This window comes from Brevundimonas sp. BAL450, from assembly GCF_015767455.1.
Taxonomy (GTDB): domain Bacteria; phylum Pseudomonadota; class Alphaproteobacteria; order Caulobacterales; family Caulobacteraceae; genus Brevundimonas; species Brevundimonas abyssalis.
On sequence record NZ_JADWOW010000036.1, the window covers coordinates 1 to 48,212 of the forward strand.

Sequence of the window (48,212 nt, forward strand, 5' to 3'; positions counted from 1 at the left end):
ATAGGCCATCGCCTTGGCGCCGCCGGCCTTGGCCAGCGTCATCGTGATCGCCGCCGTCAGCGTCGTCTTGCCGTGGTCAACGTGGCCGATCGTGCCGATGTTGCAGTGCGGCTTGTTACGTTCGAACTTTTCCTTGGCCATATCTCTTAGCTCCTGTCCCCCAAACGGGGTCCTATAAGGTTGGGGGGTGTGGTTAGGCGTACTTCTTGATCACTTCGTCGGCGACGTGTTGCGGCACCGGGTCATAGTGGTCGTACTGCATGGTGAACTGCGCGCGGCCTTGCGACATGCCGCGCAGGTTGTTGACGTAGCCGAACATGTTGGCCAGCGGCACGAAGGCGTTCACGACGGTGGCGTTGCCGCGCACGTCCTGGCCCTGGATCATGCCGCGACGGCCGTTCAGGTCGCCGATGACCGAACCCAGATACTCTTCCGGGGTCACAACCTCGACGGCCATGATCGGTTCCAGCAGCTTGGGCGCGCCCTGGGTCCGCAGTTCCTTGAAGGCGGCGCGCGAGGCGATTTCGAACGCCAGCACCGAGGAGTCCACGTCGTGGTAGGCGCCGTCGATCAGGGTGGCCTTGAAGTCGATCAGCGGGAAGCCGGCCAGCAGGCCGTTGTCCTTGGCGGACTCGATGCCCTTCTGGACGCCCGGGATGTACTCCTTGGGCACGTTGCCGCCGACAATCTTGGACTCGAACACGAAGCCCGAACCGGGCTCACCGGGCTCGAAGACCATCTTGATGCGGGCGAACTGGCCCGTACCGCCGGTCTGCTTCTTGTGCGTGTAGTCGATCTCGGCGGTCTTGCCGAGGGATTCACGGTAGGCCACCTGCGGCGCGCCGATGGTGGCTTCGACCTTGTAGGTGCGCTTCAGGATGTCGATCTTGATGTCCAGGTGCAGCTCGCCCATGCCCTTCAGGATCGTCTGGCCCGACTCGTGGTCGGTGGAGACGGTGAAGGACGGATCCTCGGACGCCAGCTTGGCCAGGGCGACGCCCAGCTTCTCCTGGTCGGCCTTGGTCTTGGGCTCGACGGCGATCTCGATGACCGGCGCCGGGAACTCCATCTTCTCAAGGATGACGGGCGACTTGATCGGGTCGCACAGGGTGTCCCCGGTGCGGGTGTCCTTCAGGCCGGCCAGGGCGACGATGTCGCCCGCGTAGGCTTCCTTGATGTCCTCGCGGTTGTTGGAGTGCATCAGCAGCATGCGGCCGACGCGCTCCTTCTTGTCGCGGGTCGAGTTCAGCAGACCCATGCCCGTTTCCATCTTGCCGGAGTAGATGCGGCAGAAGGTCAGCGAGCCGACGAAGGGGTCGTCCATGATCTTGAACGCCAGGACCGACAGGGGCTCGTCGTCCGAGGCGTGACGGACGACCGGCTCTTCGGTCTTGTAGTCCAGGCCCGGGGTCGGGGGGATGTCCAGCGGCGACGGCAGATAGTCGACCACCGCGTCCAGCAGGGGCTGCACACCCTTGTTCTTGAACGCCGAGCCGCACAGGATCGGATAGAAGGCCGCATTCAGAACCGCCTTGCGCAGGCACTTCTTGATGACTTCCTCGGAGGGCTCGTTGCCTTCCAGATAGGCTTCCATCGCCTCGTCGTCGAGTTCGACGGCGTTCTCGATCAGATAGCTGCGGGCCGCCGTGGCGCGCTCGACCAGATCGGCGGGAATTTCCTCTTCCCGGAACTCGGCGCCCAGGCCGTCATTCTCCCAGATGATCGCCTTCATGCGGACCAGGTCGACGATGCCGCGCAGGTCGGATTCCTGACCGACCGGCAGCTGGATCGGGACGGCCTTCACGCCCAAGCGGTCGCGGATCGACTGCACCGAGGTGTCGAAGTCGGCGCCCAGCTTGTCCATCTTGTTGATGAAGATGATGCGCGGCACGCGGTACTTGTCGGCCTGGCGCCAGACGGTTTCGGTCTGGGGCTCAACGCCGGCGTTGCCGTCCAGCACGGTCACCGCGCCGTCCAGCACGCGCAGCGAGCGCTCGACTTCAATGGTGAAGTCCACGTGGCCGGGGGTGTCGATGATGTTGAGGCGCTTCTCTTTCCAGAAGGCGGTCGTCGCGGCGGACGTGATGGTGATGCCGCGCTCCTGCTCCTGGTCCATCCAGTCCATGGTGGCGGCGCCGTCGTGCACTTCGCCGATCTTGTGGGACTTGCCGGTGTAATAGAGAATCCGCTCGGTCGTCGTCGTCTTGCCCGCGTCGATGTGGGCCATGATGCCGAAGTTGCGGTAATCCTCGATCTTGTTGATGCGGGCCATATTCGAAAACTCGGGTGTTCGGCGCCGATCCGGCGCCTGGGTCAGGGAGGGGTCTTCAGGAGCGCGGGCGGTCTAACGCAAACCGCCCGCTTCTTGAAGGGCCGTCAGCCGGAAATCCGGCTTACCAGCGGTAGTGAGAGAAGGCGCGGTTGGCTTCAGCCATCTTGTGGGTGTCTTCGCGCTTCTTGACCGCGGTGCCGCGGTTGTTGGCGGCGTCCAGCAGCTCGGCGGCCAGCTTCTCGGTCATGGTGTTCTCACCGCGGTTGCGCGCGGCGTTGACCAGCCAGCGGATGGCCAAGGCGCGGCGGCGATCGGGGCGAACCTCGACCGGCACCTGATAGGTGGCGCCGCCGACGCGACGCGACCGGACCTCGACCGCCGGAGCGACGTTTTCCAGCGCCGAGTGGAAGGTGGCGACCGGCTCCTGGTCCTTCTTCTTCTCGGCCAGGATTTCGAACGCGCCGTAGACGATGTTCTCGGCGACGGCCTTCTTGCCCTCGTACATGACGTAATTCATGAACTTGGTGACGATCAGATCACCATACTTGGGATCCGGCAGAACTTCACGCTTCTGTGCGCGGTGACGACGGGACATGGGGTTATCCTCTTAAATAATATTCTGGACGCGCAGGGCTTACTTCGGACGCTTCGCGCCGTAGTGCGAACGGCGCTGCTTGCGGTCCTTCACGCCTTGCGTGTCCAGCACGCCGCGCAGGATGTGGTAGCGGACGCCGGGAAGGTCCTTCACGCGGCCGCCGCGGATCAGGACCACCGAGTGCTCCTGAAGATTGTGACCCTCGCCGGGGATGTAGCACACGGCTTCGTAGCCGTTCTTGGCCAGGCGGACCTTGGCCACCTTACGAAGCGCGGAGTTGGGCTTCTTCGGGGTCGTCGTATAGACGCGGGTGCAGACGCCGCGGCGCTGGGGCGAACCCTCCAGGGCCGGCACCTTGTTGCGCACGGGCTTGGGCTTGCGCGGCTTGCGGATCAGCTGGTTGATCGTAGGCATTCGTGTCTGGTCTCTTCTGCGATGGAGGCGTGTGCCTGTCGGCCGGGGCGCCTCGCGTTCCTTCTTTTGGACGTGGCCGAAACCGCGCCCGGGCTGTTATCGAGACCGACCGTGCGCTCAAACAGAAAAGCCGGAACGCGCGCTTTGGGCGTTCCGGCGGGCTCAGCCCGTCCGTTCGATTGTCACGAGATCAGCAGACGGCGGACCGCCCATGCCTCGAAGTGCGCGCCGTTTACGCTTCGGGGGGCGGAAGGTCAAGTTCGCTGGTCGTAGAAGGCGTCCCACTTTCATCCAGTTGCCACTGAACCGGAATGCGAACGCGCGAGCCTACGGCGGACTGGCCACGCGCATTGACTGTCGGCATCTGAAATCGATTGGCCAGAGCCAGGGTCGCTTCTCCGATCCCTGCGCCCTCAGGGGTCTCGCTGAGAATACGGCAGTTATACAAACGACCGTCCCTGCCGATCACGCATTCCATGACGACCCCGCCATCAGCTCCCGGAACAAGCCGCGGGGTGTCGGAAGCTGTCGCAGCGCAGCCCCCGACAATGAGGAGCGCTGCCGCAAGAACAGGCTTTAGCATGATCAATTCCATCGTTGAGAAGTAGGCAGGACGCCTCCCCGTCAGCTTCGCCTTAAACCGGACGCATAACCCCGAATAATGGCGATGCGAACCGCTCGCGGCAGACTCAGGCCTTCGGCCCGGCCGCGCGAGCACGACAAGGGGCTTCATGTCGACTGTACTGCGTCTGCACGAAGGCGTCGCCCGCAACCGGGCCCTGCTGGGGGTGGTCGGTGCTTCGCTGATCCTGCACCTGATCGTGCTGGGCGTCGTCGGCATGCGCACCGGCCTGGACATGTCCGGCCTCCCCGCCCCGCCGCAACCCCTCTACATTCGCATCGAGCCGCGCCCCGTCATGCCGGGAGAGGTGCTGCGCGAGCCGCCCCTGACCGTGATCGAACAGCCGCGCGAGGCCCCCGCCATGGGCCGCGAAATCCGTCTGCGCGCGCCTGAGCGGGATGAAGAAGAGGAACGCCGCCGTCTGGAGGCGCTGCGCCTGCCGGCCCGGCCCGACGCGGCCGCCCAGGGCGTCGAGCCCCGCTGGCGTGTGGGGCCCGACGGCCCCGGCGACCAGGTGGCCCGCGCCCTGCGGTCGTCCGGCCTGGCCTGCAGCCGTCCGCGCCGGGACATGACGCCGTCCGAGCGCGTCGCCTGCGACGAGCGCTTCGCCGGCGCCGGCGACACGCCCCCCATTCGCGGCAGCGGCGATCCCGAACGCGACGAAGCCTTCGCCCGCCAGGGCCGGGCCAATATCGCCCGCTACGAAGCCCAGCGCGCGCCGCTGTCGGGCGGAACCGGCGTGGTCGGCCCCGGCGACTGCCCCGGCTCCAATCTGGGCATGGGATGCGCGGGCGCCCACCTGCGTGATGTACCGGGCGTCGACGTGCGCCAGGGCGCCGAGACCCCCATTCGGCAGCGCAGCAACCGCGTCGACGACGAGTGAGCCCGCCTTCGGCCTTGACGTGGCCGCAATTAGCGACCATCTAGCGCTGCATCGCACAAACGCGATTTCCGGTGCCTCCAGCGCGTGTGGGTCTTCTTACGAAAGACCTGACTGTAGCAGCAGCCGGCTTCTCCAGATTCATTCGTCGCCCGGACACGCGGGGCGGCGCCCGATCACTCCCGTCGGCCCGCATTTCGCGGACCCCATCGGGATTGGCGGCGCGCGGCCTTCGGCTTTGAGCCCGGCCTGATGCGCGTCGCCGCATGCGAAAGAACCATTTTGACCAAGACCCTTATTCCCTTCGCCGACATGGGCCTGAATCCGGCCCTGCTGCAGGCTCTGACCAGCGAAGGCTATCACACCCCCACCCCCATCCAGTCCCAGGCCATCCCGGACGTGATGAAGGGCAAGGACCTGCTGGGCATCGCCCAGACGGGCACCGGCAAGACCGCCGCCTTCGCCCTGCCGATCCTGCACCGGCTGGCGGCGGACCGTAAGGCGCCCGTGCCGCGCACGACCCGCGCCCTGATCCTCTCCCCCACCCGCGAACTGGCCAGCCAGATCGCCGACAGTTTCAAGGTCTACGGCGCCCACCTGGGCTTCCGCGTGGCCGTGATCTTCGGCGGCGTGAAGTACGGCGGCCAGGAACGCGCCCTGCAGCAGGGCCTCGATATCCTGGTGGCCACCCCGGGCCGCCTGCTGGACCACGTCCAGCAGAAGACCCTGGACCTGTCGACCACCGAGATCTTCGTGCTCGACGAGGCGGACCAGATGCTGGACCTCGGCTTCGTCAAGCCGATCCGCCAGGTGGTCTCGCGCATGACCGCGCGCCGCCAGAACCTGTTCTTCTCGGCCACCATGCCCACCGAAATCGGCAAGCTGGCCGGCGAACTGCTCAAGGACCCGGTCAAGGTCCAGGTGACGCCGCAGGCCACCACGGTCGAGCGCATCAACCAGAGCGTCATCATCGTCGAACAGGGCCGCAAGCGCGCCCTGCTGTCGGAGATGTTCGCCGATCCGGCCATGACCCGCTGCCTGGTCTTCACCAAGACCAAGCACGGCGCCGACAAGGTCGCCGCCTATCTTGAGGCTGGCGGCGTCGAGGCCGGCGCCATCCACGGCAACAAGAGCCAGTCCCAGCGCGAGCGGGCCCTGGAAGCCTTCAAGAAGGGCAAGTTGCGGGTACTGGTCGCCACCGACATCGCAGCGCGCGGCATTGACGTGGACGGCGTCTCGCACGTGGTCAATTTCGAGCTGCCCTTCGTGCCGGAAGCCTATGTGCACCGCATCGGCCGCACCGCGCGCGCCGGCGCCGACGGCTCGGCCGTCAGCTTCTGCGCCCCGGACGAGATGAAGCTGCTGCGCGACATCGAGCGGGTCACGCGCCAGAAGCTGAAAAGCTGGGATCGCCGCAACGACAAGGCCCTGGCGGCGCTGGACGCCTCCATCATGGCTGCGGGCGTCGGCAAGAAGGCCACCCTGCCGGACGACGAGCGTCCGCGCGGCGACGGACGCGGCCCCGGCGGTCGCGGCCGCAACCGCAATCCGCACCGCGACGGCGTGCGTCCCGAAGGCGGCAAGGGTCAGCCCCACCGCGTTCGCGGCCGCGGCAAGCCCGGCGCCCAGTCGGCCGACCGCGCCCAGCCGGCGCGTCCGACCTTCGATCCCATGGCCGGCGAACGCACGTCCAAGCCACCGGTGGAAGGCGACTTCAAGATGAAGCGCCGCGGCCGCAACCGCTCGGGCGCCCGCAAGCCTGAAATGGCCTGACCCTCTACCTTAGGCCGGGTCCAGGCGAATTGACCCGGCCGCCGTTTCGGCATCCCCTGTCCGGCGAATGCGTTGAACACGCATCACCGGACAGGGAGACGCCCATGACTTTCACCGTCACTTCGAACGATTTCAAGGACGGCGACACGCTGCCCGACGCCCACGTAAAGGCGCACGGCGACACCTCTCCCCACCTGACATGGTCGGGCGCCCCGGACGGGACGAAGTCTTACGCCGTCACCTGCTATGACCCCGACGCGCCCACCGGCTCCGGGTTCTGGCACTGGACCGTAGCCAACATCCCCGCCGACGTGACCGAGCTGGCCCGGGGCGCCGGCGCCGTGGGCGGCGCGAACCTGCCCAGGGGTGCCGTTCAGGGCCGCACCGATTACGGAGACTCCGGCTTCGGCGGCGCCGCCCCGCCCCCCGGCCATGGCCCGCACCGCTACATCTTCACAGTGTTCGCCGTGGACACCGACACGCTGGACGTGACGGCTGACAACTCCGGCGCCGTGTTCGGCTTCAACCTGCATTTCCACACCCTGGCCCGGGCGCAGATCACGGCCATCTATGAGAACAAGGGCTAGCCCAGCCGGCGGATGTCGCCGTTGAACCCCTCGCCGAAGCCCTCGGGCAGGAAGGGGGCGATGCGGTCGATGTCGCCGTTGTCGAACACCAGCCCTCCAGGGCTGATCGTCCGCTTCTGGATCACCACCGAGATGTTGTAGCCGTACTGCCGGATCCACGGCGTGCGGCAGTCGAAGCCGGCCAGCACCAGATTGTAGAGCACCAGCCCCGCGTTCCACAGGGTCACGTGTCCGCCGACGATCTGGTGCTTCAGCGGCGGCACGGAAAGGGCCACGATCCCGCCCTCGCGGACACTGGCGTGCATGGCCTTCAGAAAGGCGTTCACGTTCAGCTGGTGCTCCAGCACGTGGGAGGCGATGACGCAGTCGAAGGGTGTCTCGAACCGGGTCTGCAGGAAATCGCCGATGATGACTCCACCACCGTCCTCACGGCCCAGGAACGAAGGGCTTTCACCGTAGTCCAGCTCCGTGACCTGCTTGCCATGCCGCCGCAGGGCCTCGGCCTGCTCTCCCGCGCCGCTGCCGACGTCCAGCACGGTCTGGAACTCGCGATCGTCGAGCAGATGCTGGATCATCAGACCGCTCTTGCGCATGGCCCGGAACTCCGGCCGGATCTGCGACAGGACTTTCTGCTCCCGGGCGTTCTCCTCGTAGGGGTCTGACCCGGAAATCTGCGCCGCCCGGCTCCACAGGGCGGCGGACTCCTCGTGCCGTCCCAGCCGCGCGGCGATCAGCGCGTTCAATGTCAGCCCCGAGACATGATCGGGCCGCTGCCGTCGAAACCGGGCGATATCCTTGGCGGCCTGCTCCAGATCGCCGAGACGATAGCGGTTTTCAGCGCTCAACCGGTCCAGATCGATCACCGGGCCGCTGGCGGTCCTGTCGCCCGCCGCCGCCCGCGCCTGACCGATGACCGCCAGGGCCGCCTCGCTGTCCCGGGTCCTGGTCCGCCACTGCGCCAGCCGGTGCAGCCCCGTCACCCAGCCGGGCTTGGCCGCCACGGTCTCCTCCAGCAGCGCCACGGCGGCGTCCGGGGCGCCATGGGTCCACAGGCTGGCCGCATGGGCCAGATCATCGGCGGCGCGCCGCCCCGGCGGCGGCTTGCGATAGACCTGGATCGCCGCCTCGAAGCGGGGGCTGCGCGACAGGATGCGGAAGCAGAAGCCCTGCTCGTTCAGCCATTCGCACAGGGCGCGCCACTCGCCCTCGCGCCAGAGGGGATAGACCCCCTCATCCTTCCAGTCGGCCAGTTCGTCGAACACCAGCACCGCCCCGTCCGCCAACCGGTCCGTCAGTCGGTCCAGGACAAATTTGGCGGCGGAATAGAGGTCCGGGTCCACATGGACGAAGCCCACGGGACCGGGATTGGCCTCGAGCCAGGCGTCCAGGCTGTCCTCGAAGAAGCCCGCGACCAGTTCCACATTGGCGGGCATCGCCGGCAGGGCTTTCAGGGCGAAATGGCCCGCTTCATAGGTGCTGGTTTCGCTGCGGCGCCAGGCCTCCGGCAGCCCCTCGAAAGAATCGAATCCGGTGAACCGGCGTTTGGGAAAGGCCAGCGCCAGCGCCCGCAGGGAGACGCCCTTGAACACCCCGAACTCCAGCGCCAGGCTCTCGGGCGGCGACAGGTCGAGCGCGGATTTCAGCTGCGCCAGCCGATCGATCACCAGCGGAAAGTGCTGGAACGGTTCGATGGCGATGGATGCGCCGTCGAGAACCTGATTCAGGGCGGGGCGAAGGGTCCCTTCCACGGGGCGCGCGCTTTCGATCATGAAGGGGGTCGATCCTCGGTTTCCGCATCACGGTAGTGGGGCGCGGGCGCCGAGCGCAATGGCTGATCGACGAGGATAGTGGCCGGAGCAGAAGCGGACCGACGCTCGGGACGCCGCCCGTGAAGTCGCACTGACAAACGCTGCGAACCCTGCTACAGGCCCGCGCCATGAGCGCAGCCGTCATCGTATTTCCGGGTTCCAACTGCGACCGCGACTGCAAGGTCGCCGTCGAACGCTCCACCGGCGCCAAGGTGGACATGGTCTGGCACGCCGACACCGAACTGCCCTACGGCGTGGACCTGGTCGTCCTGCCGGGCGGCTTCTCCTATGGCGACTATCTGCGCGCCGGCGCCATGGCGGCCCGTGCGCCGATCATGGACGCGGTGAAGAAAGCCGCCGATGCGGGCGTGGCGGTGGTCGGCATCTGCAACGGCTTCCAGATCCTGTGCGAGGCCGGCATGCTGCCGGGCGCCCTGATGAAGAACGCCGGGCTGAAATACGTCTGCAAGCCCATCGAGCTCGAGATCACCAACGGCCAGACCCGCTTCACCGCCGCCTATCAGGGCCGGCGCGAGGTGGTCATGACCCAGGGCAACGGCGACGGAAATTACTTCGCCGACGAAGAGACCCTGAACCGCCTGGAGGGCGAGGGCCAGGTGGTGTTCCGCTACGTCACCAACCCCAACGGTTCGGCCCGCGACATCGCCGGCATCGTCAATGAGCGGGGCAATGTGCTGGGCATGATGCCCCACCCTGACCGCGCCTTCGAGGCCGAGCTGGGCTCCGCCGACGGCGCCGTCCTGTTCCAGAGCGTGATGGCCTCGGCCTGACCTCCGGTCGCTGATCGCGCTTTACGGCGCCGCTCGGCCCGCGCCATGATGGCGGCCTGTCGAAAGGGCCGTTCATGATCATTGTCCACCACCTGGCTGATTCCCGCTCGCAGCGGGTGCTGTGGCTGCTTGAGGAGCTGGGGCTCGACTACGAGGTCCGGCGCTATGAGCGGGATCCCCGGACCATGCTGGCCCCCGCCGAGCTGAAGGCGATCCATCCGCTGGGCAAGTCGCCGGTTCTGGACGACGGCGACGTCCGGGTGGCCGAGACCGGGGCGATCATCGAATATCTGCTCGACACCCACGGCGAGGGCCGCCTGCGTCCCGCCGACGGCTCGGCGGAGCGCCATCGCTTCACCTACTGGCTGCATTACGCCGAGGGCTCGGCCATGCCGCCCCTGCTGCTCAAGCTGGTGTTCAGCCAATTGCCCAAGCGCGCGCCGGGTCTGGTCAAGCCGATCGTCAACGGCATCGTCAAGGCGGCCAACAAGGGCTTCATCGACCCCCAGCTCAAGACCCACGCGGACTACTGGAACAGCGAACTGGGCCGCAACGGCTGGTTCGCCGGACCGGACTTCACCGCCGCCGACATCATGATGAGCTTTCCGCTGGAGGCCGCCGCCACCCGCATGGCGGTGACAGAGGGCCGGCCCAACATCGGCACGTTCCTCGAGCGCATCCACGCCCGCCCCGCCTGGCAGGCGGCGCTGAAGCGCGGCGGGACCTACGCCTATGCCTAGGGCCGCCGCCCTGCTGGCGGCCGCGCTGATCCTGGCCGCCGCCCCCGTCGCGGCGCAGCCGAAGCCGGTCGTCGACGCCGAAGCGCGGGCCGCCCGGCTCCAGGGTCTGGCCGAGCGCGCCTATGCGCTCAACATGGCCGACGACCACGTCGCCGCCGAGCCGGCGCTGCGCGAGGTGGTGGAGGGCTGGCGCGCCCTGGGCTGGGGCGAGACCGAAGCCACCCACGCCACCGTGCTGCTGTGGGCCTGGAGCCTGATCGAACTCGGTCGTTTCGACGCAGCCGAGACGGAACTGCGCGCCCTGGTCGACTCCGCTTCCGCAGGCGGCGCCGAACGCGCCTCGGCCTGGGGGTTGCTGGCCAAGACCTGGTCCCGCTCGGGCCGCTTCATCGACGCGGAGCAGGCGGCGGTCGCGGCCCTCGATCACGCCCGGCGCGCTTTCGGCGACACGCACGCGGAAACCGCCACCGCCTGGCACAATCTGGGCACGGCCCGCGGCGAGGTCGGCCGCAACAGCGACGCCGCCGCCGCCCTGCGCCACGCCATGGCCCTGCGCGAACAACTGTTCGGCCCCACGGGCGAGCCGACCCTGTCCTCCCTCTACAATCTCGCCGCCCATCTGCATGCCCGCGGCGACATCGACCAGGCCGAGCCCCTGCTGCGACAGGTGCTGCTCCACGCGGAGCCGGGCGGCGAAAGTCATACCTACGCCCTGCACCACCTGGGCTTCACCCTGACGCGGATGGGCCGTCACGCCGAGGCCGAACCGTGGCTGCGTCAGGCGGTCGATCTTCGCGCGACCCTGCCCGACCGGCATATGCACGCAGTCAGCCTGGCCGCCCTCGCCGACGCCATGAACGGTCAGGGCCGCCACGAAGAGGCCGACGCGGCCTATGACCGCGCCATCGGCCTGCTGCGCGAGCCGTATCAGCCCGGTTTCGCCATGACCCTCAGCGGGGTGCTGCTGGGGCGGGCCGAGACCCGGCAGGCCATGGGCCGGACAGAGGCGGCGGAGGCCGACTATCGCCAGGCCGTCGAGATCGCCCGCGCCCACGTCGCGCCCGGCCATCCCCGCCTGACCTTGCGCCAGCTGGGCCTGGCGGCCTTTCTGAATGACCAGCGGCGCCCCGGCGAAGCCCTCGCCCTGCTGCGTCCCGCCCGCGACGCCTTGCTGGCCCGCACCCGGGATCTGGGCGGCGGCGAAGCCCGCGCCGAGGTCGAGCCCTTTCGCTCACTTTTTCGCGAAACGGTCCAGGCCGCCTGGGTCGCCACGCAACCGGATGAGTCCTTGATCCGTTAAGGGGCCATGCGACTTTCAGTTATTCAGTACGTCTCCCTTGCGCTGGCCGGCATTGCCATGGTCTTCGCCTTCCTGGCCGCCGGGGTGGCCGCCGCCTCCGGCCTGGCGGCCCTGCTCCTCGGCGCGGGCCTGATATGGCTCGGCTGGCGCGCAGTGCGGCATCGCTTTTCGCAAACGCGAGACACGACCGCTTGAAGTCCGTCTCAACGCGCCCTATCCTTTCTGGCCGGTCGAAGCGCCCTCGACCGGCATTTGTTTGCTTGCACCTTCTCTAGGGCGAATAAGAAACCCAATCGCACATGGAAAAAGTGCCGATGACGGCCGGGGGCTATCGCGCTCTCGACGATCAGTTGAAACAACTCAAGTCGGTGGAGCGCCCAGCGGTGATCGCCGCGATCTCGGAGGCGCGCGAGCACGGCGACCTGTCCGAGAACGCGGAGTACCACGCCGCCAAGGAACGTCAGGGCTGGATCGAGGGCCAGATCGCCGAGATCGAGGACAAGATCAGCCGCGCCCAGGTCATCGACGTGTCCAAGCTGTCCGGCGACCAGGTGAAGTTCGGCGCCACGGTCACCGTGGTTGACGAGGACACCGAGGAAGAGGGCCGCTACCAGATCGTCGGCGAACACGAGGCCGACGTGAAGCAGGGCAAGATCTCCATCACCTCGCCCATCGCCCGCGCCATGATCTCCAAGGAAGTCGGCGACGTGGTCGAGGTGAACACGCCCGGCGGCGTGAAAGCCTACGAGATCCTCAAGGTCGAGTGGAAATAAGCCCGGCTCCCGTCTGGCTCATCACCAACGGGGCGACCGGCTCCGACGTTCAGGCGCGCGGCGTGGCCGAGGCCCTCGGCGCGCGTCACGAACTGTTCCATGTGACCCCGAAAGCGCCCTGGCGCTGGCTGGCGCCGTGGGGCCCTGTCGCGCCGGGCGAAGTGGGCGACGGCGCGCGCTTTTCGCCCCCCTGGCCGAAGCTTCTGATTTCCGTGGGACGGCAGGCCGCGCCCTACGCCCGCGCCATCCGCACGGTCTCCGACGGCCATGTCTTCACCGTCGCCCTGCAGGATCCCAAGACCGGCCCGAAAGCCTTCGACTTCATCTGGGCGCCCGAGCACGACCCGGTCCGCGGGCCCAACGTCCTCAAGACCCTGACCTCGCCCCACCGGCTGAACGCCGCGCGTCTGGCCGAGGAAGGCGCCAGGGCCGAGGCCGACCTCGCCGCCCTGCCCCGCCCCTTCGTGCTGCTGATGGTGGGCGGCCCCAACGGCGTCTACCGATTCGACGAGGCCGAGCTCGATCGCCTGCTGACCCTGACGGATAAGGCGGCTGGCGGCGGGACCGTCCTGGCCACCGCCTCGCGCCGCACCCCGCCCGCCTTCACCGAGCGCCTGCGCCGGTGGGCCTCCGCCCGCACCGCCCGCCTCTATGACGGCTCCGGCCCCAATCCCTACGCGGGATGGGTCGCAGCGGCCGATTCCATCATCGTCACCGCCGATTCCGTGAACATGGCAGGTGAGGCCGCCTCCACCGGCAAGCCGGTCCATGTGTTCCACCCGCCCGGCGCCGAGGGCTCCAAGTTCGACCGCTACCACCAGGCCCTGGCCGCGACAGGCGCCACGCGGCCTTTCGAGGGGCGTCTTGACGCATGGACCTATGCGCCGGTGGACGCGACGACCTATATTGCCGATGCGCTGCGGCGGCGTCTGGCCGAACGGGGCGTGGTTCTGAACGCGGAGTAGGCCCATGGCCCTGCTGGACATCGACAAGCTGAACGCAGCGCCCCTGCGGCGCGAGCCCTATGACTATCTGGTGGTCGAGAATTTCGTGAAGCCCGAGGTCTTCGGCGAAGTCAGCCGCGACTTCCCGTCCATGGACGTGCCCGGCTCGGTCCCGCCCAGCGAGCTCGACATTCACGGACGCTTCGCCGAGATGCTGGCCGAGATGGACGGCCCCGCATTCCGTCAGGCGGTGGAGGCGAAGTTCGGCATCGATCTGGGCGGCAAGCCCACCATGTTCACCGTCCGCGGCCGCTGTCGCGCCACCGACGGCAAGATCCACACCGACTCCAAATCCAAGATCATCACCGTCCTGCTCTACATGAACGACGACTGGGACGCGGACGGCGGACGCCTGCGCATCCTCAACAGCGATGATCTGAACGATGTGGCCGCCGAGGTGCCGCCCAACGGCGGGACCCTGCTGATCTTCCGCCGCTCGGACACCTCCTACCACGGGCACGAGCCCTTCGAGGGCAAGCGCCGGGCCATTCAGATGAACTGGGTCACCAGCGGGGGCGTCGTGGCCTGGGAGCAATTCCGCCACCGCCTGTCGGCCATGTCCAAGAAGCGCAAGGCCGCCGCCGTGGAGCGGATGTAGGCGGGTCAATCCCCGCCGCCGCCGCCCCCGTCGCCGTCTGACGACTCCATGTCTTTCCGCGCCTTGCCGGACGAGGTGTCGGCCACGGGGACCGAGCCCTCTCCGTCTTTCTTGCGTCGGTCAGAGGGCATGGCGGCGCCCATGGCCACGCCGATGCCCGCGCCGATCGCCAACCCGAGGCTGATGCCCAGGGCGATGTTGTCGAGGGCGACACCCAGCGCCGTGCCGATGGAGAGTCCCACGCCGATCCCGAGCGCCAGACCCGCCCCGGGGCCACCCGTCGTTTTTTTGTCCTCAGCCATCTGCCTCCCCCATGTCGCAAAGCCGATGATTGCATCCTAGATTGGGACCATGTCGAATCCCAACGCCCCCCGCACCGTCCGCGTCGCCATCATCGGCTCAGGCCCCGCCGGTTGGACCGCCGCCATCTACGCCGCCCGCGCCATGCTGGAGCCCGTGATCATCGCCGGCCTGCAGCCCGGCGGCCAGCTGACCATCACCACCGAGGTGGAGAATTATCCCGGCTTCGCCGAGGTCATCCAGGGCCCGTGGCTGATGCAGCAGATGCAGGCCCAGGCCGAGCATGTGGGGACCGAGGTGATCCACGACATCGTGGTCGAGGCGGACCTGTCCAAGCGCCCCTTCCTGCTCAAGCTGGATTCCGGCGGCGAGCTGCTGGCCGAGACGGTCATCATCTCCACCGGCGCCCAGGCCAAATGGCTGGGCCTGCCGTCCGAACAGAAATTCCAGGGCTTCGGCGTCTCCGCCTGCGCCACCTGTGACGGCTTCTTCTATCGCAACAAGGAAGTCGTTGTGGTCGGCGGCGGCAACACGGCGGTGGAGGAGGCCCTGTTCCTCACCAATTTCGCGTCCAAGGTCACCGTGGTTCACCGCCGCGACGAGTTCCGCGCCGAGAAGATCCTGCAGGAGCGCCTGTTCGCCAATCCCAAGGTCGAGGTGATCTGGGACCACGAGATCGACGAGGTTCTGGGGACAGAAAACCCCATGGGAGTCAGCGGCCTGCGCCTGAAGCACGCCAAAACGGGGGAAACCCGCGAGATCTCCTGCGACGGCTTCTTCGTCGCCATCGGCCACGCCCCGTCCTCGGAGCTGTTCAAGGGCCAGTTGGAGATGAACGAGGGCGGCTATCTGAAGGTGAAGCCTGGAACCACAGCCACCGCCATCCCCGGCGTCTGGGCGGCGGGCGACGTCACCGACGACGTCTATCGTCAGGCGGTGACGGCCGCGGGCATGGGCTGCATGGCGGCGCTGGAGGCCGCGCGCTTCCTGGCCGAGGTCGATCACGCCAGGGCTGGCGACCCGATCAGCCACAAGGAAGCCGAGAAGATCGGGGCCTGGTAAGCCCTAGGCGAACAGTCTCAGTTCCGCCGGCGCAGGCGGCGACATCTCGCCCTGACGGCGGCGCAGGGCGTAGGCCACGGCGGTCTGCACCGCCCGTTCGTCGGTGGGCTTGGTCAGGACACCGATGGTCCCGGCCACCCCGTCGCGCACCATGCCGGGATTGGCGGTCATGTAGAGGACGGTGACGTTCTGATCGTTGGCCAGCTCGCGGCCCAGTTCGACCCCCGTGGGACCGTCGGACAGGTGAATGTCCACAAGCGCCAGGTCAACCGGTGTCTCGCGCACCACATTTCGCGCCGATCTGGCGTCAGCCACGGCGTCCACGACCTCGTATCCGAGATCCTCCAGCACGAAGCGCAGCTCCATGGCCACGATCGCTTCGTCCTCGATGATCAGAATTCTCGGTTTCATATCCTCAACTCAAAGACTTGATGGCCCTCCGCCGACAATAACGCAGAACGGCGTTACAGGGTTTCACTGGTCTTGGCCGCCGCCCTGCGGCGAGACAGCGCAGTGGACGGAAGATCTGCTGTGAGGATCAAACCCTGCGGCTCCCATCTTCGTTCCAATTTTCCACCCAGCTGATTTTCAACCGACAGGCTGGCGAGACTGGAGCCGAAGCCGGCGTGGCGCGGCTCATGGCTGATGGTCGGTCCGCCCTCCTCCACCCAGGTCAGGACGAACCGGTCGTCCCGGGTCTCGGTGGTCAGGATGACGCGGCCTTCGGGCATGGACAGGGCGCCGTACTTGGCGGCGTTGGTGGCCAGTTCGTGGAACAGCAAGGCCACAGAAGTCGCCGCCTGGTCGTCGAAGGCCGCGTCGTCGCCCTTCAGGAGCACACGCGGCGATCCGTCCTCGGCGGCGTAGGCCCGGAACAGATCGGCCAGGAAGGCGTGCAGGGTCATGTCGCCGACCGTCGGCCGTGACACCTCAGTGTGGGGCCGCACGAATTCATGGGCTCGCGCCAGGGCCCCCACCCGGGTTCTCAGATCGCGGGCGAAGGGGGCGGCCTCCGGGTGCTTGCGCGCCGACAGGGCGATCAGGGACGACACCACCGCGAAGATGTTCTTGATCCGGTGGCTCAGCTCCTGGCTCAGCACCTCCTTGTGCTGCTCCATGCGCTTCAGGTCGTCGATGTCGGTGCAGGTGCCGAACCAGCGTGTGACACGCCCATCGCCGTCCTTGAGCGGCACGGCCCGACCCAGGGTCCAGCGATAGACGCCGGATCGGTGCCTCAACCGGTACTCAATCTCGTAAGGTTCGCCGGTCTCGAGAGAGTGCACCCAGCGTTTCCGGGCCCGGTCCTGATCCTCCGGGTGGAACATGCCGTTCCAGCCCTCACCGTCGGTGGAGCCGTCGGGCACGCCGGTGAATTCATACCAGCGCGCGTTGAAGTAGTCGTGGAATCCGTCTGGCCGTGTGGACCACACCATCTGGGGCATGCTGTCGGCCAGCACCCGGAACCGGGCCTCGCTGGCGGCCAGGGCCTCCTGGGCCTTGCGCAAATCACCGGCGTCGTCAGTCTCGATGGTCACGCGGTCGTTCACGGGCGCTCCGGCGGCGATCCCGGCGCGACATTCGCGCGGGCCTAACGTAATGCAAAAGCCGCAGTATCGTTGCAGCACATGGGTTTGCGCAGACGTCAGGCGCCGGGACGGCCCACTTCCTCGACATCCAGAACCGTCACGCCGGGCGGTGGGGCGCGATCCTCCGCAGGGGCTGCTCGGGCGTCTTCGAAGTCGGCCAGACGGGCGTTGATGGCCGCGACCTCCTCGGCGGTGGGCTGGCGCCGTCCGCCCAGGCTGATCACCCCCACCACGCGGGTGGCGCCGTTGATCTCCACGGTGCGGGGCGCAGCGCCCGAAGCCTCGGCCAGGCTTTCCAGGCTCTCGCCGGCCGCGGCGGTCTGGAAGCGGGGACGGGAGAAGCGGGCTTCGTCGATCACCGGCTCGCGTCCGGCGTGGGCCTGGATGAAGGCGGCCGTGTCGCCCAGGGCGCCGTTCCAGCGATAGAAGATGTGCGCGCCGATCTGGCGGATCTTGGTCACCGTCGGCGCCCACCAGGGGTAGACATAGTCGGCGTGATAGTGGGTCGCGGTGCCGACCTCCGCCGCCACGTGACCGGCCAGGGCGCGCTGCGCCACCGCCTCGGCCCGACGCCAGGCCCAACCCACCGGCCCCTGGGCCAGAGAGCCGTCGCAGGTGAAGCTGAATTGGCATCCGGTGGTGCGCTCGGCGCCCTCGAACACCACGCCGCAGACTGTGTTGGGATAGTTAGGATCGCGCACGCGGTTCAGGACCACCTGGGCCACCGCCTCCTGCCCCAGGGTGCTCTCCAGCGCCGCCTCGTAATAGACCGCCTGGGTCAGGCAGCGCTGGGCGCGCCGCCGGTCCTCGGCCGTGGCCGCATTGAATACGAATGGCCGGGCGGGACGCAGGGCCCCCGCCTCCGCCGCCATGGCGGCGTTCAGCCGCCGCGCATCGGCGCCCGAGGCCGTGCCGTCCAGGCGCGGACGGCCGTTCAGGGTCAGGCTCTCCCAGCCCGGCGTGAGACCGGAGATGCCGGGCCGGCCGAACGCGGGATCATGCCGCTGCGCCAGGGCCAGGGTCGCCGGGTCCAGTCGACCGGATACGGCCAGCAGACCCGCCTCGTTCAGCTGTCCCTGCGTCAGCCGCGCCAGTCCCTCGGCCGTCCGGTCGGACTCCGGGCGCACCGTCGAACTGGCCGACATCGCCAGGGCCAGGGCGCCCACGACGACAGGCGCGGCCGTGACGATGCGCCACGTCCGCTTCAGGGCCTGTCTGACGTCATGGGTCCGCATCGGCGCTCCGGGTTCTGGCGCGACGTCGCGCGCTCACACTCTCATACCCGCATTTTCCGGCGGTTTCTTGTTCCCGATCTTACGACCGGTTCACCTCACTGGGTGGTGGCGCGCAGCATCCAGGCGGTCTTCTCATGCGCCGCCAGACGCTGGGTCAGCAGGTCGGCCGTCGCCTCGTCCCCGGCTTCGTCGGCCGTCTCGATGGCCTTGCGCAGGGTGGCGATGACCGTGCCATGGTCGCCCACCAGTTCCTCGATCATGGCCTGGGCCGTCTTTTCAGGGTCGCCGTCCTTGATGCTGGTCTGGTTGCCGAAGGTGCCGAAGCCCTGGGGCGCGGTTTCATCCAGAGAACGGATGCGTTCGGCGATCTCGTCCAGCGCGGCCCACTGCTCGCGGTATTGCTCTTCCAGCATGTTGTGCAGGCCGAAGAACTGCGGCCCGCGCACGTTCCAGTGGTAGCCGTGAGTCTTGAGATACAGCGCGAAGCTGTCCGCCAGCACCTTCTTCAGTTCGACAGCGATGTCGGTGCGGTCAGCCTTCTTCAGGCCGGTGTCCATCTTGGCGGTCATAGTTGCTCCTTGGAGTCGACTCGGGATGATCTTGAGGTAGGAACAGTGCAGCTGGACGCAAGGGCTTCGCGGGCCCGGCCGACCGTTCTTGCGGCGCCGGAACGCGTTTGGCCTCAAAGCGTTGCCAAGCACTACCGCGGCATCTCCGTGAGCGGACGGAGCAAAGGAAAGCGGCATCGGGGGAGCCATGTCCTCAGGGACGAGCGCAGGGCACGAGCAGCAGGCGGATCGAATCTTTCGCATCGTCGCGCTTTCGCGTGAGCGTGGCCTTGGCCATGCGCTGCTGATCGGCATTGCCGGCGCCGCTGTCGGGGTGCTGGTTCGACTAAGCCTTCAAGGCGTTTACGGCAGTTCGCCCGGCCTGATGCTTTATCTGCCGGGCATTCTCATGGCCGCACTCTGGGCCGGACGGCTGGCGGGCTTCACCGCCCTGGTGCTGGCGGTCACCTCGGCGTGGGCCTTCACAACCCTGCCGGGCCTTTTCGTGCTCGATACGGCGCAGGGGTTGGTCAACACCGCGACATTCTCACTGACGAGCGTGTTCGGCATCATTCTGGCCTCCTCGTTGCGCCGCACCCTGCAATCCCTGGTCGAATCCAACGCGGCGCTGCAGGCCTCCACCTCTGCAGTGGACGAGGGCGAGGCCCGGTTCCGGCTGGTCAGCGAGGACGCGCCGGTCATGTTGTGGATGAGCGACGAGCAGGGCGACTGCGTCTACCTCAACAAGGCTCTGCGCGAGTTCTGGGGCGCCCCTGACGACCTCAGCCAGTTCGACTGGACCGCCACCCTGCATCCTGAAGATGCGCCGGATGTGCATCAGGTCGCTATGGACGCCGCCATGGCGGGACAGGGATTCGAGGTGGAGGCCCGCTATCGCCGGAATGACGGCCACTGGCGCATCGTGCACACCAACGCCCGTCCGCGCCTGGACTCCGAAGGCCGCTTCTTCGGCATGATCGGCGTCAATCTGGACGTCACCGACACCCGCATGGTCGAGGACGCGCTGCGCGACAACGAGGCCGAACTGACCGCCATGGTCGAACAGGCCGCCGCCGGCATCGTCAAGGCCGACCTCAACGGCAGAATCCTCAAGGTCAACGATCGTTTCTGCGAAATGCTGGGCTATTCGCGTGACGAGATCGTCGGCATGGCCACCGCCGACATCACTCATCCCGACCACATCGACCAGACCGGGACGGCGCTCAGAACAGCGGGCGAACAGGCCGACGGCGTGAAGATCGAAAAGCGGTACCGCCGCAAGGACGGCGCGGATTTCTGGGCTCTGACCTCCGTGCGCATCGGCCGCCAGGGCCCCGACGCCGAACCCTGGCTGATGGCCGTGGTCACCGACATCACCGACAGCAAGGCCGCCGAGGCCGCGCTGCGGGAAAGCGAGTCCCGTTTCCGTCTGCTGGCGGACACCGCCCCCGCCCCCGTCTGGCTGACCAACGAAGAGGGCGAGGTCGAGTTCGTCAACGAGGCCCTGGTGGAGTTCTACGGCCGTCCGGCGGAGGAGCTGCGCGGCCATATCTGGAAGGACACCCTCCATCCTGACGACCGCGGCGTCGTCGCGGAAACCCAGGCGGACGCCCGGTCCGCCCGGCGGCCCTACGGGTTCGAGGCGCGCTTCCGCAATGCATCGAACGACTGGCGCTGGATGCGCGTCAGCGTCAAGCCGCGCTTCGACGCGGACGGCGCCTTCCGCGGCTATGTGGGGATGTCCTTCGACGTCACGGAAACCCGCCAGGCCCTGGACCGCATGGCCCGGGACGAGCGGCGCCAGACCTTCCTGCTGGGCCTGACCGACAGGCTGCGTGACCTGGACGAGCCCAACGAGATCATGCTCGCCGTCGAAAGCGCCCTGGGCGAGGCGCTCCAGGTCCAGCGCGTGGGCTATGGCGAGATCGACGATGACCATGGCGTGGTCACCTTCGGCCGCGACTGGACCGACGCAGTGGCCAGCGCCGAGGGCGACTGGGCCCTGGACGCCTTCGGCGCGGCGGTGATGCAGGAGCTGGCTGCGGGCGCGATCGTGCGGATCAGCGATGTGCGCGAGGATGCCCGCACCCGGGATGCTGCGGCGGCCTTCGACTCCATCGACACCCGCGCCCTCATGCGCGCGCCGCTGGTGCGCGGCGGGCGGCTGCGCGCCTTCCTCTACGTCCACGACGCCCATCCTCGTGAGTGGACCGACGCCGAGGTCGAACTGATCGAGGAAGTCGCCGACCGGACCTGGGCCGAGCTGGAGCGCGCGCGCGCCGAAGTCCACCTCCGTGAGAGCGAAAGCCGCTTCCGCGACATCGCGGACACCGCGCCCGTTCTGATCTGGGTCACTCGCGCCGACCGGGTCCGGTCCTTCGTCAACCAGGCCTATGTGGAATACATGGGCGCGGACTACGAGACCGTGCGCCTCGCCGACTGGCGCGAGTATCTGCACCCCGACGACCACGAGCGGATTCTCGCCGAATCCCTGGCTGGCGAAGCCACCGGCAAGCCATTCTCCCTCGAGGGGCGCTATCTCCACAACTCAGGGGAATATCGCTGGCTGCGCTCGTTCTCCCGCCCCCGACTGGACGCCCATGGCGAGGTCATCGGCTTCGTGGGCGTGGCCTTCGATGTCAACGAGGCCAAGCGGGCCGAACAGGACCTCAAGCGCATCAATGAACTGCTGGCCGAAAAGGTCACCGAAGCCCTGGAGGAGAAAGCCCGGGCCGAGCAGGACCTGATGCACGCCCAGCGCATGGAGGCCGTCGGCCGCCTCACCGGCGGCGTGGCCCACGACTTCAACAATCTGCTGACCGTGGTCATCGGCGCCCTGGACATGATCCTCAAGTCGCCCGACGACGCCGCCCGGCGCCAGAAGATGGGTGAGGCCGCCCTGGCCGCCGCCCGGCGCGGCGAACGCCTGACACATCAGCTGCTGGCCTTCTCGCGCCGGCAGGCCCTGCGGCCGGAACCCTGCGATCTCAACGCCCTGATCCGCGAGAGCGAGCCCCTGCTGCGCCGCGCCCTGGGCGAGGCCATCGACTTCCGGACGCGGCTGAAGCGCGGGGGCGCCTTCGCCCGCGTGGACGCCGCCCAGTTCGAGGCCGCCCTGCTCAATCTCGTGGTCAACGCCCGCGACGCCATGGGCGAACAGGGTAGCCTGCGCGTCACCACCGAAAGCTGCGATCTCCCCGGCGGCCCGGCCAACGCCCCCCACATCTGCGTCACGGTCAAGGATTCCGGCGAGGGCATGAGCGACGAGGTGCGGGACCGGGTCTTCGAACCCTTCTTCACCACCAAGGCCGTGGGCAAGGGCACCGGCCTTGGGCTGAGTCAGGTCTACGGGTTCGCGCGCCAGAGCGGCGGCGACGTGCGGATCGAAAGCGCGCCCGGCAAGGGAACCCGGGTCCGGCTCTACCTGCCCTCCCTGAGCCGCGAGGACATGGGCGACATCGTCATGACCGAGGACGTGGCCCCCGCCTCCGTCACCGGCCGCCGGGTGCTGCTGGTCGAGGACGATCAGGCCGTCTCGGCGGTGGCCATGGACCTGCTGATGAGCTTCGGCCTGGAGGTGGTCTCGGTCGAGAACGCCGATCAGGCCCTCACCGCGCTGGAGGCCAGCGTCTTCGACCTGATGCTGACCGACATCGTCATGCCCGGCGGCATGAGCGGCATCGATCTGGCGCGCGCGGCGGCGGAACGCTGGCCGGACATGCACATAGTCCTGACCTCGGGCTATGCGGGCGATGACGTGGACAAGGCCCTCAAGGACGCGCCCTGGCCCCTGCTGCCCAAACCCTACGCCACCGAACAGCTGCAGCGTCGCCTGGGCGAGATCCTGTCCCTCGACTGACCGATTTCCCTTGCATCGGGGCCATGTAGTCCTACATTAAGCCCACTTATACTCACTATCAGCATAAGTCGCCGGTCTCGACCCCTTCCGGGCCGGCGTTTTTAGGAACCTGGATTTGCTCAAATCGAGCAAAACTGGAGGCGACCATGGCGGACGGACAAATGCTTTTCGCGCCGGACCTGGACCGGGACAACGACCCGGTGTGGAACAAGGTCAAGGACCACGTCACCCCTGCCGAATGGGCGCTGCACGCCCCCCTGATCGCCGAGATCAACGCCCTGAAGATCCAGCGCGACGCGGTCATTCTCGCCCACAACTACATGACGCCCGAGATCTTCCACGGCGTGGGCGATTTCGTGGGCGACAGCCTCGCCCTGGCCAAGGAAGCCGCGCGCTCGGACGCGAAGGTGATCGTCCAGGCCGGCGTGCACTTCATGGCCGAGACCTCCAAGATCCTGTCCCCGGACAAGACCGTCCTGATCCCCGACCCGCTGGCGGGCTGTTCGCTGGCCTCGTCCATCACCGGCGCCGACGTGCGCCTGATCAAGCAGCGCTATCCGGGCCTGCCGGTGGTCACCTATGTGAACACCACCGCCGATGTTAAGGCCGAGACCGACATCTGCTGCACCTCCGCCAACGCCGTTCAGGTGGTGGAGTGGGCGGCGAAGGCATGGGGCGTGGACCGCGTCATCCTGATCCCCGACGAATACCTGGCCCGCAACGTGGCCGCCCAGACCGACGTCAAGATCATCGCCTGGAAGGGCGCCTGCGAGGTCCACGAGCGCTTCACCGCCGCCGACATCGCCGACATGCGCGACGCCTGGCCCGGCGCGGTGGTCCTGGCTCACCCCGAGTGCCCCGAGGACGTGCTGAACGCCGCCGACTTCGCGGGCTCCACCGGAGCCATGAACGACTATGTGATGAAGAACCGCCCCGCCCAGGTGGTGCTGATCACCGAATGCTCCATGGCCTCCAACATCGCCGGCGCGGCCCCGGAGGTGAAGTTCATCGGCCCGTGCAACATGTGCCCGTACATGAAGCGCATCACCCTGGAGAAGATCCGCGACTCCCTGCGCGACATGACCTTCGAGGTCACCGTGCCCGAGGACATGGCCGAGCGCGCCCGCCTCGCGGTCCAGCGCATGGTCGACCTGCCCCCGCCCGAAAAGCCCGCCCGCTATGATCTGGTCCGCGCCCGCGGCCATCAGGTCGCGGTCGAGATGATCTGATGAGCGACCTGCGTCCCGGCCCGACAAACCCGGCCAAGGTCGGGCCCTGGGGCGCCGTGGGCGACCCGGCCCCCTCCGCAGCGCGAGCCAGCACGCCAGCACGCCGCGTCGACGGAGACGAGAACCCCGGTCAGAACCCGGTCTGGGCGCTGGTCTCCACCGCCCTGCTGGCCGGGCTGCTGTGGTGGCTGATGGGCTGGGTCTATGCGCTGGCGGGCATCGTCGGCCTGCTGGTCCATGAGTACGGCCACGTGCTGGCCATGAACCGCCTCGGCATGGGTCCGGCGCGCATCTACATCATCCCGTTCCTGGGCGGCGCGGCGAAAGGCGCGCGCGGCGCCGCCAGCGAATGGATCGGCGTGCTGGTCTCGCTGGCCGGTCCCGCCTTCGGCCTGATCGCCGCCATTCCCTTCTTCGCCGTCTGGGCGGTCACAGGCGACCCGGTGTGGCTGCAGGGTGCGTGGTTCGTGGCCCTCATCAATCTGCTCAACCTCGCCCCCGCCCCGCCGCTGGACGGCTCCAGGGCGCTGGGTCCGGTGCTGGCCCGCGTTCACCCGCTGCTGGAGAAGGCCGCCCTTCTGGGCGTCGGCGTCCTGATCGTCCTGTGGGGCCTTGAGCGCGGCGCCTACATCCTCGCCGTCTTCCTCGCGCTCGGCGTGTTCAGCCACCTGCGGCGGGGCGCCTGGCGACCCGACACCGCCCCGCTCAGCTGGACTCAGGCGGGTGCGTCGCTGGGCCTGTTTCTCGTCACCGGCGCCGCCTGCGCTGCCGTCGGCCTCACCGCCATGGCGCTCTACACCGGCGACGGTCTGGCCGCCGCCCTGACCGCCTCGGGCCGCTTCTTCGGACTGGCGTCATGACCGTCCAGCGCCGCCATCACCACGGCCCCCTGATCGTGGGCGCGGGGCTGGCGGGCCTGTCCGCCGCCCTGACCGCCGCGCCGCGCCCGGTGCTGGTGGCGACCCCCGCGCCCGTGGGCCAGGCCGCCGCCTCCGCCTGGGCGCAGGGCGGTGTCGCCGCCGCCCTGTATCCCGACGACAGCGCCGAGCTGCACGCCGCCGACACCGTCGCCGCCGGGGCGGGCCTGAACGACGCCGACGCCACCCTGGCCCTGACCCGCGCGGCGCCCGAAACCATCCAGCGCCTGTTCGAGCTGGGCGCCCCGTTCGACCGCGACGCCTCCGGCCGCTTCGTCCAGAGCCTCGAGGCCGCCCACGCCCGCCCCCGCATCGTTCGCGCGGGCGGCGATGGCGCGGGCCGCGCCATCGTCCGGGCCCTCGGGGCCGCCGCCCTGGCCGCGCCCCACATCACCCTGCGCTCCGGCCTGACCCTCGCCGCCCTGATCCAGGACGCCGACGGCCGTGTGCGCGGCGCCGCCTTCCGTCAGGATGACGGTGCGCTGATCGAGATCCTCGCCCCCGCCGTGATCCTCGCCACCGGCGGGATCGGCGGGCTCTACGCGGTCACCACCAATCCAGCCCAGCTGCGCGGCGAGGGTCTGGGACTGGCGGCGCTGGCCGGCGCCGAGATCCTCGATCCCGAATTCGTCCAGTTCCACCCCACGGCGCTGGACGTAGGCGCCGATCCCGCCCCCCTCGCCACCGAGGCCCTGCGCGGCGAGGGTGCGCGCCTGATCGACCGCGACGGCGCGCCCATCGTGGAGCATCCCCAGGGTGATCTGGCCCCCCGCGACATCGTCGCCCGCGCCGTCCACGCCGCCATCGCCGCCGGACGCGGCGCCTTACTCGACGCCCGCGAGGCCATCGGCGCGGACTTCCCCGAGCACTTCCCCGCCGTCTTCGCCGCCGCCATGGCCGCCGGGATCGACCCCCGCGTCCAGCCCATGCCCGTGGCCCCGGCGGCGCACTATCACATGGGCGGGATCGCCGCCGATACGGACGGCCGCACCAGCCTGCCCGGCCTGTTCGCCGTGGGCGAATGCGCCGCCACCGGGGTGCACGGCGCCAACCGTCTGGCCTCCAACTCCCTGCTGGAAGCCGCCGCCTTCGGCTGGCGCAGCGGCCTGGCCGCCCGCGACGAACCGGAGGCCCCCGCCGCCCCCCTGCCGCCCGTCGCCGCGCCCGAGGCCCTGCCCCCCGCCGCCTTGCAGCAACTGCGCGCGGCCATGAGCCTGCACGCCGGCGTCGTCCGCGATGCGGCAGGCCTCGCCACACTGATTGATCTGATCGGCGGCCTCGAGGCGGCCCACGGACCCGCCCCCGCCCTCATCACCGCCCGCCTGATCGCCCAGGCCGCGCTGGAGCGCCGTGAAAGCCGGGGCGGCCACTTCCGCGCCGACCATCCCGACGCCGCTTCCCACGCCCGCCACACACGCATCACCCTGTCCCCCTCACCCGTCGCCATGGCCGCTGAATGAGCCTTCCCCCCATCCTGATCGAACCGGTGGTCCGCGCCGCCCTGGCCGAGGATCTGGGCCGGGCGGGCGACGTCACCGCCGCCGCCTGCATTCCCGCCGGAACCCGCTGGACCGCCGTCTTCGCCGCGCGCCAGGCCGGGACCATCGCCGGACTGAACTGCGCCCGCCTGGCCATGACGACGCTGGATCCCGAAGCCCGCTTCACCGCCCATGTCGAGGATGGTGACACGGTGGCCGCCGGAACCGTGCTGGCCGAGGTCGAGGCCGACGCCCGCGCCATCCTGTCGGCCGAGCGCACGGCCCTGAACCTGCTGGGGCGTCTGTCGGGGATCGCCACCCTGACCCGCGCCTATGTCGACGCGGTTTCCGGCGCCAAGGCCCGCATCGCCGACACCCGCAAGACCACCCCGGGCCTGCGCGCGCTGGAGAAGCACGCCGTGGCCATGGGCGGCGGGCTGAACCACCGTTTCGGTCTGGATGACGCCATCCTCATCAAGGACAACCACATCGCCGTCTGCGGCGGGGTGGGCGAAGCCATCCGCCGCGCCCGCGCCCGCGCCGGGCACCTGATGAAGATCGAGGTGGAGGTGGACGGCCTGCATCAACTGGACGAGGCCCTGGCTGAACGGCCCGACGTGGTCATGCTGGACAATTTCAGCCTGGATGACCTGCGTACGGCTGTCGCGCGGACGAAGAGGCAAGTCGTGCTCGAGGCCTCCGGCGGCGTCAATCTCGACACCGTCGCCGCCATCGCCGCCACCGGCGTGGACGTGATCTCGGTCGGCGCCCTGACCCATTCGGCGCCCTCTCTCGATATCGGCCTTGATGCGGCCTGAGACCTGACGGCGATTTAATCCCCGCCGGCGCATCCGTTTGCACTGCCCGGCCCCTCCTGCAGAACAATGATCATTCAGGGAGGGTGAAACCATGTCCGTCCATCGCCGCGCCGTGCTGGGCGCCACCGCCTCCGCGTTGGCCGCCTCGTCAGTTCGCGCCCAGACTCCCGCCGCCCAGACTCCGGCCGCCCCGACGGCGCTGGAAGAGCGCCTCGTCGAGGCCGCCCGCGCCGCCCGTCACCGCCTAGACTACGACGGCGCGCGCTTCTCCGGCCCGGCCTGGGACCTGCTGGTCGAGCGAGGCCGGACGGCCCAGTTCTTCCTGCTGGGCGAGGACCATGGCATCGCCGAAAACCCGAAGCTGGCCGCGGCGCTCTACGCGGCCCTCGTCCCGGCAGGCTACGAGAAGCTGGCGGTCGAGATTTCTCCGCCCATGGCCGCGGAATTGGACGCGGCCGTAACCGCCGGCGGGATCGACGGCCTGCGCCGCCTGTTCGCCGATCCGGGCGCCCAGGTCGCCTTCTTCGGCATGGCCGAGGAAGCTGAACTGCTGGCCGCGGCACGTCAGGCCTCCCCCGACGGACCGTTCCTCTGGGGTCTGGACTATGAGGTCGGCGGCGACCGCCGGCTGATCACCCGTCTGCATGAGGCGCCCAAGCCCGCGGCGGCGACGGCGGCCCTCGCGGAGCTGAAGGCGGCGTCCGACGCCTCCTGGGCCCGCTACGAAGAGACCCGCAATCCCCAGTTCATCTTCAGCTTCAGCGGCGACCCGGCGCTGGTCCGCGCCGTCCGCGCCGCCTGGCCCGATCCCGATGCGGACAGCGGCTGGATCCTCGACACCCTCGAGGAGACCTTCGAGATCAACCGGCTGTGGGTGAGCCAGCAGGGCCACGAGTCGAACCTGCGGCGCGCCCGCTTCAACCGGGCCAACCTGCTGCGCTACTGGCGCCATGAGCGGGCCCGCGACCGCGCGCCGCGCGTGATGTTCAAGTTCGGGGCGGGACACATGGTCCGCGGCCTCAGCCCGACCGCCGTGTTCGACATCGGAACCCTGGCGCCGGAGATCGCGGCGACGGTTGGCGGCGAGGCTTATCACCTGCTGGTGCTGCCCGGCGCCGGATCGCAGGTGGCCGGCTTCGACCCCACCGCCTGGACCTACCGTCCGGGCGAAGCCGGTCACTACGGACAGGGACTGGAGCCGATCATCGGCCAGGCCCTGCCGGACGCCTTCACCCTGATCGATCTGCGGCCGTTGCGGCCGCTGATCCCGGGCGGCCGCCTGGCCGCCGCCGGGACCGATCTGTCGCGACTGGTCCACGGCTTCGACGCGGTGCTGGTGATGTCCGGATCTACGCCGTCGACGAATCTCTGACCGGTCACCTCCGGCGCGTCCCCGGCGCTGGACGTGGGTCTCGACGCCGGGTGAACGCCGCTCTGGAACCGGACGGCCTCGCCGCCGGTTTTCAGGTCATGTTCAAGCGCAAGAAAAGCCAGACCGGCCCCGCCATCGATCAGGCTTCGGCCGTCCCCGTGGAAGACAAGGTCTTCAACAATACGGACGGCGGCATAAGCATGTCGCAGCCGCAGACGCCCGACGAGCAGGATGATTTCGGCAAGTCCCGTCTCAACGCCCCGCCCGCCTCGCTGGGGACAGCGCCCCAGCCGACGGATTAGAGCCTGATCGGTTGAGTTCGACCGAAATCTGAGCTCCGTTGGACGGTCCCAACTGAGCCGATTTCGGTCTAGGCGGCGGCGTCTTCCTCGGCGGTCGGCGCCGGAGCCGTTTGCGGGCGGGTCTGGGCGCGCGGCGCGGCCGGGGCTTCCTGGGTCGCAGGCTCGGCGGCCGGACGCGTCTCCCGCTCGGCCATGCTCTCCTGGGCCCACAGCACCGTATAGGCCACCGCATTGCCCGCCTGACGGACCGTCTCTGACGGGTCCAGGCTGGCCTGGATCACCTGGGTGTCGGACGCGGTGGACGGGCGCGCCGCATAGGTGAAGGCGCCCGACGAGCCGTTGCGGCCGCCGAAGCGATAGAACAGGTGGCTGCCCACCTGCCCGACCGGCACCAGCGAATGACGCCAGCGCGGCGACACGGCCGTGGTGTGGAAATGGGTGGCGTTGCCGACGGCGCTGTAAACCTGACCCGACAGGGCGGACGAGGCCACGTCGTGGGCCCGGCGCCAGGCCGACTGGTTCACGCCGCGACGCATGGCGCCGTTGCAGGTGAAGCTGAACTGGCAGCCGGTCGAGCGGTTCGCGCCCTGATAGACCACGCCGCAGACGCTGTTGGGGAAGGCCCCGTGACGGGCGCGGTTCAGGACCACCTGGGCCACGGCCTGCATGCCGGCCCGGCCTTCGCCGCGGGCTTCATAATAGACGGCCTGGGTCAGGCACTCGAGATCGCGCGAGGCGTCCAGGGCGCCGGCCAGGCGGAACGGCTGGGCCGCGGGCCCGGTCATGCTGACGCGGCGAAGACCCGCATCGGTGCTGGAAGTGGCGCGCAGGCTTTCCAGCCGGGCGGTGAGCATTTCGGATTGGCGGTCACGCTGGGCCGAACCGGCCACGGTGTAGGGGTCGTGCCGTCGCGCGATGGTCAGGGCGCTGGCGTCCAGCCCCCCCGCTGCGGCCGACAGCGCCTCTTCGGTGAATCCCACGGCGGTGGCGCCCGCGATTCGCTCGGCCTGCACCCGCGTGGTGGTCGCCTTGGCGACGGTTCCACCCAGATAGGCGCAGCCGATGGCCAGGCCCACCAGACCGCCCAGGGCGGCCGCCGCGGTCATCGGGCGCATCTGCGGCGCACGGATGGCAGACGGAGAATTGGGCGTGGTCGTGGGCTTCCGTGAGGAATTCGACAAGGATGCAGTCCTGAGTGACAGGGGCAGGATTGCGCCCCCAGGCAGTCTGGCCCCCTCGACGCAAGATCGGCGCCGGTACGCAGGGGCATAGCCGCCGGTCAACTTCCCGTGACCGACGCAGGGCGCTTAAGCCATCGGAATATGACTTCAATGTGGCCGATTCGCAATCGCCCTGTGCAGCGCAACATTTCGTCGCACCACCCGAACATCATAGAGATGATCCAAGCCATCAGATCCATGATGATCGTCACTCATCTTGTCTGGATGGTATTGGCTCATCTCATATGGTCATCAATATGACCGAACCAAATGCAGAAATGCGGCACTCGCCCCGCGAAATAGTCATTCTCGCCGCTACCGCCGGTGATACATCTTGAAAGACCCCCTCCGTTTGGAACCGGGGGTCGGCAAGAGCGTTAGCCAACGGTTAAGCTGGAGAATAGCCATGCGTCGTCTCACTCGTATTCTGATCCTGTCCGCCGGCGTCGCCGGCCTGGCCGCCTGCGGCGCCAACATGCAGCAGCGCGCCGCCACCGGCGCCATCACCGGCGCGGTCGTCGCCGGTCCCGTTGGCGCCGCCGTCGGCGGGGCGGCCGGTGCGGTGGTGTCCCGCAGTCAGGGCGAACCGGACTAGGGTCAAAGCGGGACGGGCGCGCTGTCAGACCTTCAGCGCGCCCTCATGCTCCAGAAGCCACTTCTTGCGCTCCAGCCCGCCCGCATAGCCGGTCAGCTTGCCCGATGACCCCACCACCCGGTGGCAGGGCACGATGACGCCCACGGGGTTGGCCCCGTTGGCCAGGCCCACGGCCCGCACCGCCGTGGGCGCGCCGATGCGCGCCGCCAGCTGGCCATAGGTCTCGGTGCGCCCGGCCGGAATCTCGGTCAGGGCCTGCCACACCCGCCGCTGGAACGCCGTGCCTCCGGTGGCCCAGGGGATTCGCTTCAGCGCCTCCACTTCCCCGCCGAAATAGTCCGTCACCGCCTCGCGCACCCCCGCCGGCGCGGCGCCGGCCTCCAGGATCACCGTTCCGTAGTGCAGGCGCAGCAGGCGCCGCATGCGCTCTTCGTAGTCCGCGAAGTCGAAGGCGCGCACCACGCCCTCCCCGTCGAACACCACCAGCACCTCGCCCAGCGGGGTGGCGATCCGGTCCAGCTGAAAGGTCTCAGGCCGCCTGGTCATGTCTCGTCTCCTGTTCGATCAACGCCGCCACGCCCAGGCCCTCGGTCCTGAGGTGCGCCGCGCCATAAGCCCGCCAGGGCCGCCAGCCTTCGGCCCGGGCCGCAATCCGTTCGTCCGCGTCATCCAGCCGGTCGCTCATCAGGGCGCCCGGATCATCCACCTGCCAGTCCCCGACCAGCCGCAGCCCCGGGCGCCGGCTCACCAGCGGCGCCAGCGCCGGATCGGCGGACAGGTGGGCCGCGATCATGGCCGGGTCGGCGGTCAGGTCGAACACCCGACGCACCCGCGCCAGCACCCCGGGCAGGCCCGTGATGTCCGGAATCGACACATGCACCGCCAGCCGGTCGCGCCCGGCGGGTTCCACCGTCACCGCCCCGCCGCCCTCGATCTCGCGCATCCAGCGTCCGCCCTCGACCCGCTCCAGCGGCGCGGCCCGCGCCGCCAGGGCCGCAAGCATCCCGTCCCAGTCATAGGGCGGGCGGTAGGCCAGCATCAGCCGCACCCCCTCCCCCGGCGCCGCATCGGGCGCCGTGCCCCGCCGCAGGGCGGAGGGCGGACGGCGGTACAGCCGCTGGAAGGTCTCGTTGAACCGCCGCACGCTGCCGAAGCCCGCCGCCATGGCGACCTCGGCCATGGGCATGCGCGTTTCCTGAACCAGCTGCTTGGCCAGCAGCACCCGCCGGGTCTGGGCCACGCTGACCGGCGCGGCGCCCAGATGCTGGCGGAACAGGCGGCGCAGCTGGCGCTCGCCCACCCCCAGCCGCCCGGCCAGGGCCTCCACGTCGCCCCCATCCAGAGCCCCCGCCTCGATCAGGGCCAGCCCCCGGCTGACGGTGTTCGAGGTGCCCCGCCACGCCCCCATGTCCGGGGCCGTCTCGGGCCGGCAGCGCAGGCAAGGCCGGAACCCCGCCTCCTCCGCCTCCGCCGCCGAGCGGTAGAAGCGGATGTTCTCACGCTTCGGCGTCCGCGCCGGACAGATCGGGCGGCAATAGATCCCCGTCGTCTTCACCCCGCCGAAGATCTTCCCGTCGAAGCGGGCGTCCCGGGCGACGACGGCGCGATAACAGGCGTCCTGATCCAGTTCCATGCCGCGCAGAATGCGCCTGCGCCGCGATCCTGTCTCGCGGTTTTCGGACTCCTACCCCGCGTCGCGCTGCGGCAAGGCATAGGCGATCACCGCATCACCAGCCGGCGTCTCCATGAAGTGGTGCCCGCCCGCCATGATGACCAGGAACTGGCGTCCGCCCTGCTCATAGATCATGGGGTTGGCCTGGCCGCCGGCAGGCAGGACGTCCTGCCACACCGTCTCGCCGGTCTCCATGTCGATGGCCCGGATCAGGTCGTCGGTGGCCGCGGCGATGAAGATCAGGCCCGAGGCCGTCACCACCGACCCGCCGTTGTTCGGCGTGCCGATGTTCAGCGGCAGCATGGACGGTATCCCGAACGGCCCGTTCTTGCGCGCCGTGCCCAGCGGACGATCCCAGATGGTCTCGCCGGTGCGGATGTCGATGGCCCGGATGCCGCCGTAGGGAGGCTCCTTGCACAGCATGCCGGTGAAGGGCATGCGCCAGCCCGCGTTCACGTCGATGGCGTAGGGCACGCCCACCTGCGGGTCGCCCGCGCCCTCGGCCCCGCCGGTGTCGGCCCGGGCGTCGCCGCGCGGGTACCAGCCCCGCGCATCGGCTTCCTCGCGCGGCACCAGCCGGTTGTAGTTGGGCATGTCGTTGTAGTTGGCGATGATCACGCCCCGGTCCGGGTCGAACGCGACGCCGCCCCAGTCCGACCCGCCGTTGTAGCCCGGATACTGAATCCAGCGCCGGTCCGAGGTGGGCGGGGTGTACATGCCGTCATAGGCGGCGCGGCGGAAATTGATCCGGCAGATCATCTGGTCGATGGGCGACATGCCCCACATGTCCCGCTCGGTCAGATCGTCAGGCCGCGCCAGGGTGTGGAACAGGCTGTACGGCTGGGTCGCCGTGCGCTGATCCGGCTCCACGCCGCCCTGCGGCGCCGGGCGGTTCTCGATCGGCGTCAGGTGCCTGCCGGTGCGCCGGTCCAGGATATACATGTCGCCCTGCTTGGACGGCAGGATCAGGGCCGGCACCGTCGTCCCGTTGGACGGAAAGTCGATCAGGGTCGCCTGGCTGCCCAGGTCATAGTCCCACACGTCCATGTGCACGGTCTGGAAATGCCAGACGGGCCGTCCCGTCGCCGCATCCAGCGCCACCAGCGAGGTGGCGTATTCATTCTCCGCCGGCGCCCGGTCGCTGGAGTAATAGTCCGCCGCCGAATTGCCCATGGGCAGATAGACCAGCCCCAGTTCGTCGTCGCCCGTGGCCATGGTCCACATGTTGGGTGTGCCCCGGGTGAAGGTCTCGCCCTCGGGCGGCATGCCGGTTTCGTCGGGACGCATCATGTCCCAGGCCCACCGCAGTTCGCCGGTGACCACGTCAAAGCCCTGGATCACGCCCGACGGCGCGCGGCGGTACTGGCCGTCCAGCACCTGGTGGCCGGTGATGATCACCCCGTTGACGATCACGGGGGGCGAGGTGATGGACACCATGCCCGGGATCACGTCCCCCATGCCCGCCTTGATGTCCACGGCGCCGTTCTGGCCGAAGTCGGCGCAGGGCACGCCGGTGCGCGCGTCCACCGCGATCAGCCGTCCGTCCAGGGTGCCTTCCACGATCCGCGTGGCGCAGGGCTCCAGCCGGGCCCGTTGCGTCAGGGCCGCGTCGCCGACGGAGGTCGTCGTCTCGCCTTCCGGCGCCGTCTCGGTCATGGCGTGATAGGCCACGCCCCGGCAGGCGGCCGTATAGGGGATGGCGTCGTCCGACACCTCCGGATCATAGCGCCACTTCTCCAGCCCGCTGGCCGCGTCCAGCGCGATCAGCACGTTCATGGCCGAGCACAGATAGAGGGTGTCGCCCACCTTCAGGGGCGTGGTCTCGGCGCCGAATTTCTCGGGGATGTCGCCGGTGTTGAATTCCCAGACCCGCTCCAGCTCGCCCACATTGTCGCGATTGATCTGGGTCAGGGTGGTGTAGCGCTGGGCGCCCCGGGTGCCGCCATAGGCGGGCCAGTCGGCGCCGGTCTGGAAGTCAGAAATCCGTTCGGGCGCGCTGAACCCGCCTGCGGGCAGGGCGCGCTCGACCTCGAACCGGTTGGCCGCCGCCACCGCCACGCCCGCGACCAGGGCGAACACCGCCGCGCCCCCGAACCCGGCCAGCATCAGCGGCTTGCCGCTGACCCGCCCGCTCCAGGGCGTGACCCAGCGGTTGCGCGCGGGCGCCAGCACCGGGATCGAGGCGATGACCAGAAGCAGCAGGACGAAGGGCGCGAACACGCGCGGCACCAGAGCCCAGCCGTTCAGGCCGACCTCGAACAGGGCCCAGATCACGGTGAGGACGAAGACCAGCAGATACAGCCAGAAGGCCTCCATCCGCCGCACGAACAGCAGCGCCCCGGTGGCGATCAGGCCCAGCCCCGCCAGCAGATAGTACCAGCTGCCGCCCACGGCGATCAGCCAGCCGCCGCCGATGGTCAGAACCACCCCGATCAGCCCGAACAACACGCCCAGAGCCATCACCGCCCAGTCGCCCGCGCCCAGTCTTTCCCGTCCAAACATGTCCAAACCCCTTCGGTCGCCTCAAAGGCGAACACGTCACGGCAAAGGTGGTTCCTGATCCTCCCCCATCGGGGGAGGGGGACCATCCAAAGGATGGTGGAGGGGGCCGGCCTCAAACCCGGTGTTTGAGGGAGGATGAAATCCTCAGCCCCCGCCATACCCCCCGATGATCGGCAGCACCTCGCCGGTGATGTAGCTGGAGCACTGGGGCGAGGCCAGAAACACATAGGCCGGGGCGATCTCTTCCGGCTGGGCCGGGCGGCCCATGACGGTGCCCGATCCGAACTCGCTGACGCCCTCCGCGTCCCGGTCGGCCGGGTTCAGGGGCGTCCACACCGGCCCCGGCGCCACCACGTTCACGCGGATGCCCTTGGGCGCCAGATGGGCGCCCAGCGACCGGGCGAAGGCGTGGATGCCGCCCTTGGTCAGCGAATAGTCCAGCAGCATCTCATTGCCCATGATGCCGGTGACCGAGCCGGTCATGACGATGGCCCCGCCCGGCTTCATGTGCGGAACCGCCGCCTGGGCCATGTGGAAATAGCCGTACAGATTGGTCTTCATGGTCCGGTCGAACTGCTCAACCGTGATGTCGGCGAAGTCCGGCACGTGCTGCTGGAACGCCGCATTGTTGACCAGCACGTCCAGCCGCCCGAACGCCTTCAGCGTCTCGGCCACCGCCATCTTCGCAAAGGCTGGGTCGGCCACGTCCCCGGCCAGAATGATCGCGCGCCGGCCCTCGGCCTCCACGGCCTTCTTGGTCTCCTCGGCGTCGCGGTCCTCGTCCAGATGGCAGATGACAATGTCCGCGCCCTCGCGCGCGAACAGCACCGCCACCGCCCGGCCGATGCCGCTGTCGGCGCCGGTGATCAGGGCCGCGAAGCCCTCCAGCTTGCCCGAACCCTTCCAGAACGGCGCGTCATACATGGGCGCCGGGTCCAGCCGGTATTCCTCGCCCGGCTTCTTCTGATGCTGCTTGGGGAACGGCGGCGCGGGGTATTCCCGAGCGCCCGCCTGCATCGCCTTGTCGTCTTTGCTGCTCCCGGAGTCCTTCGCCTCCGTCGCATCGATCGGCGCCTGGATGTCGCGCCCCTGCGCCGCGGCCTTGTCGCCCTCGCGCTCGAATTGCTCCGTACGATCCATGTCCGGCTCCTTCTGATTGGGTCACGGGACAATCGATTGGGAGCGCGGGTTGTTCCCCCCACCGCTCACCCCAGCGAAGGCTGGGGTCCAGATCACAGGTCGGATATCTAAAGGGTCACACCCGCCGTTTTCCCCGACCCGCTCCCGACCGAGAGCGGCATCTGGACCCCAGCCTTCGCTGGGGTGAGCGGGCGATTGGACTACCCCACCACCGCCGGCAGCCCCTGCCACAGGATCGAGATCGCCGAGATCGCCCCGCCCGTGGCGGCGATGGCGTTCTCGAAGCCCATCTCGCCGCCGCCGCGCCGCCAGCGCCGGGCGGCCACCACCGTCAGCCCTCCCGCCACGATCAGGCACGCCAAGGTGAACACGCCCACCGCCGCGCGCGACAGCGGGTGCCCGTCGTCGGCGACCACGTCAGCAATGCTGGCGATCACATAGACGCCCAGGAAATGGACCGTCCACACGATCAGCCCGCCCAGGATGTAGCCCCAGCGCTTCACAGAACCACGCCCGGGAACAGCCGCGTCAGCAGCGCCGCCAGCCCCGCCTGTGCGGCCACGAACACGAAGAACAGGGTGATCACATCATAGCTGGTCGGCCGCGCCGGGCTGACCCGCCCGCGCAGCCAGCGCATGACCACATACAGCGTCATCAGGGCGCACACGATCACATAGAAGCCCTGCCAGCCGATGAAGCTGAACACCGTCGCCCCCTGCCCGCTGCGGGTGGGGTCCAGCCCCGCCCCGCTCCAGGTGACCCAGTCGATCCGCCACGCCGCCGCCATCGCCGCCCAGGCCAGCACCACCATGCCCGTGGCGATCATGGCCATCCGGGGCCGGTCCAGCCGCACCACCTTGCGCGCGCCCAGCATCAGGGCGATGGACAGGACATATCCGCCCACCACCACGATCAGGCTCCACATCGCCGGCGGGTCGATCCACGTGTCCGGCCTGCGGCTCCACAGGAACACGTACGAGAACATGCTCATGGCCGCGACCACCCCGGCCACGAACAGCAGGATGGTCATGGCCCACCAGCCGTGACTGGTGGATCCCACCCCATAGGTCGGCAGGCGGATGCCCGCCCCCACGTCCACGGTCTCCGCGCTCATGGGCTCGTCCAGCTTCCAGGCCCAGCCCATCAGGCAGACCACCGCGATCACCCCCGCCACGGCCGCGGGGCCATAGGCGCTGGGCACCAGCAGCATGAAGAACACCGCCGTGAAGATCGCCCCCCAGAAGTGCCAGGGCGACGGCGTGGGCATGCGCGCCACATATTGCGGCTCGGCGTTCAGGGGGCTGGTGATCAGGGTCTCGCGCTCGCCGGTCGCTGTGCCGGGCAGGAAATAGCGCCCCTCCTTGACCTCACGCATCAGCTCGGGATTGTCCCACAGCGGATACAGACTCTTCACCACCGGGATCGAGCGGGTCGAGTACAGCCCGCTGGGCAGCCACTCCAGTCCGGGGGAATCGAACACATTGCCCGCATTGCCCTCGGTTGCCGGGCGGAAATTCCGCACCAGATCGATGATCACCGCCAGCACGCCCAGGGCGAACAGGAACGCGCCCACGGTGGAGATCAGATTGACCAGATCCAGTCCCCGGTCCGGCAGATAGGTGAACACCCGTCGCGGCATGCCCATCAGCCCGGTCAGGTGCATGGGCAGGAAGGTCACATGCATGCCGGTGAACATCAGCCAGAAGGCGATCTTCCCCGTCCGCTCCGACAGGCGCCGCCTTCCCGCGAACGGCGTCCAGTAATAGATGGCCGCGAACACCGGGAACACCATCCCGCCGATCAGCACATAGTGCAGGTGCGCCACGATGAAGTAGGTGTCGTGCACCACCCAGTCGAAGGGCGCCATGGCCACCATCACCCCGGTCAGCCCGCCCATCACGAAGATCAGCAGCCCCCCCAGGATGAACAGGCCGGGCACGTTGAAGCGCATCTTGCCCGCCGCCATGGTGGCGATCCAGGCGAACACCTGCACCCCCGCCGGCAGACTCACCGCCATGGACGCGGCCGAGAAGAAGCCCACGGACATGGTCGGCATGCCGGTGGTGAACATGTGGTGCGACCACACCCCGAAGCTGATGAAGCCGGTGGCCAGCATGGCCATCACCACCAGCGGATGCCCCACCAGCCGGTGCCGCGCGATGACCGGGATCATGGTCGACATGGCCCCCGCCGCGGGCAGGAAGATGATGTAGACCTCCGGGTGGCCGAAGAACCAGAACAGGTGCTGCCACAGCAGGGGGTCGCCGCCCCGCGCCGCGTCGAAGAACGGCCAGTCGAACAGCCGCTCCAGCTCCATCAGGGTGGTGGCCAGGATCACCGACGGGAAGGCGATGATGATCATCACCGCAAAGATCAGCATGGCCCAGGCGAAGATCGGCATCTTCGCCAGCGTCATCCCCGGGGCCCGGGTGCGCATCACCCCGACGATGATCTCGATGGCCCCCGCGATGGCCGAGATCTCAATGAAGCCGATGCCCAGCAGCCAGAAGTCGGCGTTGATGCCGGGCGAATAGGTCTTGCTGGTCAGGGGCGGATACATGAACCACCCCCCGTCCGGCGCCAGGCTGAAGAAGATCGAGCAGAAGAAGATCAGCCCGCCCACCAGATAGGCCCACAGGGCGTAGGCCCCCAGCCTCGGGAACGGCAGGTCCCGCGCCCCCAGCACCTGCGGCAGCAGCAGCACCGCCAGCGCCTCCACCATGGGCACCGCGAACAGGAACATCATGATGGTCCCGTGCATGGTGAACAGCTGGTTGTAGGTGTCCACGCCCACGAACCCGGCGTCGGGCACGGCCAGCTGGGTGCGCATCACCAGCGCCAGGATTCCCGCCAGGGTGAAGAACAGGAAGGCCGCCCCGATGAACAGGATGCCCACATAGTTGTTGTTGATCGCCGTGAACCAGCCCCAGCCTTTCGGCCCGCACCAGACCTTCTCCAGCGCCTCCAGCTCGCCTTCCGGCCGCTCGCCCTCGGTGGGGAAGCGCTCATAAAGCTTGTGGTCGAACCCGGTCTCGGACTTCATTCCAGCCCGTCCAGATAGGCCGCCACCGCCTGCAGCTCGTCGCCCGACAGGGTGGTGTAGGACGGCATGCGGTTGCCCGGCTTGATGCCCTGGCTGTCCGCGATCCACCCCGCCAGCGTGCCGCGATTATTGGGCAGGATTCCGGCCCCGATGGTCCGCCGGCTGCCCACATGGGTCAGGTCCGGCCCCGCCAGTCCCGAGGCGCCCGGCGCCCCGCGCACCACGTGACAGGCGCCGCAGCCGTTGTCCTGGAACACCTCCAGTCCCTGAGCCGCCAGCGCATCGGTCGGCGCCGCCGCCGCCTCGCCCTGCTCCGCCATCCAGGCGTCGAACTCGTCGCGCGGCATGGCCACCACCACCAGCCCCATCAGGGCATGCGGCCCGCCGCAATATTCAGCGCATTGTCCGCCGTAAGTTCCAGCTTCATCGGCTTGAAGTCTAAGGATATTCGTCCGACCCGGGATCATGTCCAGCTTGGGGCCCAGACGGGGGACCCAGAAGCTGTGGATCACGTCGGCGGACTCCAGTTCGAAGGTCACCGGCTCGCCCACCGGGATGCGCACCTCGTTGGCCGACTGGACCGCGCCCGCCTCCCCGCCCTCGGGGTTAAGATAGGCCACACGCCACCACCACATCTCGCCGGTGACGCGCACCCGCATCTCGCCCGGCTCGGGCTCTCCGGTCAGGGCCGAGGTCAGGGACAGGCCCCAGATCAGCAAGGCGCTCAGAACCACCACCGGAAAGGCCAGCCCGGCGTACCAGATCAACCGTTGATTACCAATCTTCGCCTTCAGGTCCTCACGCCCGAACAGGGCCAGCACCAGCGCCGCGATCACGATCAGCAGCACCACCGCCGCCATGGCGAACACGCCCCACGACAGGGTCACCAGCGGCGCGGCGAACGGCCCCGCCGAGGTCAGGGCCGGCGGCGGCCATCCCGCGAAGGCCTCAGTGCTCATAGAGATAGGCGGCGATGTCACGGGCCTCCTCCTCGCTGATTGGCATGGGCGGCATGGCCGACCCGGGGTCCGCGACGGGCGCGTTCATCAGATAGGGGATCAGGGTCTCGGGTCGGTTCGGCAGGCCCGATCCGATCAGCGCCCGGCCGCCCATCCCCGACAGCGGCGGACCCACCCGACCCTGCGGCCAGTCGATCCCCGGAATGGCGTGACACGATCCGCAGCCGACCTCGTTCATGATCCGAAGCCCCCGCTCGGGATCGCCCGACGGCACGGCCCGCGTCCGGGTCTCGCCCGCGCCCGAACACGCCGCCAGCGCCAGCGCCATCAAGACCATGCCCGTCGCCCCCGTTCCGTTCATCCAGACCTAACCCAGCTTGGCCGCATGGGTTCCGTCTCATCAGGACCGGAACCCCCGCCCCCACCCGGCGTTGGCCAAGCGATGCCGTACCGCGCCCTATCCGCCCTACTCGCCGCAACGAGCCTGGCCGCCTGCGCACCCGGCGTGGATGAGTATGAGGACCCCTTCGTGACCACCGGCGAGATCATCGCCTTGTCCGGCGGCGACGCGGGGGCCCAGGCCGCCTGTTTCACCTGCCACGGCATGGACGGTCAGGGCGACGGCGCCGAAACGCCGCGCATCGCCGGGCTGGACGAGGGCTACATGCTCAAGCAGCTCAACGACTACGGTTCGGACCTGCGGCCCCACGACCAGATGTCGCCCATCGCCCGACGCCTGTCCGACGCCGACCGCGCCCGGGTCGCCCGCTACTATGCCGAGATGGCGCCGCGCGCCGCCGCCCCGGCCGTCTCGCCGGAGCCCGCCCGCATCGCCGAGGGCCGCGCCCTCTATCATCAGGGTCTGCCGGACCGGAATGTGGCCGCCTGCGCCACCTGCCACGGCGTCGACGGCCAGGGTCTGGGCGCGGGCAATCCGCCCCTGACCGGCCAGTCGCCCGCCTATCTGGCGGCCCAGCTGGAGCTGTGGCGGTCCGCGAAGCGCCACAACGACCCCCGCGACGTCATGGGCGCCGTCAGTCGTCCGCTTTCCGACGATCAGATCGCTGCGGTTTCCGCGTACGCGGCATCTCTTCCTCATCCGACTCCGGAATGATCTCGATGGGCTCGCCCTCCAGCTCATCGACCAGCGGCAGCATGCCCGGCAACACATTGTCCTTGTCGAACACATAGTGCTTCAGCACCGCCGCCACGTGGCCCATGATCAGGAAGGTGATCCCCCAGATCATGAAGAAGTGGATGCGCTCGGCCGCCCACTGCACCTGCCACAGCCCCTCCTGCGACAGGGTCCCCACCGGCAGGCGCGGCGCGGGGATGACCCCGCCCAGCATCAGCTGCATCTCCGGCGCCGTGGCCGACAGCATCAGCCAGCCCGACAGCGGCAGTCCCACGATGAAGATGTAGAACAGGAAGTGCGTGATCCGGGACACCGTGCTCTCCCAGCCCGGATCATCCGCGTCATTGACCGGACCCGGGATCATCAGCCGCCAGATCGCCCGCAGCACCGCCAGCAGCAGGATCAGCAGGCCCACATCGGCGTGCAGCTGATAGGCCGCCACCTTGTCGCCGCCCACCGGAATACCCGAGGTCCACCATCCCCACACCAGCTGGAACAGCACCAGCGCCGCCATGGTCCAGTGAAAGGTGATGGCCACCGGCGACCAGCGGCCCTCCGAGGTGTGGGTGTCGGCCCAGGCCCTCAGCCGCGTGATCATAAGGCCCGCTCGCCCGCATCGGCCTCGCCGAAGCCGACCCGCCGCATCAGCAGGATCAGCGCCGCCGCCAGATAGGCGCCCGCCGCCGGGGCCCACATGATCAAACCGCCCGCCTGCTGGTCCTCCAGCGGCGTCAGGCCCCAGGCCAGGGTGGTGGCGAAGTGGGGCGCATACAGGGGCTCGCCGGCGAAGGTGATCAGCGCCCCCAGCGCCCCCATCTGCACCATGGTGGCGATCAGGGCCAGCAGGGCGTGCTGGATGGGCGCCAGCCGCACCCCGCGCCAGAACATCAGCGCCGCCCCGATCAGGCCCGCCTGCATGATCCAGTACTGCACGTCGCCGGTCAGCGACCATGCATAGGCCCCCGGCGCATGCCAGAACCACAGCAGGATCGCCTGCACCGCCGTGGCGCTCCACAACAGCATCCGCCCGCTGAACAGCCGCTCAAGCCGTCCGCGCGGCGCCGCCAGCACCAGCAGCCCTGCCCCCAGGGTCAGCACCGCCACATGGTGCCCCACCCGGGCCGCGAACAGGGCCGAGGTCAGGGCGCACAGGGGCGACACGAAGGCGATGAAGAACAGGCTCCACCCGGCCCCGAACACCACCCGCTCACGGGTCGACGCGCCCCGTCCCCACGTCATGCCGTAAACCACCGCCACGGCGACCAGCGCCGTGATCAGCACAGGGTCCAGGTTCCACGCCGCCCACACGGCGCCCGGGTCCGGCGCCGCGCCGCAGTAAGGTTGAAAGCTCAGAATCGTCATGGCCCCCGCCTGGTCCGCGATCCTGTTTCAATCCCTCGCCCGGTCAGGGGTTCCCCGCGCCTCTCCCCGGCGCGGCCACCCGGCACCGCTGCGCCGCGCCGTCCAGCGTCTGGTAGCGATGGGCCGCCACGAAGCAGGCCTCATGCACATGGCGGCACAGATCCGCCGACCGCTGCAGGGTGTAGTATGTCGCGGCGGCGCGGAAACACGCCTCCCCCTGAACATGGCGGCAAACGTCGGCGGCGCGTTCGAAGGTCATGTACTGCGCCGCGGTCCCGTAGCAGAGGTTGCTGTTCACCCCCGCGCACAGCTCCGCCACCCGCCGCTCGCCATAGCGATGCCACAGCGACTGCACACATGCGCCGCCCATCGGCGCCGGTTGAGCCCCCATCACCGCCAGCGCCGCCATCACACCGATCATTTCATTGTCTCCCGGAACACAATCATCACCAGCCGGACCCGCGCGTCCCATCGCGCCGGTCCCGCCCGCCCCGATCCCGGTCGCGCCCCCGGCCATGATCATGAGGCGGCCGCAAACGCGGCGGCGGCGCCACCTGGCCATACGGCAGGGGACACAGGGTCACCCATTCGCCGCTGGTGGACAGGTGTCTGTAGCAGCGCGCCTCCTCGGCCATATAGGCGGTCTCCGCCGCCATGCCGTCCATGGCCATGGCCAGCCCCTCCATGAACGCCGGATCCGTCACGCATCCCGACAGCCCCACGGCCGCGGCGGCGGCCAGGGCCGGCCCCCGCACCCTCTTCTTCGTCAGATAGGTCATTCCCCCGCCCTTCTCTCGTGGCCACGGCGCGCGCGGCGTGCTGTGAAGATGGTCTCAGGCCGAATGAACCGAATATGAATGCCGAATCGACGTTCGCCGAGCGTCAGCAATCGTCAGGAGTCGTCGCCATGCCGCACAGGGAATCTCATCGGGTGGACCGCATCGGCTGGCTTCGCGCGGCGGTGCTGGGCGCCAATGACGGCCTGGTCTCCACCGCAAGCCTGGTGGTGGGCGTGGCGGCTGCGGCCGCCAGTCACGGAAGCATCCTGATAGCGGGCGTCGCCGGGCTGGTCGCGGGCGCCATGTCCATGGCGGCCGGGGAGTACGTCTCGGTCAGCTCCCAGTCCGACACCGAAAAGGCGGATCTGGCCCGCGAGGCGACCGAACTGTCCGGCCAGCCGGAGGCGGAACTGCGCGAACTGGCCGGAATCTATGTGGCGCGGGGCGTGACGCCCGATCTCGCGGCCGAGGTGGCCCGTCAGATGACCGCCCACGACGCCCTCGGCGCCCACGCCCGGGATGAGCTGGGCATATCCGAGATCACCACGGCGCGGCCCATCCAGGCGGCGGTGACCTCGGCCCTGACGTTCTCCGTCGGCGCCGCCCTGCCCCTGATCGTGGCCGCTCTGGCGCCCATGACCGGACTGGCGCTGTGGGTGGCCGGCTCCGCGCTTGCGGGCCTTGCCGTCCTCGGGGCGCTGGGCGCCCGGGCCGGCGGCGCGCCCGTCGGGCGATCCGTCGTCCGGGTCGTCTTCTGGGGCGCCCTGGCCATGGCCGTCACCGCGGGCATCGGCCGCCTGTTCGGCGTCGCCGTCTGATCTCTACGGGCTCGGCGCCGCCCGGCGCTGTCAGGACCCGCGCCCCCGCGCGCCCCAGGCGGCGGTCTTGGCCAGCAGCTCGGGCATCATCACCGGCTTGGCGATGCAGTCCTGCATGCCGGCCTCCAGATAGGACCGCACCTGCGAGTCCAGCGTATTGGCGGTCAGCGCCACGATCGGCGTCGACGCCCCGGCCCCGCCAAGGGCCCGGATCGTCCGCGCCGCCTCGACCCCGTCCATCACCGGCATCTGGATGTCCATCAGCACCAGGTCATAGGTCCCGCCCAGGAACGCCTTGACCGCCTGGGCTCCGTCCTCGGCCGTGTCGCAGCGGTGGCCCTGGCTGGCCAGCATGGCGACCACCACCGCCCGGTTGCTGGCGTTGTCATCGGCGTACAGCACCCGCAGCGGGCCGCCCTCGCCCGTCTCATCAGCCTGTCCGCCCGCGCCCCCGGCCAGCGGCAGCGAAAGCCTCAGCTCGAACCGGGCGCCGCCGTCCGGGGTCGCCGAAGCGCACACCGCGCCGCCCATCAGCTCGGCCAGCTCCTTGCAGACCGCCAGACCCAGACCCCCGCCGCTCTTGCGCCGGGTCGCGCCGTCGTCCGCCTGCACGAAGCGGTCGAACAGAGCCGCGATGCGGCTCTCGTCGATGCCCGGCCCGGTGTCGGTCACCGACATCGTCAGGTCCGCCTGGCCCTCCCGCGCCGCGCCCTCCAGCCGGATCACGATCCCGCCCGTCTCGGTGAACTTCACCGCATTGCCCACGAAATGGTCGAGGATCAGCCCCAGCCGCTCGGCATCCCCCTCCACGGCGGCGACCCCGTCGGCCTCCACCGTCAGCGACAGCCCCTTGTCCGCCGCCTCGCCCGCGAACCGGTCCGCCGCCCCCCGCGTTACGGCCCCGGGCTCGAACGGCTCGGCCTTCAGGCTCACCTCCCCCGCGTCCAGCGCAGCCAGCAGGATCATGTCGTTGACGGCGCCCAGCAGGGTCTGGCCCGCCGCCCCGATACCCCGCGCCTGCCCCCGCAGGTCGTCGTCGCCGACCCGCGCCTCCAGCACGGCGGAAAAGCCCAGGATGGCGTTCAGCGGCGTGCGCAGCTCATGGCTCATATTGGCCAGGAAACGCTGCCGGGCCTCGGCCAGTCCGGCCCGCTGCTCGGCTGTCCGCGCCGCACGCTCGGCCTCGATCTGGGCGGTCACGTCCTGTTCGTTCAGCAGCACCCCCGGCGCCCCCGTCGCCGGATCGGTCACCGGCCGGGCGTCCAGATAGTGCCAGCGCTCGCCCTCGGGCGTGTTGACCCGGCGCAGGTCGGCGCAGGCCTCGCCCGCGGTCGCCTGGGCCAGCATCCGCGCGCCCGCTTCGGCCTCCGCGAACCGCTCGCCGAACCCGAGCTCCCCGGGACCATAGGTGCGGAAGGCGGCCGGATTGCTGAACACCGCCCGGCCTTCGCGATCAAACAGGGTGATGATGCTGGAGGTGTGCCGCAGCGCCTCGACGGCCCGGCGTTCGCCCTCATTGGTCTCTTCCGGGGCCGCCTCGAACAGCAGCACCGCCCGCCCGTCCGGCATCCGGAAGGTCGAGATGGCCGCCTGCACCGTCAGGGGCTCGCCGTGGGGGTAGAAGGTCCAGCGCTCGGTGACCACCGCGCCCCCGGCCGTGGCCTGGGCCAGGCGGTCGGTCCGCGCCCGCACCGCCGGCGACAACTGCGAGAAGTCCCGCGCCAGCAGTTCGTCGCGGCTCTGGGCGCCCCAAAGCTCCAGGGCATAGGGATTGGCGTACAGCCCCCGGCAGCTGACCGGGTCGAACAGCCACACCGCCCGGCTCAGGGCGTCCCAGCCCACGGCCTCGGGCGGCATCGTCTTCGCCATGGCGTCGGTCACGCGTGCAAACCCTCAGGAAAGCCCTCGCCTCCCTCGTGCCACACCGCCATTGCCCAATGTTTAAGCCGTCGACCCCGCGCTCAGCTGGCCGCCGTCGGGTTGCGCGGGTCCAGCGGCAGGCCCGCCGCCTGACGCGCCTTCAGCAGCCGCAGCCAGCCGTGCAGCGCCTCGCAGTCCAGCCCGTGCATCATCAGCCGGAATCCCGCCTGCAGGGTCGACAGGGACACCATCGGGTGGCCGTTCTTGATGAAGGCCAGGTGATAGTCCGTGCCCAGGATGCGGGCGATATAGATGGCCACGGTCTCGTCCAGTTGCAGCGAATGGGCCGCCCGCACGAAGTCCCGGCGCGGCAGCATCAGCGCATACAGCGGCGTGTAGAACTCCACCGCGGTCTGCACGTCCACGAAATTCAGCGGCCCCTTCGGAAACGCCTCGAAAGCCGGGAATTCGTCCGAGATCATGGAGAAATCCACCCGCTCCGGCGGCGTCAGCTCGCGGCCCTGTTCCCTCAGCCCTGCGTTCAGTTCGATGATGAAATTGAACACGTTCAGGTCGTGCTGGAGGAACAGATTATCCTCGATGTCCTTCAGGCGCGTTGGCCGCAGCGGATGGCTCGACACCGTCACCGGCCCTGCATTGGCCCGCATGAAGGCCAGCAGCTCCGTGCCGATGTGGAAATGCCTCAGGATCAGGGTGTTGGTCTCCGGCGTCCCGAACACCCGCAAGCCCCAATGTATTGTTCGGTGCAGCAGGCCGTTCAGGTTCGGAAAGCGCGGCGATATGGCCCGCAGCACCTTCACCACGCAGAAGAACAGCAGCACCAGCGGCCGGCTCACCGGGAACAGCCAGCGCCGCGACCACGACCGCGCCCCCAGCAACAGCGCCCGCTTGGCCCCGTCGTCGATAGGCAGGCTCTGGTCCAGATACAGCGCCATCCACGGGTCCGGATCCTTCGGGTCGAAGCCGGCCGGATCGAACGGGTCGGGCCTCGCCCGTCCGCGCGCTTGGGCGATGCCGTCCGACAGGCTCACGCCGCGATCTCCTCGATCTGCAGCGCGTACAGCCGCGCCGTCACCCGCGCGCACATGACGATGCGTTCGGCGACCTCGACGTCCGGCAGCACCATCTCCAGCATCTCGCGGAACTCCTCCATGTGCTCGGCGTCGTTCTCCCCGTGATACAGCAGGAACCGCACCGCGTCCTCGGGCAGGTCCAGCCGCTCCTTGACCATCCGGCCCCACGGCGCCGCCTTGATCGACCCCAGCCCTTCGATGATGAACATGGCCCCCAGCAGGCCGAAGGGATTGGGCTTCGACGCCTCATGGAACATCCAGGCCGACAGGGCCTCGGACCCCACATTCTTGGACGCCCCCTGAATGGCCTCCAGCGACCCGCCCGCCGCCACGAAGTCCTGCTCCAGCAGGCGGAAATCCCGGTGCTCGGTCACCGCGTGCTTCATCAGGGATGAGCGCAGTTCCAGATGCGCCTCGTCGATGCTGGACGCCGCCCGGCTCATCCACAGCGACCCGTCCTTCACCTGCTGGCGCAGGTTGATGAGGAAGGCGTGATAGTCCGCCGTCTCGAACCGCCCCCGCGTCAGCTTGCGGATCAGCGGCGTCGCCTCCAGCCGCTGCTCGAAATCGGCGAACACCACCGCCAGCTTGCGCAGGGTGTCCTGGATCTGGTCCTGCATCGCGCCGTCCGCCATCACACGATCTCCAGCATCATGAATCCGATCATCGCCCGCCCGCTCTCCGGCACGATGCACAGCACCGTCTCGCCCGGCTTGCCGCGCCCCGATTTCAGAAAGGCGTCCAGCATCACCCAGATCGACGCCGAGCCCACATTGCCGCTCTCGGGCAGGGTGGTGAACCATTTCTCCTCCGGGATCATGGCCGCCGTATTTTCCAGCAGCCCCACGATCTCGGCCCGCAACGACCGCGCGGAATAGTGGCATAGCAGGTGGTCCACCTGATCCGGCGCGATCCGCCCCGCGTCCACCTTCCCCAGCCACACCCCGATCCACGCCCGGATCACGATTTTCAGCAGGTCGAAGTCCTGCAGCAACGCCATGGCCCCGGCGGCATGGGCCGTCGCCGGCCCCCCGTGGCTCCAGGCGCTCTTCAGGTCCGCCCGGTCGGCGAAGGTCGACCCCGCCCACATGCACGGGTCGAACCGTCCGGCCAGCGAGGTCATGTCGATCCAGCGCACCTTCAGGCTGCGCCCGCCCGGCCGCGGCCGGG

48 protein-coding genes are annotated in these 48,212 nt (G+C 69.1%); 21 read left to right on the forward strand and 27 right to left on the reverse strand.

What is annotated here, in order from left to right; translation table 11 throughout:
• The 4 genes from IWC96_RS02890 to rpsL all read right to left on the reverse strand — a co-directional run.
• Positions 1-141, reverse strand: a 141-nt coding sequence (locus IWC96_RS02890; protein WP_231378809.1) for a GTP-binding protein, incomplete at its 3' end; no start/stop codon positions are given.
• A gap of 52 nt (positions 142-193) precedes the next feature.
• Entirely contained in the window at positions 194-2,272 is a 2,079-nt protein-coding gene (gene fusA / locus IWC96_RS02895; RefSeq protein WP_196838313.1) for an elongation factor G, read from the reverse strand.
• A gap of 121 nt (positions 2,273-2,393) precedes the next feature.
• Positions 2,394-2,867, reverse strand: a complete 474-nt coding sequence (rpsG, locus tag IWC96_RS02900) for a 30S ribosomal protein S7 (RefSeq protein ID WP_021697984.1) — start codon at positions 2,865-2,867, stop codon at positions 2,394-2,396.
• A 39-nt stretch (positions 2,868-2,906) separates the two neighbouring features.
• Positions 2,907-3,281, reverse strand: a complete 375-nt coding sequence (rpsL, locus tag IWC96_RS02905; protein WP_021697983.1) for a 30S ribosomal protein S12 — start codon at positions 3,279-3,281, stop codon at positions 2,907-2,909.
• Positions 3,282-4,012: 731 nt separating this feature from the next.
• On the opposite strand from rpsL, the gene IWC96_RS02915 reads away from it, so the two are divergent.
• From IWC96_RS02915 to IWC96_RS02925, 3 genes are all read left to right on the forward strand, one after another.
• Positions 4,013-4,786, forward strand: coding sequence for a hypothetical protein (locus IWC96_RS02915; RefSeq protein ID WP_021697982.1), 774 nt, complete (start codon positions 4,013-4,015; stop codon positions 4,784-4,786).
• A gap of 249 nt (positions 4,787-5,035) precedes the next feature.
• Positions 5,036-6,556, forward strand: coding sequence for a DEAD/DEAH box helicase (locus IWC96_RS02920; RefSeq protein WP_021697981.1), 1,521 nt, complete (start codon positions 5,036-5,038; stop codon positions 6,554-6,556).
• Between the two features lie 104 nt (positions 6,557-6,660).
• Entirely contained in the window at positions 6,661-7,143 is a 483-nt protein-coding gene (locus IWC96_RS02925; RefSeq protein WP_021697980.1) for a YbhB/YbcL family Raf kinase inhibitor-like protein, read from the forward strand.
• On the opposite strand, the gene IWC96_RS02930 is transcribed toward IWC96_RS02925, so the two are convergent.
• Positions 7,140-8,912: a methyltransferase domain-containing protein gene (locus IWC96_RS02930; RefSeq protein WP_196838315.1), complete on the reverse strand. Its 1,773-nt coding sequence runs from the start codon at positions 8,910-8,912 to the stop codon at positions 7,140-7,142. The two genes, IWC96_RS02925 and IWC96_RS02930, sit on opposite strands and share 4 nt — an antisense overlap.
• Positions 8,913-9,079: 167 nt before the next feature.
• Between IWC96_RS02930 and purQ the strand changes: the two genes are divergently transcribed.
• The 7 genes from purQ (at position 9,080) to IWC96_RS02965 (ending at position 14,157) form a co-directional block, all read left to right on the forward strand.
• Complete coding sequence (purQ, locus tag IWC96_RS02935; protein ID WP_196838316.1) at positions 9,080-9,742, forward strand: phosphoribosylformylglycinamidine synthase subunit PurQ; 663 nt, start codon at positions 9,080-9,082, stop codon at positions 9,740-9,742.
• Between the two features lie 74 nt (positions 9,743-9,816).
• Complete coding sequence (locus tag IWC96_RS02940; RefSeq protein ID WP_021697977.1) at positions 9,817-10,482, forward strand: glutathione S-transferase; 666 nt, start codon at positions 9,817-9,819, stop codon at positions 10,480-10,482.
• The gene (locus tag IWC96_RS02945) at positions 10,475-11,782 is read left to right on the forward strand and encodes a tetratricopeptide repeat protein (protein ID WP_021697976.1); all 1,308 of its coding nucleotides are present in this window, start codon (positions 10,475-10,477) and stop codon (positions 11,780-11,782) included. Before IWC96_RS02940 ends, IWC96_RS02945 begins: the two co-directional genes overlap by 8 nt.
• Positions 11,783-11,788: 6 nt before the next feature.
• Entirely contained in the window at positions 11,789-11,977 is a 189-nt protein-coding gene (locus IWC96_RS02950) for a hypothetical protein (RefSeq protein ID WP_045319197.1), read from the forward strand.
• Positions 11,978-12,081: 104 nt separating this feature from the next.
• The gene (greA, locus tag IWC96_RS02955) at positions 12,082-12,555 is read left to right on the forward strand and encodes a transcription elongation factor GreA (protein ID WP_045319196.1); all 474 of its coding nucleotides are present in this window, start codon (positions 12,082-12,084) and stop codon (positions 12,553-12,555) included.
• Positions 12,546-13,520, forward strand: a complete 975-nt coding sequence (locus IWC96_RS02960) for a mitochondrial fission ELM1 family protein (protein ID WP_021697973.1) — start codon at positions 12,546-12,548, stop codon at positions 13,518-13,520. The genes greA and IWC96_RS02960 overlap by 10 nt, the downstream gene beginning before the upstream one ends.
• Before the next feature lie 4 nt (positions 13,521-13,524).
• Positions 13,525-14,157, forward strand: coding sequence for a 2OG-Fe(II) oxygenase (locus tag IWC96_RS02965; protein WP_021697972.1), 633 nt, complete (start codon positions 13,525-13,527; stop codon positions 14,155-14,157).
• Positions 14,158-14,162: 5 nt separating this feature from the next.
• Here IWC96_RS02965 and IWC96_RS02970 read toward each other — a convergent pair whose 3' ends face one another.
• The gene (locus tag IWC96_RS02970; protein ID WP_045319195.1) at positions 14,163-14,459 is read right to left on the reverse strand and encodes a hypothetical protein; all 297 of its coding nucleotides are present in this window, start codon (positions 14,457-14,459) and stop codon (positions 14,163-14,165) included.
• A 49-nt stretch (positions 14,460-14,508) separates the two neighbouring features.
• Between IWC96_RS02970 and trxB the strand changes: the two genes are divergently transcribed.
• Complete coding sequence (trxB, locus tag IWC96_RS02975) at positions 14,509-15,519, forward strand: thioredoxin-disulfide reductase (RefSeq protein WP_196838318.1); 1,011 nt, start codon at positions 14,509-14,511, stop codon at positions 15,517-15,519.
• 3 nt (positions 15,520-15,522) lie between these two features.
• Here the strand turns inward: trxB and IWC96_RS02980 are convergent, their stop codons facing one another.
• From IWC96_RS02980 to IWC96_RS02995, 4 genes are all read right to left on the reverse strand, one after another.
• Positions 15,523-15,930 carry a response regulator gene (locus tag IWC96_RS02980; protein ID WP_021697969.1) on the reverse strand — a complete coding sequence of 136 codons (408 nt, stop codon included), beginning with the start codon at positions 15,928-15,930 and terminating at the stop codon, positions 15,523-15,525.
• Between the two features lie 53 nt (positions 15,931-15,983).
• Positions 15,984-17,066, reverse strand: a complete 1,083-nt coding sequence (locus IWC96_RS02985) for a sensor histidine kinase (protein ID WP_262422785.1) — start codon at positions 17,064-17,066, stop codon at positions 15,984-15,986.
• A 95-nt stretch (positions 17,067-17,161) separates the two neighbouring features.
• On the reverse strand, positions 17,162-18,340 hold the full coding sequence (locus IWC96_RS02990) for a cell wall hydrolase (RefSeq protein WP_196838319.1): 1,179 nt from the start codon (positions 18,338-18,340) through the stop codon (positions 17,162-17,164).
• Positions 18,341-18,435: 95 nt separating this feature from the next.
• Positions 18,436-18,909 (reverse strand): Dps family protein, encoded by a 474-nt coding sequence (locus IWC96_RS02995; protein ID WP_021697965.1) that lies wholly within the window; start codon positions 18,907-18,909, stop codon positions 18,436-18,438.
• 187 nt (positions 18,910-19,096) lie between these two features.
• On the opposite strand from IWC96_RS02995, the gene IWC96_RS03000 reads away from it, so the two are divergent.
• The 7 genes from IWC96_RS03000 (at position 19,097) to IWC96_RS03030 (ending at position 28,863) form a co-directional block, all read left to right on the forward strand.
• Complete coding sequence (locus IWC96_RS03000) at positions 19,097-22,747, forward strand: PAS domain S-box protein (RefSeq protein WP_021697964.1); 3,651 nt, start codon at positions 19,097-19,099, stop codon at positions 22,745-22,747.
• Between the two features lie 146 nt (positions 22,748-22,893).
• Positions 22,894-23,976 (forward strand): quinolinate synthase NadA, encoded by a 1,083-nt coding sequence (nadA, locus tag IWC96_RS03005; protein WP_021697963.1) that lies wholly within the window; start codon positions 22,894-22,896, stop codon positions 23,974-23,976.
• The gene (locus IWC96_RS03010; RefSeq protein ID WP_021697962.1) at positions 23,976-24,836 is read left to right on the forward strand and encodes a metalloprotease; all 861 of its coding nucleotides are present in this window, start codon (positions 23,976-23,978) and stop codon (positions 24,834-24,836) included. Before nadA ends, IWC96_RS03010 begins: the two co-directional genes overlap by 1 nt.
• Positions 24,833-26,353 (forward strand): L-aspartate oxidase, encoded by a 1,521-nt coding sequence (locus IWC96_RS03015; protein WP_196838320.1) that lies wholly within the window; start codon positions 24,833-24,835, stop codon positions 26,351-26,353. The genes IWC96_RS03010 and IWC96_RS03015 overlap by 4 nt, the downstream gene beginning before the upstream one ends.
• Entirely contained in the window at positions 26,350-27,189 is an 840-nt protein-coding gene (nadC, locus tag IWC96_RS03020; protein WP_021696806.1) for a carboxylating nicotinate-nucleotide diphosphorylase, read from the forward strand. Before IWC96_RS03015 ends, nadC begins: the two co-directional genes overlap by 4 nt.
• A gap of 91 nt (positions 27,190-27,280) precedes the next feature.
• Positions 27,281-28,561 (forward strand): hypothetical protein, encoded by a 1,281-nt coding sequence (locus IWC96_RS03025; RefSeq protein ID WP_196838321.1) that lies wholly within the window; start codon positions 27,281-27,283, stop codon positions 28,559-28,561.
• Positions 28,562-28,611: 50 nt separating this feature from the next.
• Positions 28,612-28,863, forward strand: coding sequence for a hypothetical protein (locus IWC96_RS03030; protein WP_021696804.1), 252 nt, complete (start codon positions 28,612-28,614; stop codon positions 28,861-28,863).
• 68 nt (positions 28,864-28,931) lie between these two features.
• Here the strand turns inward: IWC96_RS03030 and IWC96_RS03035 are convergent, their stop codons facing one another.
• The gene (locus IWC96_RS03035) at positions 28,932-29,978 is read right to left on the reverse strand and encodes a cell wall hydrolase (protein ID WP_231378806.1); all 1,047 of its coding nucleotides are present in this window, start codon (positions 29,976-29,978) and stop codon (positions 28,932-28,934) included.
• A 511-nt stretch (positions 29,979-30,489) separates the two neighbouring features.
• Between IWC96_RS03035 and IWC96_RS03040 the strand changes: the two genes are divergently transcribed.
• Entirely contained in the window at positions 30,490-30,678 is a 189-nt protein-coding gene (locus IWC96_RS03040) for a hypothetical protein (RefSeq protein ID WP_021696802.1), read from the forward strand.
• 24 nt (positions 30,679-30,702) lie between these two features.
• Here IWC96_RS03040 and IWC96_RS03045 read toward each other — a convergent pair whose 3' ends face one another.
• From IWC96_RS03045 to IWC96_RS03080, 8 genes are all read right to left on the reverse strand, one after another.
• Positions 30,703-31,224: a methylated-DNA--[protein]-cysteine S-methyltransferase gene (locus tag IWC96_RS03045; RefSeq protein WP_021696801.1), complete on the reverse strand. Its 522-nt coding sequence runs from the start codon at positions 31,222-31,224 to the stop codon at positions 30,703-30,705.
• Positions 31,208-32,311 carry a bifunctional transcriptional activator/DNA repair enzyme AdaA gene (locus IWC96_RS03050; protein ID WP_196838322.1) on the reverse strand — a complete coding sequence of 368 codons (1,104 nt, stop codon included), beginning with the start codon at positions 32,309-32,311 and terminating at the stop codon, positions 31,208-31,210. Before IWC96_RS03050 ends, IWC96_RS03045 begins: the two co-directional genes overlap by 17 nt.
• Positions 32,312-32,362: 51 nt before the next feature.
• Positions 32,363-34,852, reverse strand: a complete 2,490-nt coding sequence (locus IWC96_RS03055) for a membrane-bound PQQ-dependent dehydrogenase, glucose/quinate/shikimate family (RefSeq protein ID WP_021696798.1) — start codon at positions 34,850-34,852, stop codon at positions 32,363-32,365.
• 144 nt (positions 34,853-34,996) lie between these two features.
• Positions 34,997-35,992, reverse strand: coding sequence for an SDR family oxidoreductase (locus tag IWC96_RS03060; protein ID WP_021696797.1), 996 nt, complete (start codon positions 35,990-35,992; stop codon positions 34,997-34,999).
• 200 nt (positions 35,993-36,192) lie between these two features.
• On the reverse strand, positions 36,193-36,495 hold the full coding sequence (locus IWC96_RS03065; protein WP_021696796.1) for a hypothetical protein: 303 nt from the start codon (positions 36,493-36,495) through the stop codon (positions 36,193-36,195).
• Positions 36,492-39,035 (reverse strand): cbb3-type cytochrome c oxidase subunit I, encoded by a 2,544-nt coding sequence (locus IWC96_RS03070; protein ID WP_021696795.1) that lies wholly within the window; start codon positions 39,033-39,035, stop codon positions 36,492-36,494. The genes IWC96_RS03065 and IWC96_RS03070 overlap by 4 nt, the downstream gene beginning before the upstream one ends.
• Positions 39,032-39,994, reverse strand: a complete 963-nt coding sequence (gene coxB, locus IWC96_RS03075; RefSeq protein ID WP_021696794.1) for a cytochrome c oxidase subunit II — start codon at positions 39,992-39,994, stop codon at positions 39,032-39,034. Before coxB ends, IWC96_RS03070 begins: the two co-directional genes overlap by 4 nt.
• Positions 39,984-40,331 (reverse strand): cytochrome c family protein, encoded by a 348-nt coding sequence (locus IWC96_RS03080; RefSeq protein ID WP_021696793.1) that lies wholly within the window; start codon positions 40,329-40,331, stop codon positions 39,984-39,986. The genes coxB and IWC96_RS03080 overlap by 11 nt, the downstream gene beginning before the upstream one ends.
• Positions 40,332-40,436: 105 nt before the next feature.
• Here IWC96_RS03080 and IWC96_RS03085 point away from each other — a divergent pair, with 105 nt between their 5' ends.
• On the forward strand, positions 40,437-41,108 hold the full coding sequence (locus tag IWC96_RS03085) for a c-type cytochrome (protein ID WP_158332118.1): 672 nt from the start codon (positions 40,437-40,439) through the stop codon (positions 41,106-41,108).
• Here IWC96_RS03085 and IWC96_RS03090 read toward each other — a convergent pair.
• The 4 genes from IWC96_RS03090 to IWC96_RS03105 are packed head-to-tail and all read right to left on the reverse strand — an operon-like array spanning position 41,029 to position 43,270.
• Positions 41,029-41,727 carry a cytochrome b gene (locus IWC96_RS03090; protein WP_021696792.1) on the reverse strand — a complete coding sequence of 233 codons (699 nt, stop codon included), beginning with the start codon at positions 41,725-41,727 and terminating at the stop codon, positions 41,029-41,031. The genes IWC96_RS03085 and IWC96_RS03090 overlap by 80 nt on opposite strands.
• The gene (locus IWC96_RS03095; protein WP_196838323.1) at positions 41,724-42,491 is read right to left on the reverse strand and encodes a cytochrome c oxidase assembly protein; all 768 of its coding nucleotides are present in this window, start codon (positions 42,489-42,491) and stop codon (positions 41,724-41,726) included. The genes IWC96_RS03090 and IWC96_RS03095 overlap by 4 nt, the downstream gene beginning before the upstream one ends.
• Positions 42,492-42,534: 43 nt before the next feature.
• On the reverse strand, positions 42,535-42,912 hold the full coding sequence (locus IWC96_RS03100) for a hypothetical protein (protein ID WP_196838324.1): 378 nt from the start codon (positions 42,910-42,912) through the stop codon (positions 42,535-42,537).
• 25 nt (positions 42,913-42,937) lie between these two features.
• On the reverse strand, positions 42,938-43,270 hold the full coding sequence (locus IWC96_RS03105) for a hypothetical protein (RefSeq protein WP_021696788.1): 333 nt from the start codon (positions 43,268-43,270) through the stop codon (positions 42,938-42,940).
• Positions 43,271-43,398: 128 nt separating this feature from the next.
• On the opposite strand from IWC96_RS03105, the gene IWC96_RS03110 reads away from it, so the two are divergent.
• Positions 43,399-44,088 (forward strand): VIT family protein, encoded by a 690-nt coding sequence (locus tag IWC96_RS03110; protein ID WP_045318882.1) that lies wholly within the window; start codon positions 43,399-43,401, stop codon positions 44,086-44,088.
• 30 nt (positions 44,089-44,118) lie between these two features.
• On the opposite strand, the gene IWC96_RS03115 is transcribed toward IWC96_RS03110, so the two are convergent.
• The 4 genes from IWC96_RS03115 to IWC96_RS03130 form a co-directional block, all read right to left on the reverse strand.
• Positions 44,119-45,957: a PAS domain-containing hybrid sensor histidine kinase/response regulator gene (locus IWC96_RS03115; protein ID WP_045318881.1), complete on the reverse strand. Its 1,839-nt coding sequence runs from the start codon at positions 45,955-45,957 to the stop codon at positions 44,119-44,121.
• Between the two features lie 92 nt (positions 45,958-46,049).
• Positions 46,050-47,000: a hypothetical protein gene (locus IWC96_RS03120; RefSeq protein WP_021696785.1), complete on the reverse strand. Its 951-nt coding sequence runs from the start codon at positions 46,998-47,000 to the stop codon at positions 46,050-46,052.
• Positions 46,997-47,677 (reverse strand): iron-containing redox enzyme family protein, encoded by a 681-nt coding sequence (locus IWC96_RS03125; RefSeq protein WP_021696784.1) that lies wholly within the window; start codon positions 47,675-47,677, stop codon positions 46,997-46,999. The genes IWC96_RS03120 and IWC96_RS03125 overlap by 4 nt, the downstream gene beginning before the upstream one ends.
• Positions 47,677-48,212: 3-oxoacyl-[acyl-carrier-protein] synthase III C-terminal domain-containing protein (locus IWC96_RS03130; protein ID WP_304502297.1), on the reverse strand; the 536-nt coding region annotated here is incomplete at its 5' end. The genes IWC96_RS03125 and IWC96_RS03130, both read right to left, overlap by 1 nt.

Bases quoted from the DNA above. Each gene is read 5' to 3' on its own strand.
- trxB (WP_196838318.1), top strand. From the start codon at position 14,509: ATGTCGAATCCCAACGCCCCCCGCACCGTCCGCGTCGCCATCATCGGC.
- IWC96_RS03055 (WP_021696798.1), bottom strand. From the start codon at position 34,852: ATGTTTGGACGGGAAAGACTGGGCGCGGGCGACTGGGCGGTGATGGCT.
- IWC96_RS03045 (WP_021696801.1), bottom strand. From the start codon at position 31,224: ATGACCAGGCGGCCTGAGACCTTTCAGCTGGACCGGATCGCCACCCCG.
- IWC96_RS02950 (WP_045319197.1), top strand. From the start codon at position 11,789: ATGCGACTTTCAGTTATTCAGTACGTCTCCCTTGCGCTGGCCGGCATT.
- greA (WP_045319196.1), top strand. From the start codon at position 12,082: ATGGAAAAAGTGCCGATGACGGCCGGGGGCTATCGCGCTCTCGACGAT.
- IWC96_RS03070 (WP_021696795.1), bottom strand. From the start codon at position 39,035: ATGAAGTCCGAGACCGGGTTCGACCACAAGCTTTATGAGCGCTTCCCC.
- nadA (WP_021697963.1), top strand. From the start codon at position 22,894: ATGGCGGACGGACAAATGCTTTTCGCGCCGGACCTGGACCGGGACAAC.
- IWC96_RS03025 (WP_196838321.1), top strand. From the start codon at position 27,281: ATGTCCGTCCATCGCCGCGCCGTGCTGGGCGCCACCGCCTCCGCGTTG.
- IWC96_RS02980 (WP_021697969.1), bottom strand. From the start codon at position 15,930: ATGAAACCGAGAATTCTGATCATCGAGGACGAAGCGATCGTGGCCATG.
- IWC96_RS02940 (WP_021697977.1), top strand. From the start codon at position 9,817: ATGATCATTGTCCACCACCTGGCTGATTCCCGCTCGCAGCGGGTGCTG.
- IWC96_RS03080 (WP_021696793.1), bottom strand. From the start codon at position 40,331: ATGGTCTTGATGGCGCTGGCGCTGGCGGCGTGTTCGGGCGCGGGCGAG.
- IWC96_RS02990 (WP_196838319.1), bottom strand. From the start codon at position 18,340: ATGCGGACCCATGACGTCAGACAGGCCCTGAAGCGGACGTGGCGCATC.
- rpsG (WP_021697984.1), bottom strand. From the start codon at position 2,867: ATGTCCCGTCGTCACCGCGCACAGAAGCGTGAAGTTCTGCCGGATCCC.
- fusA (WP_196838313.1), bottom strand. From the start codon at position 2,272: ATGGCCCGCATCAACAAGATCGAGGATTACCGCAACTTCGGCATCATG.
- IWC96_RS02920 (WP_021697981.1), top strand. From the start codon at position 5,036: ATGCGCGTCGCCGCATGCGAAAGAACCATTTTGACCAAGACCCTTATT.
- IWC96_RS02970 (WP_045319195.1), bottom strand. From the start codon at position 14,459: ATGGCTGAGGACAAAAAAACGACGGGTGGCCCCGGGGCGGGTCTGGCG.
- IWC96_RS02925 (WP_021697980.1), top strand. From the start codon at position 6,661: ATGACTTTCACCGTCACTTCGAACGATTTCAAGGACGGCGACACGCTG.
- IWC96_RS03010 (WP_021697962.1), top strand. From the start codon at position 23,976: ATGAGCGACCTGCGTCCCGGCCCGACAAACCCGGCCAAGGTCGGGCCC.
- IWC96_RS02930 (WP_196838315.1), bottom strand. From the start codon at position 8,912: ATGATCGAAAGCGCGCGCCCCGTGGAAGGGACCCTTCGCCCCGCCCTG.
- IWC96_RS03090 (WP_021696792.1), bottom strand. From the start codon at position 41,727: ATGATCACGCGGCTGAGGGCCTGGGCCGACACCCACACCTCGGAGGGC.
- purQ (WP_196838316.1), top strand. From the start codon at position 9,080: ATGAGCGCAGCCGTCATCGTATTTCCGGGTTCCAACTGCGACCGCGAC.
- IWC96_RS03095 (WP_196838323.1), bottom strand. From the start codon at position 42,491: ATGACGATTCTGAGCTTTCAACCTTACTGCGGCGCGGCGCCGGACCCG.
- IWC96_RS03060 (WP_021696797.1), bottom strand. From the start codon at position 35,992: ATGGATCGTACGGAGCAATTCGAGCGCGAGGGCGACAAGGCCGCGGCG.
- IWC96_RS03100 (WP_196838324.1), bottom strand. From the start codon at position 42,912: ATGATCGGTGTGATGGCGGCGCTGGCGGTGATGGGGGCTCAACCGGCG.
- IWC96_RS03110 (WP_045318882.1), top strand. From the start codon at position 43,399: ATGCCGCACAGGGAATCTCATCGGGTGGACCGCATCGGCTGGCTTCGC.
- rpsL (WP_021697983.1), bottom strand. From the start codon at position 3,281: ATGCCTACGATCAACCAGCTGATCCGCAAGCCGCGCAAGCCCAAGCCC.
- nadC (WP_021696806.1), top strand. From the start codon at position 26,350: ATGAGCCTTCCCCCCATCCTGATCGAACCGGTGGTCCGCGCCGCCCTG.
- coxB (WP_021696794.1), bottom strand. From the start codon at position 39,994: ATGAGCACTGAGGCCTTCGCGGGATGGCCGCCGCCGGCCCTGACCTCG.
- IWC96_RS03050 (WP_196838322.1), bottom strand. From the start codon at position 32,311: ATGGAACTGGATCAGGACGCCTGTTATCGCGCCGTCGTCGCCCGGGAC.
- IWC96_RS02965 (WP_021697972.1), top strand. From the start codon at position 13,525: ATGGCCCTGCTGGACATCGACAAGCTGAACGCAGCGCCCCTGCGGCGC.
- IWC96_RS03115 (WP_045318881.1), bottom strand. From the start codon at position 45,957: ATGGCGAAGACGATGCCGCCCGAGGCCGTGGGCTGGGACGCCCTGAGC.
- IWC96_RS03125 (WP_021696784.1), bottom strand. From the start codon at position 47,677: ATGGCGGACGGCGCGATGCAGGACCAGATCCAGGACACCCTGCGCAAG.
- IWC96_RS03000 (WP_021697964.1), top strand. From the start codon at position 19,097: ATGTCCTCAGGGACGAGCGCAGGGCACGAGCAGCAGGCGGATCGAATC.
- IWC96_RS02915 (WP_021697982.1), top strand. From the start codon at position 4,013: ATGTCGACTGTACTGCGTCTGCACGAAGGCGTCGCCCGCAACCGGGCC.
- IWC96_RS03015 (WP_196838320.1), top strand. From the start codon at position 24,833: ATGACCGTCCAGCGCCGCCATCACCACGGCCCCCTGATCGTGGGCGCG.
- IWC96_RS02945 (WP_021697976.1), top strand. From the start codon at position 10,475: ATGCCTAGGGCCGCCGCCCTGCTGGCGGCCGCGCTGATCCTGGCCGCC.
- IWC96_RS03085 (WP_158332118.1), top strand. From the start codon at position 40,437: ATGCCGTACCGCGCCCTATCCGCCCTACTCGCCGCAACGAGCCTGGCC.
- IWC96_RS03040 (WP_021696802.1), top strand. From the start codon at position 30,490: ATGCGTCGTCTCACTCGTATTCTGATCCTGTCCGCCGGCGTCGCCGGC.
- IWC96_RS03035 (WP_231378806.1), bottom strand. From the start codon at position 29,978: ATGCGCCCGATGACCGCGGCGGCCGCCCTGGGCGGTCTGGTGGGCCTG.
- IWC96_RS02995 (WP_021697965.1), bottom strand. From the start codon at position 18,909: ATGACCGCCAAGATGGACACCGGCCTGAAGAAGGCTGACCGCACCGAC.
- IWC96_RS03105 (WP_021696788.1), bottom strand. From the start codon at position 43,270: ATGACCTATCTGACGAAGAAGAGGGTGCGGGGGCCGGCCCTGGCCGCC.